We start from the raw sequence: 57,671 nt of genomic DNA, 5'->3' as shown, positions 1-57,671 counted from the left end.
CAGGCTTAGATCACTTTGATATTCATGTCGTCGATGCTGAAGACTTATCTGAAATTAAAGTCCAGAAGTATAAAGATATTGTCGCTGAACAAATCGAATCACACGTTGCTAAAAATAATGATGGTTCGTTAACGATCACAGTAAAAGCACAAGGAAAAGAATCTAAATTAGATTATGGAACTGATCCAGCGCCAGATTACAAGCAAGATGAGCTAGCTTTCGGCGGTGTAGTTATTTATTCATTGGAGGATCAAAAGATAAATTTGAATCTTCCAGGATCTATTGGCAAATCTCCGACATACGTATGTGACTTAAATATTATATACAAGTTTGATAGTGAAAAGAATGAATTTAGTGCTGAACAAATTGAAGTCAAACCTATTGAGAAATAAAAAAATTCTTTTGTTAAGAGATGGGCAGTAGTGACTTAACCGGATTAAAGAAAACAAAGCATCAGTTAAGAATACTTGGAACTTCCCATCAGAGAGAATCGAGTATGGATAGCAATATAATCGATTTACATAGAAGATTGGTAAATGCGATGGGGCAAACCTATTGGGGTTTGAACGAGACTGAAATTGACGAAATGAAGATATTAGCAATGAACGAATTAGCTCCTTATCCAACCTTTAATGTCCATTTTGTAGTGTATATAAAGAAGTTGAACCAAACAAATACGTACCATTTGTAGATATCCAATTGGGAACTCAAAAGCTAAGTGATTCAACAAACGGGAAACGTTAGCGTTATCAAATAAAGAAAGCAGTCGATCAAGGTTCAACTAACCGGCAGGATAGTTCGAATATCAATCGCTTCGTACTACGTGGTGAAAGAGGGATTCTGCCACTATTGTGGCATAGGTTATTTCAGCGTAGAGATGGGAAAAGGTGGGGAATAATCAAGAGTGAATTTCTTTTAACAACTCACAAAAGACCGAAATTCCAGTGAGAGAAACGGTCTTTTCATTTTCGCCCAACGGATTTATTTCAAACTGGCAAGTGCTTCAGGAGAGAAGGAGACAAGTTCGTTCATCTGGCCTTCTCTAAACTTTATTGCCCACGCCAGATCGGCGAGGAGAGCCCGTCCCGCGGCGACCAGATCGAATTCCTCTTTTCGGAATGAAGTTGCTTAAAGTAGAAGCTTACGCGTTTTCGTTGTATATTCACGTTATAACCGTTAACAAGTTTTAATTCGAATTTCGAGGGTGATTTTTATCAAAATTTTCATCGAAGTAATAGGCCATACAGAAGAAGAGGAGATCCGCATCAGGTGTCACCAAGTAGACGAAGAAATACATGAGCTCGTTAATAAAATAAAAAGCGAAACGCTCATTATACTTGGTTATCATGAGGATAAGATCAGCCGCATCAAAATTAGTGATATTTATTATTTTGAAGCTGTTGACGGAAAAGTGTTTGCGTATTGTAAGAACAATGTTCATGAAGTCAAACAAAAGCTTTATGAGCTGGAGGAACTTTGCCAAGAGAAACATTGCTTTCGCGCCTCCAAATCCACCATTCTAAATATAGCTAAGATTTCCAGTATTCATCCGTCGATCAGCGGCCGTTTTCAAGCATTATTGGATAACGGGGAGAAGGTAGTCATATCACGTCAGTATGTGCCAATGCTTAAACACATACTTGGATTATAAAAGGGGGACCTACATGAAGTATTCCGAGCTCATAAAAGAGATGATTAGAGATTTCTTAATTATATTTGCCTCCATCATTATAATCATCGCTATTTTGCGGCAAATCTATGTTCCTGATGCAAGTTTCGAATTAAAGACGATTTTTACAATTATGGCTTTCTCTTTTCTTGGTGCTTTGACCGGAATCGTTTTATATACGCCGCATGCGATTAGCGAGTATAAAATGCGCCTCCGAGTGATTGTACATTTCTTTTTCCTGGAAGCCCTATTAATTTCTCTGGCCGTCCTATTGAATCTCGTATACGGCACTTTCGGCATACTATTATTAGCTTTGGAAATTGCCGTAGTTTACGCTATCGTTCGCCTACTGACGTATAAGAATGACAAAAAGGAAGCTCAAAAGATCAATGAAAGACTAAGAACATTTAAAAAAGAGCTTTAGAAGATATACACAAACCGCTCCCAAATAAAATCGTATACGCAGCGTAAGTACACGTATTTGCGTTGTTTTTACAACTTATTGGCTCTCAGCTACAGCTTATCGTTTATGCGTATACACGTTCTCTTCCATTTATTATGATGAACTCATAAAAAAGTTGGAGGAGGAGCAGAGAAGTCTTATGGAGATTTTAATCCTTGTTGTTACGTTGGTCTTCGAACTGGCAATTGCCGTCTATTCCATTGTAACCAAGCAAAGCCGCCACAAGATAAAGAGTTGGACGAGAATCGCAATGTTTATAGTATTCATGATGCTGAGCTTGGGGAAGGCTGTCGTATGGGAGTACACATGGGGGATGTTTGCAGGCTTGCTCTTTCTATTAGCGTTCAAGGAAATGGTTGCGCTCCTGCGCAAACAAACACACACTCCGCGTTACATAGCTTTTTCTACGGTATGGAAATTCCTTTTGTTAGCACTGATCGTAGTCGTTACTCTTGTTCCTGTTTTACTTTTTCCACAGCATAGGCTGCCGCAAGTGACAGGTCCGTACGCAGTGGCGACCGCCACTTACAGCTATGTGGACAAGAATCGTATCGAAGAATTTACAGATCAGGGAGACAATCGGTTTGTTAACGTGGAATTTTGGTATCCTGAGCAGGCAGACGGAACCTATCCTTTGCTTGTGTTCTCTCATGGAGCATTCGGTATTAAAACCAGCAACACTTCTACCTTTACAGAACTTGCGAGCCACGGTTATGTCGTTGTTTCTATTGACCATCCCTATCATTCTTTTTATACCGTTTCCGAGGATGGGAAGGTCGTGACAATTAATCCCGAGTACATGCAAGAATTCAACAATGCCAATAAAGGGGTTTATTCGCTTGGTGAGTATTTCGAACTTAATCAAAAATGGATGAAATTGCGAACGGATGATATGGACTTTGTCATGGATACGATCCTGGAACAAGCCGAGCAAACAAAAGACTCAGTATATGAACGCATTGATACACAGAAAATAGGAGTGTTCGGTCATTCTATGGGAGGGGCTGCAAGCGTAGCACTGAGCAGGGAGCGCGATGACATTGACGCCGTAGTAAATATAGATGCTCCGTTCTTTAGCGAGCTTGTGTACGATAAAGTTACGAATGAATTTACGGCAAAATCCGAAGCTTTCACCATTCCGCTTCTTAACGTTTATTCGGATGATGTGTGGATACAGCTCGACAGCAGTTCTCCGTATATCGCAAATAGTATCTCGAATGAAAATTTTAAAGATGCATACAACGTTCATTTTAAAGGTGCAAAGCATTTAAGTTTAACCGATCTACCTTTATTCTCGCCTATATTGGCAAACCTGTTACATGAAGGTAGAGAAGTAGAAATCGATAAGTACTATGTAATTGAAACTCAAAATGAACTTATTCTTCGTTTTTTTGACTATGCTCTAAAGAATAAAGGTCAGTTTGCTCCAAAAGCGACGTATTGAGTTTCTGTTCCGCATGCAGGAAGAAATCTGGAATTTGAAGCTTAGTGTAACCGATCCACAATGTATTTTGCGTGTGAACAGAACGTTGGGTCATTCAGTGAAATAATCGCTTTCAAAGTAGAGAGGAAAAATGAAAAGCACCCTGACAGTGATACCGTATCCTTGCTTGCGAGTTAATGAATATGAAGTAATGTGGGAAAGAAAAAGTAATTGTGAACGCGGGATAAATTATACGAATGACAAAGATGGGACTATAGGAAACAGTGTAGTCTTTATCTGCTAGATAATTGAACTAACGGGAAACGTTAGCCCAAATAAAACAAAGAAAGCAGCAGATCAACGTGATCGGCTGCTTTTGTTCAACTAACAGGCAGGATAGTTGAAAGCTATTGATGATGTATAGATCGAAGGACAATTATCCCATGATTGGATTATTTCTTGAAGTGTATCGTCGCTTTTGTTTAATTAACGATTAGATTACCGTAACGCTCCATGGATTGGTAACGTTTAGAATGTAAAGAGCATGGAAGTGTGGCTATAGAGTAAAGAGCTAATAAGGAATGAGGAGTGAACAGTTATGAAAATGTACTATAAGGGCGCCCTAATATCGTGTTTCGTGGTTTTTATCATTAGTGTTTCAGGCGGTCTGATGGTATCCCAGAATACAAGTGCTAAAAATCCGATTAATCCAAGTCACATAACGCCTATCGACTATTCTGAAAATGAACATGGACTGACATTCGGTACGATTGAAGAGTCCAACTCCGTTGAAATACTACCTGACTTAATCTATGCAGGAAGTGTAGACGGCATTGCTGGATATGTCATGAAAACAGATTATCTTAGTGAAACTACACGGAGCGTCCCGCTTTTTGATGTTGACGGGAAAACCATCATTGGTTCTATTTCTGTTGGTGCTAAGAAAACGAATTTTCCTAAAAATCGTAATGGGCAAACTTACGGTTCTGCTGGTGAGGCTACTTCTCCAGAAACAGAACCTGAACTAATTGAGGCTACTGGTGTGGATGGTACAGAAGGATATGTACTGAGAAAGGACCTGGATGGTGAGCAACCCAGTACACCCGAGGAAGCCATTGCACAACAGAACAGTAGAGCAGCGGATGGCCGTGATATTCCGCTGTATGATCTGGATGGTGAAAACGTGATTGGTGTGTTTCATGTTGGGGGGTAAGTAATTAAAAATCTTGGTATTTTTGTGCGTAGCGGTATGGTACCAAAACGATGTTTCGTATTCTTAACAAGCGTCTTGAAATGAAAGTCAAAGTATTTATGCCCTTGTTGGAAAAATATCAGGATTTTGAAACAAGCCCCGCCAATGAAACCGTAGAAAGAATTATTACTCAAATCAATCAATCTTTTACAGATTATTTCATAATTCATCATCTTGAGGTTGCTGTTGGGGGAATTAGAGTCGTGAAAAAAGATCATCAAACCTATAGTGTTAGCCCAATTTTTATACTGCCTGAACATCAAGGAAAAGGAATTGCTCAAAAAGTCTTTACAATGGTTGAGCAGATATATGATGATGCAAAGTCATGGAAATTGGGTACCATCTTACAAGAGAAAGGAAACGGTTATTTGTATGAAAAGATAGGCTATAAAAAAACGGGTGCATCAAAAGTAATTAACGACAAAATGACAATGGTATTTTATGAAAAGCATTTATAGATGAATAGTTATTGGATTAAGTTAACCGCCTTTCAGGGGAGGTTAACTTTTGTATGAAAATCAACAAGCTAGTTTTTGCCCCATGAAAAATCCCCTTTCACAGCTACAACAGAGCACATGCTTCATGAACTCTTTTGTGGATGTAAAAGGGGATTTGGTGTTTAAAATCATGCACATTTTATCTAAAAAAAGATACTCATAAAGGTCTGAAATACAACATACACCAGTACGCCTGACAGCATGTACATGAAACCAGCCTTCTTTTTGCTCTGAAACAATCGAAGTATGCCAAGGCTGAACAGCGGCGCAAGCACGATCAGGAACAGGAGTACGGTGACAAACATTTGCGCCGAGATATCTGAAGTATCCACGTAGGTCACGAATTTTCACTCCGTTTCGTTATCGGAATTAACACGACGACACTTATGCCGCCATGACAAAAATCACATAACCCTATTATACCTCTGGATTTCTTTAACAAAAAGGGAGGAAATGGGGCAAAATGATGTCAATTTTAAATTGGTTATTAGACGGACACTCTTATTTTACCTAGGAATTGGGAAATCGCGGAGTAAGCGGCACCAACACGTGTGGAACGACTGCCCAGAGCAGCCCATTCAATCTGCAAACTACGGCGGTGATAAGGCAGCGTACGCTCCTCCACCACTTGTTTCAACGCCGTTTCAATCCAGGGTCCTGCTTCAGAAAGAGGGCCGCCGATAATGATGCGCTCAGGATTGAAACTGTTGACGATATTGGTGATGCCAACCCCCAGTTTACGGCCGATTTCCTGGTATAGTTTCAATACATCTTCATGGCCTTGCTGTGCATAATCAATCAGTTCCCGTGTCGTATGTGCCGGCAAAAGCAACTGATGATCGGGGTGCTCATAAGCCTTCTCCGAAGCATATAACTCCCAGCAGCCACGATTACCACAGGAGCAAGGTCTGCCCTCTGCTTCAATGGACATATGGCCTGTTTCTCCTGCATATCCCCAGGCTCCTTTATACAGCTCGCCATCCACCATAATGCCTGAACCGATCCCGATGCCTGCGCTAATGTAAATCAGATGACGAACTCCGATGCCCGCACCAAAATTCAACTCTCCGTGAGCGCCTGCATTCGCTTCATTATCGATCGTTACAGGCAGCTCGAAAGCTTCCTCCAGCATGGCGCGCAGCGGGACCTTCTCCCATCCTAGGTTGGGTGCAAACAGCACCGTTCCTTCCTCGTCCACCATCCCCGGTACCCCGATGCCAATGCCAATTACCCCGTGAGGGGAGGGAGGAGCTGCCTGAATCAGATGTTCTGCCGCAAGTTTCAACTGATCAAATACGGAGGACACATCATGCTGTTCCAGCTTAACCGTGTATTCTGTAATGATATGACCTTCCAGATCGGTAAGCACACCCTTTAAGTGGGTTACGCTGAGTTCCAAACCTACGGCATATCCCGCTGTACCGCGAAATAGCAGCATTAGAGGTTTGCGCCCACCGCTGGATTCCCCAGGGCCAATTTCCTGCAAAAGCTCATCATGGATCAGATCGGCAACCAGATTGGAAACCGTGGCTTTATTCAGCCCTGTAATCTCGGATACCCGTGCACGGGAGAGGGGAGCATGACGCCGAATCGTATCCAGGACGATCGACTTGTTTATTTTTTTGACCAGCATCTGGTCTCCGGTAATTTTCATATCCAAGGCACTCCTATTCTTCTATAAAAGGGTTTAGACCCGTTATCCGTAAACAAGCTATTCGACTATTATAGCGTAAACAAACGCACAAAAAACATTTTTATTTTTACTTTGTTTAACCAATAGACAAAGTATAACCGATGTGTTAGGATAACGTTGTAAACGATTACTTTTAAAACTATTGAGGAGGCATTTACCATGGCCTATTTTGAATCCGTTAATAAAATTTCATTCGAAGGTAAAGATTCCACGAATCCATTTGCTTTTAAACATTATAATCCAGAAGAAGTGGTAGCCGGCAAATCGATGGAAGAGCACTTCCGTTTCGGCATGGCATACTGGCATACATTAACAGCAGGCGGTAGTGATCCGTTTGGTGCAGAAACAGCAGTTCGTTCTTGGGATAATTACTCCGGCCTGGATCTCGCGAAAGTACGCGTGGAAGCAGCATTTGAATTTTTGGAAAAAATGAACCTCCCGTTCTTCTGTTTCCACGATGTGGACATCGCACCAGAAGGCAACAGCCTGCGTGAGTTCTACAGCAACATCGATACGATCGTTGACCTTATTGAAGGCCACATGAAATCCAGCGGCAAAAAACTGCTTTGGAATACAGCGAACATGTTCTCCAACCCACGCTTCATGTTTGGTGCAGCTTCCACTTGCAACGCAGATGTGTACGCACATGCTGCAGCGCAAATCAAGAAAGGTCTGGAAGTGGGTAAACGTCTGGGCGCAGAAAACTATGTGTTCTGGGGCGGTCGTGAAGGTTATGACACCTTGCTCAACACAGACATGCAGCTGGAGCAAGACAACATTGCCCGCATGTTCCACATGGCAGTAGACTACGCGAAGGAAATTGGCTTCGATGCACAATTCCTGATCGAGCCTAAACCGAAAGAGCCAACCAAGCACCAATATGACTATGATGCAGCAACTTCCATTGCTTTCTTGCAAAAATACGGTTTGGACAAACACTTCAAACTGAACCTGGAAGCCAACCATGCTACTCTGGCAGGTCACACATTTGATCACGAAATCCGTGTTGCCCGCACAAACGGCATGCTCGGTTCCCTCGATGCCAACCAAGGCGATATGCTGATCGGTTGGGATACGGATGAGTTCCCGGTTGATATGTACGATGCAACATTGACCATGTACGAAGTATTGAAAAACGGCGGTATCGGCCGTGGTGGTGTGAACTTCGACGCCAAAGTACGTCGTGGTTCCTTCGAAGCAGACGATCTGTTCCTTGCACACATCGCTGGTATGGATACGTATGCGAAAGGTTTGAAAGTGGCAGCGAAATTGATTGAAGATCGTGTATTCGATGACTTCATCGAAAAACGTTACAGCAGTTTCAGCGAAGGGATCGGTGCAGATGTGGTCGCAGGTAAAGCAACACTGGCTTCCCTTGCAGAGTATGCACTGAACAACGAAAGCCCACGCAAAAACCAATCCGGACGTCAGGAATTGCTGAGAGCAAAACTCAACCAATACATCCTGGCTGACTAAAACAGGTTAGGCGGTATGTATGGATGGTTATCGACCACCAATGGTTACCCATATATGTGGTCGGTATAGTATCTTGGTCTGCCTTTGTAGAAGATTAGCTTGTACCGCGGAACGCCTGAACAAGCATGACATTCGGACCGTCCCCGACTTTCCCCTGGGAAGGCGGGGACGGTTTTTTGATACCCGAATGGAGTGAATTTCATGCGCATCAAGGTTTGCATGTCCATTACTAATGACAGATATATGTCGTTGGCACGATTTTCAGCTACAGAGACGAGTACGTTTTACTCGTTTCATATCCATGTGTGTCCATGATCATACATGCAGAACGGAGTGAGCAGAAAGGACCCGAGGAAGCGGAGCGTGCGCATTTATCCCTGGATTTCTCCCTTTTCAAAGGGAATAAAGGAAATCCGGGGATAACGGCGATCCAAGGGTTTTCTGGTCACGGAGTGAATTCCATGTATACTTGGATTTTTCGTGGATATAACCTTTGATAAACGAGAGGAGTTAACCCATGAGTTACGTAATTGGTGTCGATCTGGGAACAAGCGCAGTCAAAACGGTGCTGGTTAACCGTGAAGGGAAAGTGGCGTTTGAAGCATCCGAGGCTTATCCGCTGTACCAGCCCAAAGCTGGATATAGTGAACAGAATCCCGAGGATTGGGTAGAGCAGACGATTGTTTCACTGCGCAAATTGCTGGAAGTGTCTGGCGTGCATCCTTCGGAAATCGAAGGTCTGAGTTTCTCCGGCCAAATGCATGGATTGGTGCTGGTCGATGCTGAGGGTAAACCGTTGCGTAACGCCATTTTGTGGAACGATACACGCACAACAGCGCAATGCCGTCGCATCGAGAAGGTATTGGGCGACCAATTGTTAAGCATTGCCCGGAACCGTGCGCTCGAAGGTTTTACCCTGCCGAAAATCCTGTGGGTACAGGAGAACGAGCCTGAACTGCTGCAACAAGCGGCTTTGTTCCTGTTGCCTAAGGACTATGTGCGGTATCGCCTGACAGGTGATTATGCCATGGATTATTCGGACGCAGCAGGCACATTGCTGCTGGACGTTGCTGGCAAGCAATGGAGCAAGGAGATCGCGGAAGCTTTTGAACTGCCGGTATCCTTGTGTCCACGTCTTGTGGAGTCATTTGAAGAAGTGGGCACATTGCTGCCTGAGATTGCCGATCAAACAGGACTTGCAGCGGCAACGAAAGTATATGCAGGTGGAGCGGACAATGCGTGCGGGGCCATTGGCGCAGGCATTTTGAGTGAAGGACAGACGATGTGCAGCATCGGAACGTCCGGGGTAGTGCTTTCCTATGAAGAGCGCAAAGATCTCGATTTCGAAGGCAAAGTGCACTTTTTTAACCATGGCGAGAAAGATGCCTTTTATATTATGGGGGTAACGCTTGCGGCAGGATACAGCCTGTCCTGGTTCAAGGATACATTTGCTGCGGACAAATCATTCGACGTGCTCTTGCAGGGCATTGATGCGATTCCAGCGGGAAGCAACGGGCTGCTGTTCACCCCTTATATTGTTGGTGAGCGTACGCCGCACCCGGATGCAAACATTCGTGGCAGCTTTATCGGCATGGATGCCGGACATAAGCTGGAGCATTTTGGACGTGCTGTGATGGAGGGCATTACGTTCTCCCTGCGTGAGTCCATTGATATTCTGCGTAACGCTGGCAAAACGGTGAATGAAGTGGTCTCCATCGGTGGTGGTGCCAAGAATGAAGCCTGGCTGCAAATGCAGGCCGATGTATTCAATGCAACCATTGTGAAACTGGAGAGCGAGCAAGGACCTGCAATGGGTGCGGCGATGCTGGCAGCTTATGGCTGTGGCTGGTTCCCATCTTTGCAGGAATGTGCATCCGCGTTCATTCGTCCGGCCAAATCCTATACGCCTAACCCGGAAGCAGTGGCGGTGTATGATGGACTGTTTGCATTGTACCAAGAGGTGTACGGGCAAACACGCAGCTTGAATGACCGTTTGGCAGCATATCGTTAATCGAATATTCAGTCAGAGCAAAAGCATCCGCGACAGCGGGTGCTTTTTTTTATGCAGATGATGCTTCATGTCCATGGATAAGCGAAGTGAAAGGTTTAGACGTCTGACATAACCGTAATCCGGGTATGCATACATTGGATATAGAGGGTCGTGATCTGTCCCGACAGCTGCTTCTTACCGAATAGTTCAACAGATAAATGGTTCAACCCATTAAAGATTAGCCTTATAAAATGATGGGATATCCATGTCGTGGAGAGGCTGTTTCGACACGGTGTAGTGAACCAATGTAAGACCATTTATTTTAATAAAGGTAGCCGGCAGCTTGAGCATGGGGGTGAAGCCTTGGATGAACGTGAGGAAACGGAAAGACCGCATATTACTCTATCCATGATCGTTCGAAATGAGGAGCACAGGTATCTCAGAGAGGCGTTGAAAACACATCGGCCGTGGATTGATCGTGCGGTCATTATCGATGATGGTAGCACGGACGGAACTGTGGCCATGTGCCGTGAGCTGCTGGGGAGCATTCCACTCGTATTGGTGGAGAACCCGGCTTCCCGTTTTTCTGACGAAGTGAGCCTCAGGAAGCAGCAATGGGAAGAGACGGTGGCTACCGGACCGGAATGGATTCTGAATCTGGATGCCGATGAAATTTTGACGACTGACTTTGGGGCTGTTCGGGATCAGCTGCTGAGCGGAAGTGAGGATGCCATCTATCTGAGGCTGTTTGATATGTGGAGTGATACGCATTATCGGGAAGACGAATACTGGCAAGCCCATGCGTATTATCGACCATTTTTGGTCCGATATCGCCCGGAATGGAGCTATGAGTGGAAGGAAACCCCGCAGCATTGCGGCCGTTTTCCGCTAACCATTCAACATTTTGCCTATGGATGCCATTCACCTCGAGTAAAACATTATGGCTGGGCACGCCTGGAGGATCGTGTGCGCAAATTTGAGCGTTATCAGGCGCTTGACCCGGAGGCCAGGTATGGTTGGAAGGAACAATACGATTCCATTCTGGATGCAGAGCCCCGACTGTTACCATGGTCGGAATAAGGGGAGGGGGAAGGATACGTTGAGAAAAGACCAGCTGGAACACATCCTGATTGCAAGTCCTGTTCGGCAGACGCCCGCTGTACTCCGTGAATTTCTCGAATCTCTAAATGCGCTCGAACGAACGACGGTAAAGACGGATTACCTGTTTGTGGACGACAATGAAGAGGAAGCGGCATCCAATATGCTCCGTGAGTTTGTGCTTCAGCACAAAGGTGCCATTCTTGGTCCAGATGCGAGTGCAGACGATACCGACAAGGAGAAGGGGACATACAACAAAGATGAAGGAGGGCATTACTGGCAGGATGAACAGATCTGGCGGGTGGCCGGATTGAAAAATCGTATTCTGGCATATGCCCGTGAACAGAAGTACGATGCCGTATTCCTGATCGATTCGGATCTTGTCCTGCATCCCCGTACGCTGGAACAGCTTGTTTCCACTCGGAAGGAGATAGTCTCCAATATTTTCTGGACACGCTGGCAGCCGGGAACAAGAGAGATGCCGCAAGTCTGGTTGCAGGATGAGTACGCTCTGTACCGCAAGGGAGGCAAAGCCGTCACTGGAAAGGAAACAGAGGACGAAAATACGCAAACGGATGCTTTCCTAAGGCAACTGCGAATTCCGGGCTGTTATGAAGTGGGAGGATTGGGAGCGTGTACCCTTATTCGCAGGGACGCCTTGGAATCCGGGATTTCCTTTGATCAGATTCCGAATGTATCCTTCTGGGGAGAAGATCGCCATTTTTGCATTCGAGCTCAGGCGTTGGGGTTCCCATTATATGTGGATACACACTTTCCCGCCTATCACATCTACCGACTATCGGAATTGCCGGGCGTAGCTACCTATAATCGCAGAGCGAGACGTGGAGAGGAGACCATTAGTATTTCACTGTGTATGATTGTAAAAAATGAAGAGGCTTCCCTTGCCAGATGTCTGGAATCGGTTAACGGAATCGCTGACGAGATTGTAATTGTCGATACAGGCTCGACGGATCAGACCCGTCAGATCGCTGCCCGCTATACGGAACGCATTATCGATTTTGAATGGGTGGATGATTTTGCAGCGGCCCGGAATTTTGCCTTCGAACAAGCAACAAGCGAATATATTTTATGGCTGGATGCAGATGATGTGTTCGAGCCGGAGGACCGGGTGAAGCTTATTGAATTGAAGCGCAGCCTTGATCCGGCTGTAGACAGTGTCACGATGGATTATCATCTGAGCTTTACAGCAGAGGGCAAAGTAGCCTACAGTTTGCGGAGAAATCGGCTGGTGCGGCGGGATCGGAATTTTCGCTGGATTGGTGCGGTGCATGAATATCTGGAAGTGGCGGGTCATTTGCTGCATAGTGACATCGCAGTCACACATAAGAAGGATAAAGAATACACAGATCGCAATCTGAGAATTTACCGCAAGCGGGAAAAGGCAGGAGAAGAATTCTCCCCGCGTGATTTGTACTACTTTGGAAACGAACTGAAAGATCACGCAGAGTATGCGGATGCAGTGAACTATTATGAGGAATTCTTGGGCACCGGACTTGGATGGGTAGAGGATCAGATTGCTGCCTGCCAGAAGATAGCTGATTGTGAAGCCGCGCTTGGTCGTTCGGAGCAGGAAGTTTCGGCGTTGCTAAGATCCTTTGCCTATGATCTGCCTAGGGCAGAGATCTGCTGCCGTTTGGGAGGTTATTTTGCCGACCGTGGAGATTATCGCAAAGCGATATTCTGGTATGAACTGGCGACCCGGGCTATACGCCCGACAGATCCAATGGTTGTACTGAATGAAGCTGCTTGGACATGGATGCCACACCTACAGTTATGCGTTTGTTATGACCGGATGGGCAATCGGGTGAAAGCGAAGGAGCACAATGATATTGCTCTGACGTACCATCCCACACATCCCAGCATGCTGTATAATGATCGGTATTTTAAGGATCTGAAGAAGGATAGTATATTGGAAAATGCCTAAAGCAAACCTCTCTAATGGAGTCTGAGTCGGTGGATTATCCCCCTTCTCCATATAGAGAGGTTTTTGTTTTAGTATCCATGCAAGAGTTGAAGAATTAGAAGATGGCTTATACGATAGGAATTTGGATCAAACGATTTCATCCAGGGGACGATATGCTTTACAATAGGGACTAACGGAAAAGCGGTGATAACGAATACTTGTCTTCGGCTGCCGAATCTATGAAACAAGGGGAAGTTGGCATGAATCTGACGGAAGTATTATTAGAATCGAGACTGGTGGCGATCGTTCGCGGTATTAGCCGGGAATCTGCTCTGGCGGCAGGGCAGGGTATGACAGATGGGGGAATCCGTCTGATGGAAGTGACGCTTAACACACCTGGAGCACACAATATTATTGCAGACTGGCGTGCGCGGCATGAGGGTAAGGCTTATGTCGGAGCAGGTACGGTACTGAATGTGCAGATGGCCAAAGAAGCGGTCGCAGCAGGTGCTCAATTTCTGGTGTCTCCGAATGTCGATCTGTCTGTTATTGAATATGCTGTAGAACATGGTGTGGATATCTGGCCCGGGGCGATGACGCCAACGGAGATTGTGGCTGCATATGAGGCAGGAGCAAAAGTGGTGAAGCTGTTTCCAATGGCGAGTTTGGGCATTCCCTATTTACGTGAAATCAAGGCTCCACTGAATCATATCCCGCTGCTTGCGACAGGAGGAGCGACACTGGATAACATTGCAGATTATTATACTGCGGGTGCGGCAGCAGTAGGCCTGGGAAGTGCACTTTTGCCACGAGAAGCGCTTGCAGCAGGAAACGATGAGCAGATTGCCGCGTGCACACGTGCATTTGTTGAAATAGCACAAATCGAAAGATCATATAAGAAGTGATGTGGATTAACGTTCTGTTGATCTTGTAGCTGTATGATGGAGTTACGCCATAGACCGGAGAGGAGTGAGGCCCAGTGAAAGCTAAAACAATGATTGGCGGCGTGATTGCTGTTGCAGCCGTTACGGCGGGTGGTTTATGGAAGGCGGCCGTGAAGAGTCAGACCCCCAAAAAGATTCCGATTACGCTCACACCACCCATGCCTTTTGAAGACATAACCTTTGACAGTGGTGGCGGCCGGGTACACGGTTGGTTTATTCCTGCTGAAGCTAGTGCCCCGAAACCATGGCCGCTGGTCATTATTGCGCACGGCTGGGGCTCCAATCGCTCACGAGTCCTTCGTTATGCACGGCCCATCTGGGAAGCAGGGTATGCCCTGTTTATGTATGATGTTCGCAGCCATGGAGCCAGCGACCCGGTCAAAGCAGCCTCAGCTTACCTCTTCCGTGACGATTTGTTATCCGCTTTACAGTATGTATCTTCTCGTCCGGAAGTTGATTCTGCTGCGATCGGTGTGCTGGGGCATTCTCTGGGCGGGCTGGGCACGATTCTTGCCGTGACGGAGGGAATTGCTGTATCAGCGGTGATTACGGATTCCATGCCATCCCAATTCGAGGTTATTGTCAGTTCGGAGCTAAGACGTCGACGTCTGCCTCTGTTTCCACTGGCCCAGCTGATTCCGCGAATCTGGTTTTGGCGGCTTGGTGAATCTCTGAAAACGTATCGCCAGCGCGAGCCGGTGATGCTGCTGAATGAGCGGCGCAAGGGAATGCAGCTGCCAATGCTTATGGTTCATTCCATAGGAGACAATTTTATTCCTCCGAGCGAGCTTGAATATTTTATGTCCAAGGCTGATCCGCCTGTGGAACATCTGTGGGTCAATAGTGGGGGACATAGCTGTTCGGAAGAAGATCCCGCATTCTGGGAAGCAGTCATCCCATTTTTGAAAAAGTATGTTCAGGTGCAGTCTTAGTCCAATGAATCTGTTATACCGAACGCCAATAAGGGAAAATTCAGCCCACTTGATGTTCAGGCTGATTGTTGAAACGCCAACCGTGTTGGCGTTTTTTTGCTGTTCATGATGATTTGCAAAAATTCTCATTTGTAAATTTGTTGGGAAAATGACGATTAAAAAGGAAGCTTATGGTATCATAGAATAGACTGGCAATATTCATGCGAGGTTATTTGTATGCATCCTGGTATGAAATTGAAGGGAGAGGTCCAGATTTGAGTTTTAATTGGAATTTGAATGTACGATTCAAAATGTTTACAGCTAAAGCGGCTACAGCAGCCATGGCCACATTGCTTCTGGCATCACAGTCACCAGGGTTTGCAGGCAGCGCGTCGGCAGCGACAGCGGAACAGGTAACCGAAGCCGCAGCGGGGGAAAGTGAACAACAACTTGGAATAATAGACAACGAGGTGCCTGAAGGAGCCAACATCTCCTCCAAGCAAGCGAGCGAGAATATACTGAAATTATTTCCTTTGCTAGAAAAGGCGACGATCTCATCTGCACGATTTGATTCACCCCATTCTTTTCCACCACCGGATTATAAAGCATGGGATATTGGATTTGAACTGCGTGAAGGAAACCGTTCCACCGGATTCAGCGCAACGGTACATGCAGTCACGGGGGAAGTGTTAAGTGTACATTTGCCTTCTGAGTTATTGGAAAGGCAAGTTTCCGATTCGGAGACGAAATTGACAAAGACCGAAGCGAAAAAGCAGGCAGATGAGTTTCTGTACAAGGCAATTCCAAATCTGCAGGCAGCTGGTTTTGTTGCCGTTGCTGATCAATATGCGAACAGTGTGCAGCAATCCCTGTTTGGCCGAACAGAGTATACTTACAGCTATCAGTTGAAACATGAAGGCTTGGTATCTGAGGCTGAAACAGCCTACATAAGTGTGGATCAGAGCGGATTAGTGACAGGATATTCACGAACTACCATTGGAGCTGAATATCCATCATCAAAGGCGGCCATTCCAGGCGATCAGGCTCAGCAGAAATTCGAGAAAGAGTTCGATATTCAATTGGCCTATATTAGCGAAGAGCGTTTTTCTCCCCGTAAAGGCCAAAAGTATTACTTAGGATACACACCGAAGAACTCAAGTGTTACTCCACTCGATGCGGATACACTGGATCGGATCGACAGCATGACAGGTGAAGCCATTGTCCAGGACGTTTCGCAGGAGGACAAACCACTACAAGGCAGTGCAGCGGCTTTTACACCGAATACGGGACCGAAACTGAATGCTCAGCAGGCAGAGAAGCTGGTCAAAAAAAGTTTTAAGATTCCGGAAGGTTATCAATTAGATTATAGCCAGTTAACCAAAGGGAGTTTTGGGAGCCTTAACAACCAGGTTTGGAGCCTGAGCTGGAGTAACCGCAATGCAAGTGCATCTTATATGTTCATGAGAGACATATCAGCACAAGTGGATGCGGCAACCGGACAGATCTACAGTGTGAACATTAATCAGCGCATAATGCCGGGCATGGAGCAGGAGAAGTCGGATACGGAAGTGAAGGGCAAGACCGTGACCAAATCTCAGGCGGAGAAACTGGCTGTCAATACAGTCATCTCCCTGGTGCCGGATGCAAGCAAGCAATTCCGACTTTCAACGGTCCTTGAATTGGACAACGCACGAACGTTTATATTTCAGCGGTATCTGAACGGAATTATGGTTAAGGATGATACGGTTCAGATTCAAGTCTCCAATGATGGAACGATCAATGAATATTATTCGATGGTTGCTGCAACCCCAGAGCAACTGCCAACGGATGTTCAACCGGCTATCAGCTATGAGAAAGCTAAAGCTACCTACCTTGAAGAATTCAAATTGGTACTGGCCTACTCACGGTATGGAGGTTTCGGCATGGGTAACGGTGAGTCTGTTCCTGTGGGAGTGAAGCTTGCTTACATGCCTACCCGTAAAGACAGTCTGTTGACTGGTATCACGTATGAAGTGCTTGATGCCAATACAGGAGAATGGAAAGCGATGTACGGCAGCACAAGTGGAACAGTCCAAGTTACAATCAGCGATATTAAGGGGCATGCCGCCGAATCTGATCTTCAGAGTATGGTACAGCATGGTGTACTTGTTGCCGATGAACAGGGACGTGTTTTCCCGGACAGGGTCATCACCAAGGGAGATTGGTTCACCTATCTGGCCAAAGCAGTTAATCCCAATTTGGATGTGTATTACAGCGGAGATGGGGAAGGCAATCTGTATGCTGACATTACTCCGGAAAGCCCATATTACCAAGCGGTCCGTACGTTGATCGATCAGCGCTGGTTAGCGGGTGCCGATCCCAAGTCGAAGTTGAATCCCGAAGAGGAGATGACTCGTGAAGAGTTGGCCGTATTGCTCGTGCGCATATTGCGCTATGAGAAATTAGCCGGATTCTACACATTGCCTTCAGATCTTCCGAACCTGGCAGATGCCAGTGCGGTCAACAATAAGGGAGCTGTCTCCCTTAGCATCAAGCTGGGATTGTTGCCTTCGATCGAAGGCCGCTTTATGCCTGCACGTAAAGTGACGGTTGCCGAAGCGGCACAGGTATTGGAACGGCTTGCCAAACTTCAGGGCAAGACGGATACCTTTATGAACGGAAGTCGTCTGTATTAATGATGGAAACGAGTTGCATAAATGCCCGGAACAATCATATGATGAGAATAACGGGCAGATTCCGGGTTATGTTACCGAAGACAAGGGGGCCTTCTGTGGAAGGTCTCTTTTGATGCTTTTCGACAAAACTAGAACCCTGCCGTCATTCCGTTTTGTGATACAATGAGGCATGAGAATTTTGCAAAGAGAGGTGGTATCCTTTCATGGGCAAGCATGGAAAACGAGTGATAACCCTGCTTTTGGCTGGCTGTCTGGTTGCTGTGGCGCTGCCGCATGCGATCGATCTGGATCAGCTATATGCAGCATCGGGAACATCAGACATATCCACGAATACCGATCTTCGAGAGACATTGCTTACTGCGATGTCACAGCGAACGGAGGAACTTGTTTTTACATACAAAGGTAATGTGAAAGGCCTCAAGAAACAGTTGCAGAGTTCCATTGACGAAGCGATGACCAGCGATCCCTATATCCAATATACCGTTAAAAGTTATGCATTTAACTATAAAGGCTCCAACGTATCCGCTGAGGTACATGTAAAACTGGCCTATCGGGAAACGAAGGAACAGACCGATTATGTGAACCGTAAGGTAACCAATGTGTTGAAAGAGATCATCGTGCCTCGAATGACCAATCATGAGAAGGTCAAAGCCATTCATGACTGGATTGTGCTTAATCTTTCCTACGATACCTCCTTGAAGAAATATACCGCGTATGATGGACTTGTTACTGGCAGTACCGTATGCCAGGGATATTCACTGCTGGCATATCGCATGCTGGAGCAGGTGGGTATAGAAAACCGGATTGTGGAAGGAACGGCTGGAGAGCAATTACACGCCTGGAATCTCGTCAAGCTGGATGGCAAGTGGTACCATATGGACACGACGTGGGATGATCCTACTCCTGACCGTAAGGGCAAGGTAAGTCACAGTTATTATTTGCTCAGTGATAATGAGATGGCACGCGACCATGTCTGGACAGCCAAAGGCAAATACCCTGCTGCATCTGCCCCTTATCGTGAAGCTTTGCAAACTTTGGTGAAGGCGGGAGGCAGCAAAGCAACCGCATATCAGAAGCTGTATCATGCACTGGAATATTCGCTCTATGACGAAAGCGATGCGGTTAGTGGCCATTCTGCACTAAAAACCAAAGTTCAAAGTGTACTCAAGGATGGCGGAACCTCTTTGACTTTCAGATACAAGGGAACCGAAACGGGACTAGTAGAGGATTTGCAGGATTTGTATCAGCTTGGCATGAAGTCGATATCGTATTACGTGTCCAACATGGAGGATACCATAGATCTGCGTGTGAAGATTACCTGGACCATGTAACAGCAAACAGACTGTGTCATGATTATATATAACGATGGGTATGGGCGCTCAGTGATGAGCGTCCTTTTTTAGGAAGATGAAGTCTCGACAAACCAAACGGGCAGCGACCTTTCCATTGGAAAGAACGCTGCCCGTTTGGGATATTCAATCCGCTGACGGTGTAAAGTCACATTCCTGAAGTGGTACGACTTTGGTTTTTTTAATAAATTTGTAACCCAGCCATAACACAAGGAACAAGGGTACGCTCAAGTAAGCAACGAGTGCCCCGCTCCAATCAATCTGATCACCCGTGAACGCCTGATAATTCTGACCGATGATCACGATGATACAGAGTACAAAGGCAAAGATTGGACCAAACGGGAACCAGCGTGCACGGTAGGGCAGATCGTTCAGATCACGTCCTTGAGCCACATAGGCACGGCGGAAGCGGTAATGGCTAACGGCAATGCCAAGCCAGGTAATGAATCCACACATACCGGATGCATTGAGTAACCATGTGTATACAATACCATCACCGAACAGGGAGGCCAGAAAGGCCAGCATACCCACTGCTGTAGTCAGAAGCAGGGCGTTCATTGGAATGCCCTTTTTGTTCAGCCGTGCCAGGAAGCGAGGTGCCTTGCCGTCACGGGCAAGAGCATACAAGACCCGACTGGAGGCGTACATGCCTGAATTCCCGGCTGACAGTACAGAAGTCAGAATAACAGCATTCATGACCGAAGCGGCAATGGCCAGACCTGCCTTTTCGAAGACAAGAGTAAATGGACTGACCCCGATGTTTTTCAGATCCCCTTTGAGCAGATTCGGATGTGTGTAAGGAATGATCAGACTGATGACTGTAATCGCCAGAATGTAAAAAATCAGAATCCGCCAGAACACTTGCCGAATGGCACGGGGAACATTTTCACGCGGGTTTTCACTTTCACCGGCTGCAACACCAATGAGCTCGGTTCCCTGGAAAGAGAACCCGGCGGCCATAAATACTCCAAGAACCGCGAAGAATCCGCCATGGAAGGGTGCATCCCCTATTGTAAAGTTACTAAACCCAACGGCTTCTCCACCCATAATACCGAAGATCATGAGCACGCCAACGGTCAGGAAGATGATGACCGTCGTCACTTTGATAATGGCGAACCAGTATTCGGATTCGCCGTATCCTTTAACGGACAGCACATTCAGGGCAAAGATCAAAACAAGAAACAGCAGACTCCACAGCATTGATGAGCTGTCGGGGAACCAGTATTTAATGAGCACGGTTGCGGCAGCAAGCTCAGCCGCAATGGTAACGGCCCAGTTGTACCAGAAGTTCCAACCCATGGCGAACCCAAGAGCTGGATCGACGAACCGGGCAGCATACGTATTGAAGGAACCGGAATCGGGCATGAAGGTAGCCAGTTCTCCGAGACTGGTCATTAAGAAAAAGACCATGATGCCGACAGCCGCGTATGCAATCAGTGCACCGCCGGGTCCGGCAGTGGAGATGGCGGTGCCGCTGGCGAGGAACAATCCTGTACCTATGGAGCCCCCCAGGGCAATCATGGTCATATGACGTGCGCGCAGACCTTTTTTCAAGGAAGGCCCTTTTGTTGTTTGGTTGTTGCGGTCTTGCATGGAAACACTCCTTCATTCAGCGTACTGATAATATCTGATCCTTGACGACATAACACAAAAGACCGCAGGCATCAGCCCGCGGTCTCTATATCAATCGTCCGCACCTTGTCCCAAATGTTTAAGATAGCTCAACACAGAAGAATTCATACCTTCCGTAGAAGGCACCTTATTCTTCCGTGACAGTTCTGCGCCTTTCGGCAACAGCCCCAGCCGCGCTGGACAACGTAAGGAACGTCCTGCGGGCTTCGGCGGGTGCACCTTTCGGCTGAATTCATAAGCGGCTCCTTAGCGCCTCCTTCAGCGTACTGATCGCACCCGCGACCTCTACCTCACCATCTATGGATGAGGTGTATCTATTGTCTATGAAGTTAAAATAACAGAACGTAACACTCCATGTTCTGTATAGTAAACAGACAATCAGTATAACGCTCATGGTATTCCAGTGCAATAACAATTGTTGGATGTGAATCAAAAGGCCTATTCGGACTTCTTGTTTCGTCCAGCCATTTGCTGCCACACGGTTCCAGCGGCCTGTTCCCCGGATTCAATCCGCTCCAGTGCCATCTTGGCTTGCAGACTGACTTCAAACTCAGGGTCTTCAGCTGCATTCCGCAATGCCTGCTCTGCTTCTTCGGTTCCCACTTCGTACAGGAAACGCGCAGCACGCCAGCGTACAAGCTTGCTTTTGTCGGTTAACGTAGCTGTCATGGCTGCCGTTGCCGCAGGGTCACCGATATCGGAGAGGGTATCCCCGGCAGTGCGGCGAACAGCGGGTGAACTATCCTTCAGTGCTTCGTAGAGTAGTTCCATGGCTTCCGGTGTACGAATATCCCCAAGATATACGACAGCAAGGCGACGGATCTGCATTTTACTGTCATGCAGGGCACGGGCAACGACTGGCAGCCGTTCGGCTGTAGGCTCCATCCCATCCAATGCTGCATAGCGAACATTCCAGTCTTCACTTAGCAGGGCCTCTTCAAGCTCAGCACCATCTAACTGGCGGCGACGTTCCACGAATTCTTCGGAATTGGTTCCATGCTCAATGGCTTGTTGAATCACTCGTTCCAGTCGCTCCGGTGGATACGCTGCCTCCAACTCCTGTTCGACTTCTCTTGCAATGTCAGGCAACTCCCCGTAACGGACGCCGTAATCACTCAGTTTTCGTTCCTTGATCAGCGTTGCGCTGGCAACTTCGGTCACAGCCTTGACGAACCGATCCGAGAGCGAAATCCGCTCTTCTTTGGCACCTGCTTTGACCCGAATCTGCATAGGCACACCTCTGAAGAATTGAACAAATACCTGGGCTTCCCCGAAGTGCTCACCAGAGGCATCTTCCGATTCGATCCAGTCCAGATCTATGCCTTGCTGACCCAGACGGCTCTGAACTTCGCCAAGTATAACGGACCAGTCTGCATTCCCCTTGCGGTCCAAGGCTACGAAGTCGGTGGTATGAAATACACTCTTTACTCCGGGAATATGAAGCATCTGCCGAATAAATGCTGGAGCAGATCGCTCATTATCCAGCGTATATGTTTTGCGGATCCCGTCCTCCAGACGCTCATCCAAATGCAGCATCATTGTATTCGGACTGGGTGTTGGTTCAATCGAAACAATATTCATCGGTTCATAACCTCCTGTACCGGATTCATCCATAATCTCCCCATAATCGCACGGGTATTTCTCTATTTTACATCAATGTGTTGAAACTACGAAATATTTGGGCAAAATTTACACGTTATGTGAAGAAATACGAAGAGAGTTAACACTTCTTTCATGTTCACGCACAAACATTTTTAAACGGAAGCTGACATAATAAGGAGAAAGAAATAACTGGAGGTTATAACGATGGAGCCAATTACAGTACTTTCGGATGGAAACCGTAGTATTGCCTATGACCATATTATTCAAATGTATTATGAGAACATGTCAGACAAGCAGAACGATTCAACAATCAACATAGAAAAGAACAAAGGGGAGGAGGCATGGTCGAAATGGGGCGCATCCCGTTACTGCATTGTTGATTATCAGGACCCCGGGCAAGCCGTCTCAGCAGCAAATGCAATCCGGGCATTCATGCCCCATATTCCGTTATTGGTAATTACAGATTTTCAATGCCTGATTCGCAAGCGTCATTTGCAGCTTATTACGGGCACTGGTGTAGTGAGGATGGTCCTGTGGCAAGAAAAAGAGCCGCAAAAGCTGGTCATGGAAATTCAGCGCTGGCTGCATTCCTGTGCATATGAAACCAAAACAGCCCTGTCCTCAACCCTATCGATGCGACGATGACAGAGAGAGGACAGGGCCCTTCATTTATTAAATGACGTATTTATATCCCGTTCCCCAAACCGTCTTGATATACCTTGGATTTTTGGGGTCGGGTTCAATTTTTTTGCGCAGACTGGAGATATGTACATCGATTGTACGATCCAGGTACGCCCGTTCGGAACCTTTAATGCGGTCCATAAGTTCGTTTCGGGTGAACACTTTGCCTGGATTCCTGTACAATTCCTTCATAATTTCAAACTCAATATGAGTGACCTCGATTTCAATGCCATCCACAAATAAGGTTCTTCTGTACTCATTCACACTGACATGCCCGGCGACCTCGGCAGGTTTGTCCACTTTGGCAGGTTGGTCCGGGTGGGAAAAGGCTGATCTTCGCAATAATGCTTTCATTCGTGCATCAAGCTCTTTGAGGCTAAACGGTTTGCATAGAAAATCATCTGCACCATTATGTAAGGCTCGAAGTCGATCATTCAACATCGTGCTGGCCGATATCATCAGTATGGGTACAGTCGAGTGCTGACGAAATGCTTCAACCAGATCATTGCCGTCCGTCTCAGGCAGCATTAAATCAGTCACTACGATATCAGGCTGGAATCGTGGGAAAAGCTCTAGTGCTTCACGTGCGTGATGAACCCGTTCAGTTATGTAACCTTCCTCCTCAAGAAAGAAAGCAATCATGTCAGCCAGATTTTTCTCATCTTCTATAAGAAGTACTTTGATAGACATTGGGGTCACACTCCTGATGAAAAGAATTTATTAAGAAACTTCTATAAAATTGATGTAATTTGTTTAGAAATACTGCAAAAATTTTAATGTTTGTATTCCAAAATATAGGATGCTATATCAATTGATCTATGATGGTTGAGCCAAACTTTAGTATTTTACCATGAATGCAGCTGATTTGCCGACCATTCAATATTTCCCAAAGCTACATGGGGTGTTAATTACAGTATAATGTATCAGAACGATTTAAGGGGAAAAAAGTAGATTTATGAGCTTTAATTCATAGGAGGAACCAGCGTTTTGTTGAATGCTAATCTAGAAACCAGTCACGAGGGCCACAGCTTATGGTCCATATAAAGGCAAAAAAGGTGTTGGAGTGGATGGTCCTCAAACTCCGGATACCTTGGTTCTGTACTGCAATACTTATTGTTCTTGGGACTGTGGGAAGTATTTATCCGCTGACTCTATTTTACGGAGTCCAACTGATGTTCGGCAGTGCAGCCGCACTGATTGTTTTGCGTTTACACGGAGGTGTATACGGATTCATCGCCTTGGCAGCGATTGCTTCATTGAATGTGTTATGTACCGGTCTGGTTCCGAACAGCTTGTTTATCATAGGTGCTCACTTCATTGAATTGATCTGGATGCTGGGATGGCAGCTGCGCTGGAAAAACGGGAGTATTATGAAAGCCAATGCATGGTACTGGGTTGTGATGTTACTGCCTGTAACCTGTTACGGGTATTTCATGATGGGCATGCAGCTCGAAGATATAAAGTATGCTTATATGCATATCGCAGTGATCAGCATGGTCAACGCGCTGATTGCAGGCATTGTAGTGGATTTCTGGATCACGAATGGGGAGCAGAAGTCGAAGCGAACAGGAACCATCCCGCTCACAAGGATTGCCTTCAAATATGTGGTTGCCTTTGTGGTCGTTGTTTCCCTTGTCCTGTTATCGGCGGATAGCCGCAGACAATTAAGCCAAATGAATGACACCATACTATTCAATCTGAAGCATGCTGCGAATGCGGTTATCCAGGACTTGAATGAACAATATCTAACCAATGAAAACATGTATCAAAGTTTAAAACGCTATCGTTATCTGCTGGATGTAAACGTCATTATTCTCGATCAATCCGATAACGTGATTATTTCAGGACTGGATACTCTTCAAGTCGGGGAGCATCTGGACATGAACAAATATCGTTTACTGAAGCCAGGAGAAAGCACCATTCTATTTCGTTCCGGGGATGTTTGTAACAGCGATGTCCTTACGCATTGGAGACAGGCTTCGTTCATGTATGAAGCGGATATGACAACAAGTACTCCATACCGGGTGTTGGTTGAGACCAACTCAGCCAATTATTACTCGCGGATCGAGTCGATTTATCTTACTACGCTTCAATCTCTGTTTGCCATCTTTGTGGCTTCCATGATTGTGGCTGCTCCGCTCAGCAAAAAAGTCGTAAGTCCAATGAAACGGCTTACCCGGATGACGGGTTCTCTTCCGCGTCTCCTATTTCGGAATGGCAAGATGGATTGGCCGACCAGCCACGTAACCGAAGTGCAGATTCTGATAGGCAATCTGCGCAAAATGGCCGATGTGCTCCTTGGACAATTTGAGCAAATACGTCAGGACAAGCTCACGCTGGAGGACAGGGTCAGAGAACGAACCAAAGAGCTGAAGAATAGTGAGGAAATTAAACGCGCCATTATTGATTCATCGATTGATGCCATTATTGCTGTGGATTTAAACGGGTTGATTATAGAGTTTAACCCCGAAGCCGAAAGAATGTTTGGACTGAAACGGGAAGAGGTTATATCCAAGAAGGCTGCCCCCTCCCTTTTTCAGGGTGCAAGCTGCATCGAAATCAAGGGAATGCTGAATCAATGCGAGTATATTCGTGGCAAAAGGCATGTTATTGTCGAGGAGATATCTGGTATCCGCCGAGACGGTTCCGTATTTCCGATAGAGTACAAAATTGTGGAAATTCAGTTAGGCAACAACGAAACACTTTATAACTTGTTTATTAAGGATATTACCGAGCGTACAAGGGCCGAGGAAGAACGTGTGCGTCATGCCCTTGCTTTGGAAAAACTGAATGCTGAGCTGCTTAATGAAAAAGTAGCTATTCAGGAACAGCGGGATATTAGCGAGCAATTCATTGAATCTGTTCGAGAAGGTCTGGTCATGTCTGATCGTTCAGGTACAATCACGATCGTCAACAGAAGAGTCGAAGAGATGTTTGGTCTTGGGAATTTTTCGGGCAGATCGATTGAAGACTTGGCTCAAGCTATTGATACCAGGGTATTAACCGCTGATTTTAATTTGGTAGAACAGACTCGCGCATTCCTGAATGGAGAGAGGGCTTTTGTCGAGACTGAGTTTAACTTTAATGATGCCCGGAAAAGTGTATTTTCCTTGTATATGAAACAAATGGATGTCCCGGGTAAGAACCATGGATTTCTTCTGGTGTTCCGTGATCGTACAGAGAAAGAGCGTCTGAATCGGATGAAAAACGAACTGATCAGTGTGGTGTCGCATGAACTTCGTACGCCTGTAGCGACCATTATGGGATATGTGGAGTTAATGATGATGTATGATCTCCCGGACTCGCAGCGCCAGGAATTCATGGAAACCATTTCTTCGGAAGGAGCACGACTGAGCTGCCTATTGGATGATGTGCTGGATATCCAACGTCTGGATAATGAAAGCATGACCTACCACATGACGTATGTGCCATTGCTTGAACTGGTTGAGGGGGTGGCTGAGCAATGGAACATGACATCCATTCAGCGCATCCATGTGCATGCGTTTAATGGAGACTTTTTTGCTTATGCTGATCGGAACCGGATGATCCAGGTGTTACATAACCTGATTGGCAATGCGGTCAAGTATTCACCTGGAGCGGACAGAATCGACATAACGCTGTGGGAAGAAGAAGAATGGTTATGCATCGATGTGCGTGATTATGGAATAGGTATTCCAGAGAATGCGCAGGACATGCTGTTCAAGAAGTTTTATCGTGTGGACAATTCGGGTCATCGTCAGATTGGTGGAACCGGTCTAGGGCTTTACATCTCTCGCAACATTGTAGAGGATCATCACGGCACCCTCACTTTTATATCTGCGCCAGACAAAGGGAGTACTTTTAAGGTTCGATTGCCCAAGATGGATGAATTGGTATAAGGCATGAAAGGTCTTTATTGGATAGGATGCTTGCATCTTAAAAGATAAAGGCTTTTTTCTTTTTTAAAATTTCCCGGATAAAAAAGCATGTTCTTTTGCAAACTGTCTATAGAGCCATAATTTGCATGACATGCAAAAGGAGGACGGCAGTGCTATGTTCCGTAAACAAGAGAAAACCCTTATTATTGTCTGCCTGGTCGCAGCCGTAATCGTGCTGTATGCCGTTGTCAAAAGTATTATCCGGATCATGAGTTATTGAAGTATATCGTCACACAGACGATACGAAGTCGTACATAACGATTATGTGAAAGAGGAGTGTAACCCCATGTCATCCCTGGACCCTGTTCTGCTCAGCCGGATGCTGACCGGTCTTACCCTGTTTGTGCACATCATTTTTGCCTCCATCGGCGTAGGTGTTCCACTCATGATCGCTTTGGCTGAATGGCGCGGACTGCGAACTAATGATATTCATTACACCTTGCTGGCCCGCAGATGGGCGCGTGGTTTTGTCATCACCGTTGCCGTTGGTGTCGTTACGGGCACTTCGATTGGATTGCAGCTCAGCCTGCTGTGGCCCATGTTTATGAGAGTTGCCGGTCAGGCGATTGCCCTGCCGCTGTTCATGGAGACGTTCGCCTTTTTTGTGGAGGCGATCTTTCTTGGTATTTACCTCTATACGTGGGACCGTTTCAAAAAGAAATATACCCATATGCTGCTGCTTATTCCGGTGGCTCTGGGATCATCGGCTTCTGCAATATTCATTACAACGGTGAATTCTTTTATGAACCAGCCTCAAGGGTTTACCCTGATTAATGGCATCATGAAGGACATTCATCCGATTGCTGCGATGTTGAATCCGGCTACGCCAACCAAGGTATCTCATGTGCTCGCCTCGTCGTATACATTAAGCGCAGGTATTTTGGCGGGGATCGCCGCATTCAGTTTACTTCGGGGGCGGGAGCATGTGTATTACAAAAAAGCACTGAAACTCACAACGGTATGTGCGCTCGTATTTGCAGTCAGCACCGTCATGATCGGAGATTCTTCCGGTAAATTTCTGGCGAAATACCAGCCGGAGAAGCTGGCTGCCGCAGAGTGGCATTTCAAAACGATGACGAAGGCGCCGCTAGTTTATGGGGGGATTCTTGACGAGAACAATGAAGTCAAATACGCCATTGAGATTCCCTACGCACTAAGCATACTTGCCGGGAACAGGCCAGACACGGAAGTGAAAGGGCTTGAAGAATTTCCGGCCGATTTGAGACCACCGTTGTCCATTCACTATATGTTTGATCTGAAAGTAACGACAGGCGTCATTATTCTGCTGATCCCGGTACTTTATGTATTCCGTCGCTGGCTTCCAGGGCGCAAGCCTTATCCCAAATGGCTGCTGCTCGGGATTGTGTTTCTGGGGCCACTCGCCATGATTGCCATTGAGCTGGGCTGGATGTTTGCCGAGGTCGGCAGACAGCCATGGATATTACGCGGTTATATGAAGGTGTCGGAAGCGGCGACAACATCTTCGTCCGTAGGCTGGATGCTGGTTCTGTTTATTCTGCTGTACCTGATTCTTTGCTTTTCCGCCATTCGGGTGCTTAGCAAGCTGTTCCGCAACAAGGAAGCAGAGAAGGAACTGGAGTCTCTCGGTCTGGAAGGAGGGATCCTGCATTGAGCTATGAAATTGCAGGCATCGCCATTTTATGGACGTTTCTGTTTGGATACCTGATCGTAGCTTCAATTGATTTTGGAGCAGGATTTTTCAGCTTCTACAGCATATTAACCGGACACGAGAACAAAATTCATAACATTATTCAGCGCTATCTTTCACCTGTATGGGAAGTGACGAATGTGTTTCTGATCTTTTTTGTTGTCGGGCTGGTCGGATTTTATCCGGATAGTGCTTTTTATTATGGGACAGCGCTGCTTGTTCCAGGATCATTGGCCATTGTACTGCTTGCCATTCGGGGCGTGTATTACGCCTATAACACCTATGGGAATCATGGGCAGAACAGCCGGATTTATATGGCATTGTACGGAGCAACGGGATTGCTGATCCCAGCGGTGTTTTCCACCATTTTGGCAATATCCGAAGGAGGAATTATTGAGCAGGTGGGCGATCAGGTGTTTTTTCGCTGGCGTGAGTTCCTGACGAATCCGTATACCTGGTCTGTTGTATTGCTTGCTCTGGTGAGTGTGCTGTATATCTCGGCAATGTTTCTATCTTACTATGCCAAGCGGGCAGAGGATGAGACTGCCTTTGAAGTCCTTCGAGAGTATGCGCTTCTATGGAGTCTGCCTACGATTTTTGCCAGCTTTCTGGCATTTTTGCAAATCAACAAACAGAATCCCGCCCACTTTGAGCAGATGTTGAATATCTCATGGATGTTCATTGCATCTTTTATCTGTTTTGTGATCGCCGTCTCGCTTGTATGGAAACGTAAATATCTGGGCTGGTGCTTTATCGCCGTCATGCTGCAGTTCGCCTTTGCATGGTACGGTTATGGGCGCTCGCACCTTCCATATATTCTGTATCCCTATATTAATGTTTACGACAGTTTCACCAACAAGACGATGGGCATTGCGCTTATTACGGCGTTCAGTCTGGGACTGCTGGTGCTCATTCCTTCACTCGTGCTCATTATGAAGCTGTTTCTGTTTGATGCCAATTATGTGCGAGGTAATGCTGGCAAAAAGAAAGGATGAGACTGTTCATGCTTCCCAACATGCTTTTTAATATACTTCCACGTCTGCCCTTCATTTCCCCTGCGGGAGTGACGGGGATCCCCGGTATAACAGGGTTAAGTTTTTTTGAGACCTTTACCATTATGTATGCCCCGCCACTGATTATCGTAGCTGCAATTGCGTTTTTGTTCATCTATTTGGCGAAGTGCAAAAATCCAAAGGATTGATTCGTTGGTACGCACTTTTCAATTCGGGGTAATCTTTTGTTAAGATACAAGGAGGGGAGGAGGGCCCTTTCATGCCGAAAATCCGTTATAACAATATTGATAATGTAAGTACGGACAAAACGCTGAAGGAATTCAAGCAATGGAGGGAGCAGCGGCGCAGCAAGGTTAAGGATTATTCCTACTCCGTGCCCAAGCACCCACCTGAACTGGATTATCTGCACGCCAACCGGGCTGAAACCACAATTACCTGGATTGGACATTCCACGTTTTTTATACAATATCATGGATTAAATATCGTGACAGACCCGGTCTGGGCCGAAAAAATGGGATTTCAACGCAGACTTGGCGCCCCGGGAATTCCGATTCAGGATATTCCACCTTTGGATATCATTCTGATCTCCCATTCCCATTATGATCATCTGCATCTCGCATCGCTGCGAAAATTGGTAACGGCCAAGACGCTGCTAATCGTTCCCGATGGACTGAAGCGCAAAATGGTGCGCAAAGGATTCCATCGGTGTCATGAGATGAAATGGTGGGAACATATTACCCTTGGCGGGGTCAAAATAACCTTTGTACCTGCGCAGCACTGGACGCGCCGAACCTTATTTGATACCAATACGTCCCATTGGGGCGGTTATGTATTGGAACAGAATCACCCGGCAGTCATTCCGCCAGAGGAGAGTGCCGCAGCGAGCGAAGGCCGTGATCATGACCATTCCCAAGCAGCAGCGAATGATCCAATAGAAGGATCGGCTGATCACTCTTCTGGCGGTCCGCCAGTGATTTATTTTGTAGGCGATACCGGATATTTTCAGGGATTCAAAACGATCGGTGAACGCTTTGACATTGGTGTTACTTTGATGCCCATTGGTGCTTACGAGCCGGAGTGGTTTATGACATCCCAGCATGTGACCCCGGAAGAAGCGTTGCAGGGATTTGTAGAAACAGGCTCCCAGCTGATGGTTCCCATGCATTATGGTACGTTCAAGCTGGCGGATGACACACCCAAGGAAGCGCTTGATCGAATGGAAGTGGAGCGAGAACGACTGGGAATTAACGCAGAGCGCATTCGAGTGTTGGGGCATGGCGAAACGCTCCGCATTCGTCACGAGGAAAGTAAACAAGACTAACAAAAGTGAGCCAGATATGCTAATGTAAGGGTATACCCGCATGAACGGTACATTTACCAAATCTTTAACGATTAAAAAGCGGCCAATTTTCGAATTTGCCGCTTTTTTGTGTTATAATATGGTGCCAGAATAGGCTTCGGGATATTGAATCCATGATTGAACTAGTTGCTATTCATGCAGTATGCAGAATATTAAATAAAGGATGGTATGCTTAATGATTAGTACAAGCGGCATCACGCTCCGCTACGGAAAACGTGCACTTTTTGAAGATGTAAATATCAAGTTCACGCCAGGCAACTGTTACGGCCTGATCGGCGCCAACGGAGCCGGCAAATCAACATTTTTGAAAATTTTGTCCGGTGAAATTGAAGCAAACTCGGGAGAGGTGCACATCACCCCGGGCGAACGCATGGCCGTTTTGAAGCAAAACCACTTTGAATATGATGAGTTCCCGGTTCTCGAAACCGTAATTATGGGCCATAGCCGTCTCTATTCCATTATGAAAGAGAAGGACGCGTTGTATGCCAAAGCGGACTTTACGGAAGATGATGGTTTGCGCGCAGGTGAACTGGAAGGCGAGTTTGCTGAATTGAATGGCTGGGATGCTGAGCCGGATGCAGCGGCACTCCTGATTGGTCTCGGTATTGATCGCGACATGCACGAGAAGAAGATGGTGGATCTGAGCGGTAACGAAAAAGTTCGTGTCTTGCTGGCACAGGCCTTGTTTGGTCGTCCAAACAACCTGCTGCTCGATGAGCCTACCAACCACTTGGATCTCGAATCCATTCAATGGCTGGAGAACTTCCTCATGGACTATGAAGGTACCGTTATTGTCGTATCCCATGACCGTCACTTCCTGAACAAAGTATGTACACACATTGCGGATATCGATTTCGGTAAAATCCAGCTCTACGTAGGTAACTATGACTTCTGGTACGAGTCCAGCCAACTGGCACTTGCTTTACAGCGTGATGCCAACAAGAAAAAAGAAGAGAAGATTAAAGAGCTGCAAGCCTTTATTCAACGTTTCTCTGCGAATGCTTCCAAATCGAAGCAAGCGACTTCCCGGAAAAAACAGCTCGACAAAATTACGTTGGACGATCTTCGTCCATCGAACCGGAAATATCCGTTTATCAACTTCAAGCCTGAACGCGAAGCGGGTAAACAATTGTTGACCGTTGACCGCATCAGTAAGACGATTGATGGTGTGAACATGCTGAATGATCTCAGCTTTGTCGTGAATAAAGGGGATAAAATCGCCTTTGTTGGCCCGAATGGTAATGCCAAATCATTGTTGTTTGATATCCTTATGGGCGAAACCGAAGCGGATAGCGGCGAATACACTTGGGGGATTACGACAACCCAGGCTTATTTCCCGAAAGACAACTCCAAGTATTTTGACGGGGTAGATATGAGTCTCGTGGATTGGCTTCGTCAATATTCCAAAGATCAGGATGAAACGTATCTGCGTGGATTCTTGGGCCGTATGCTGTTCTCGGGCGAGGAATCTCTGAAGAAAGCAAGTGTACTCTCCGGGGGCGAGAAAGTTCGCTGTATGCTGGCGAAAATGATGCAAACTGGCGCCAACGCTCTGATTCTGGATGAGCCAACGAACCACTTGGATTTGGAGTCCATTACCGCACTGAACAACGGTATGATTGATTTTGACGGTACTATGTTGTTTACCTCACATGACCATCAGTTCATTCAAACCATTGCGAACCGGATTATTGAAATCACGCCTAATGGCATCATTGATCGCCAAATGAGCTATGATGAGTATCTGGAAAGTGAAGAAATTAAAGAATTGCGTAACAAAATGTACCCAGTTGAAGCTTAAAATAAGCTAAATCTGTTTACATTGAGTCTAGTTAACCAGGTTGACTAGAGGTTTTATCAAGATCAAAAAAAGAACCGCAAGCTCTTCATAGGAGCCTTGCGGTTCTTTTTTTTGATCTTACAAGGTGATCCTTCACGTGTAGAAACCTCTTCTTCAAGAGTTTCTTTCGATCTAGGACCCGCCAGTACGGCGGCGCTGATTGTTAGGCTTCTTGTTATTTTGGCTCTTCATCGCTTTGGGTCCGCCTTCAAAATAGGCACTGGATTGATTACCCGTGTTCGCCTGTTCCTTCTTCTGCGCCAGTTTCTGACGTATGGCATCCTGCAAACTGATCTTTTTCGGTTCAGTATTATCGCTCATCGTTATTTCCCTCCCGGTCTTACAGTAAGCCGTCCAGATTGGACGGGATGTACTCATTTTATACGTTTTACAAAAGCGCCACAAGGGCAACCTGATAAAATGCTGGAATCTTTCACTTTTTTGACTGGGCCAACATTCTTTCTCTTCACCTACAGCCCTGCGGTCTGGCAACTTTGTTTCGGCTTCCCTACAGCAATGCAGCCTGGCAACACTGTTTCTGTAGACCCACACGGTACGCATTTGGTACCATGGATAAACCGTAATACGAAACGTAAAAGGAGTGTCGCCCGGTTTGAACGCATATGAAGAAATACGCAAAGGGGAACGAGGAGCATGGGTCAGCATCACGGCCTATCTTATCCTGTCTGCTTTTAAATTGATCTGTGGATATTTATTCGCTTCCAGCGCTTTGCTGGCAGACGGTTTTAATAACGTCACGGATATTGTTGCCTCGGTTGCTGTGCTGATTGGACTTCGAATTTCCCAGAAACCGCCCGATTCCGATCATGCCTATGGTCACTTTAGAGCGGAAACCGTTGCGGCATTGATTGCCTCGTTTATTATGGCTATGGTTGGGCTGCAAGTGATGGTTGAAGCTGTTCGTTCATGGTATGAAGGGAGCTTCGTAGCACCCAATCTATGGTCAGCAGCAGTTGCAGTTGTCTGCGCGGTGGTCATGCTGGGCGTGTACCGCTACAACCACCGCCTCGCCAAACAAATCAACAGTCAGGCCCTGATGGCTGCGGCGAAGGATAATCGTTCGGATGCCTGGGTCAGCATAGGGGCAGCGATCGGAATCATAGGTGCACAGTTCGGACTACCCTGGTTGGACAAAGTAGCTGCCATTGCTGTAGGTCTGTTGATCTGTAAAACAGCTTGGGAGATTTTCCGCGATTCAACGCATCGTCTGACAGACGGATTTGACCAAAAGGAACTTACAGACCTCAGATCATCTGTGGCCCGGGTGCCCGGAGTGGAAATGATCAAGGATGTAAAGGCGCGCGTGCATGGCAGCCATGTTCTTGTAGATGTTGTTATTGAAGTGGACGGAGGCTTAAGCCTGATCGAGGGTCATCAGATCTGTGACCAGGTGGAAGAACGATTGAAACGGTCACACAATATAATGCATGTTCATGTGCATGTAGAGCCGAAGATGGAAGGCGTTACCGAAAGTCCCTGATCGGATGGAAGTTAGGCATATAAATTGAGCATCAAAAAGAGGACAGCCGCTGCCTGAGCGCTGTCCTCTTTACTTATCGTTAGAACGATAATACGATACTATTTAATAGCAACGTGGATCCAGGCTTTACCTTTCCACGTGTATACCTGTACCCATTGGCCGCCGTCAAATCCATCTACTACTTCACCCGTAGTATCGATCACTTGGGAACTCAATGCACCGATTGTTTTACCGTTGGGAGCATCATAGAACCACGTGCGCTCCAGAAGATTAAGCAGCATGGTTGGAACCAGAACCTCGTCTCCAGCTTTCACCACTGGCTCATCAAATATTTTGTTATCATCAGTGCCGTATGTTGCACCCGTAACAGTCTCTACTGTGCCTTCTACAGTGTCTACAGCTGGTTTGTTCACTTCAACAGCCGGAGTGGTCGTTGTTGTAGCTGGTGTTGTTGCCTCGGCACCTGCGGCAGCAGCCATGGAACCCATCAAAGTCAAAGCAGCGGCAATACTTACGATTTTTTTCATTTGTTTTTCCTCCTCGATTAGGTATGTAATTTGTTGTCCTGTGTTAAAAGTAACCAAGCAAGCTACCCTATGAATCACAAATTATAACAATATTTTAACAATATTTTCTTCCTTGCTCCAGTGTCAACAGGAGCATATGTGGGTATAAGGAGAACCTGTAATTATCATACTTCAGAGGGAGAAAACCGGGTTGGGTATATTATCATGGTCCTGTTTTTCATAAGTAGTCGGGAGGGCGATGGAATAGACAAGAAGGGAGCGTAATACATAATAAAGATAGCAGCGATGTCTTGGGGGACAATGATTGTAATAATATGGTGTAAACGCACAAAAGCCCACCGGCTTTTGCAAGCGCGATAGGCTTTTGTATGTATCGGGTGCTGTTCATATTCGGAAAGTTCCATTCATCGCATTCGGCTGCGTCCCGTAATCAGGGAGATGACGAACAGGACAACAAAGATGAAGAAGAGTACCTTGGCAATGGAAGCAGCTGCTTCAACAATACCGAAAAATCCGAAAATACCTGCAACAAGAGCAATAACTAGAAATAGTACTGACCATTTCAACATGGGTATTCATCCTTTCGTTTATAGGACTTGGTAGCGAGAAGTGTTCATCTCACTGCCGTGTGTAGTTGTTCTTTAACCGAGGCATTTCGGGTTGAAACATTGCTGAATTTTTCCAGGTGTGATCGTTTTACAGTTCGCTTCCCATTTGTTTCGTCACGGAATGGGTCGGGTAACTATAGCAATAACAAAACCGAATTTTTACTGAAAGTGAGGTTCTTTTATGATCTATCAAATTAGTGTGGCTTTAATTGCGGTTGCTTTTGCGGTACTTGTATTCTTCCTAATCCGGACTTTGAAGTCCGCTCAGGGCTCGCTCGACAATGTGTCTCAGACACTGCAGGAAGTTCAGAAGACCATTGATGAGCTTAGTTATGAAGTGAAACAAACGGTAAGGCATGCGAATGATATTACGGTGGATGTGCAGCACAAAATGAAACAAATCGACCCGGTGATGGAGTCCGTTCATAACTTGGGAGAGGTGCTAAATGAAGTAACCGAGGCTGCCAAACAGGTATCCTCTACCCTGATGGCCAAGTTCCAGACGAAACGCAGCAGCGGTGAACAGAATAAACGATCAGAAGTAGCGAAAGTGGTACAGACGCCGCCTGCTACACCGACAGATCGGACACTGCAATCGTATGAAGCTACATACCATGATGATGCCAAGGGCGGAAAGAACTGGCTGAAATATGTGGATTTGGCGGCTAATGTATGGCAGCGTATGCGGAAATAGCATCACCGTTCTGTAATGAATAGAAGTCTTCAGAGCGGTAATGAACCTGATGAAAGGGTGAGAATCATGATGAAACTACTGCTTGTGATGTTTAGCGTAATTTCTCCCTTTTCCGTTCAACCGGCAGCGGTACCCGCTGCTCATGATATGCAATGGACGGTAGTGGAAGAGGAGACACCAGAGGTAATTCTGGCTGCTGATCGATCCGGACCTGTCCAGCATTTTCGGACTCTGAATGACATTTCTCTGGATGACAGCATCGATGAGATTGTAGCCACCAAAGGCCAACCGCTTCATAAGGAGCATGATCCTTATCTGGGTTGTCCAGAGTATCAGTTCAAAGGTGTAAAGGTTGGGTTCTGTGAAGATTCAGGTGTGGTCAATTATGTGCATATTGATGCATCTGAGGAACGTCTGAAACTTAATCAGAAATGGATTGATATGAATATCGAGTCCATTCGCGATGCTTTGGGCAAGCCGTATTATGTCGCTGAGGATGGAGAAGTATTTCTTCGGGGAAGTCAGGCGCTGAAGGTATATATGAAGCCAGGCACCAATCATATTGAAGGAATTGACCTCTTTGATGAGTCAGTTTCCTAGGATTAGTTCCTCCAGAAGCGTTTCAACCCGATATCGTATGGTTATATACTAAGTAGCTCGATAAAGAGAGATCAATCAAAGGAGAGTGGAAACGATGAATTCAACCAATGCGCAAGCTTATGCAAAAGTGGTAGAAAACGGAGTCCAAGCGGTGGAAGCAGTGAAAGAATTGCAGATTACCGGATACCTTGCTGATCATATCTTCGTTCTGGCCCATGAAAAGGATCGTACAGATCGAATCGCTGATACCGCCGATGCCAAAGAAATTGGTATAAAAGAAGAAGGTATGTTTGATTCCTTGGCGAATCTGTTCCGTTCCCGTGGTGACGAACTCCGGGCCAAAATTGTATCGATGGGCTTCACCGAAGCTGAGGCAGATTTTTACGAGAGTGAACTTGATAAAGGTAAAGTGCTCGTCATTGCCAAAAAGAAAGAATAGAAGATAAACATTAAGCTGAAGTGTTCTGGAAGAGGACAAGCTTCAGAATCCATTTGTACTGAATCAAAAACATAGATAAGGAATGGGGGAGAACCCCATTCCTTATCTATGTTTTTGCAAGTTTGGGAGCGAAATCAGAGCGCGGCAAAAACAGGGCGCCATGAGGGGCATTTCTCCTTCGATGGTGCCATTTACTGATAGAAGTTTTTTTGGATTACGATTATAGTTAGACTAGGAATTATTATGTCTACCGTTGTTTTTTACGCGAAATTTGTATAATTAAGGTTGTTAGCTGCCCTGATAAGAATCGACAAACCCGGACGCCACAGATAAGGAGATTGAAATGAGAATACTTATTGTTGACGACAATCCGACGAATGTCATTATCATTCGAGAAATTCTGAAAAAAGAGAACTATCGTGACATTGTAACGGCAAGTTCTGCCATGGAGATGTTTGAAGTCCTTGGAATTGGTGAGGAAAGTAACGAACTTCGTCCCAAACCGTCGGATATTGACCTGATTTTGCTGGATATGATGATGCCTGAAATGGACGGAATCGAAGCATGCAGTATTGTGCAGACCTATGAAAACCTTAAAGATATTCCGATTATTATGGTTACTGCGATCGGAGATTCCAAGAAATTGGCTGAGGCATTGGATGCTGGTGCATCCGATTATGTGACCAAACCGATTAATAAAGTCGAGCTGATGGCCAGAATTCGGCTTGCGCTTCGTCTGAAGCAAGAGAAAGATTGGCATAAGGAGCGTGACCAGCGGATTCAGGACGAACTAAAACTTGCAGCAATGGTTCAGAATGCTGTCTTGAGTCCGGCTATTGAAGATCCGCTATTTCATGTCAACGCCATTTATAAGCCTTCTTTTGAACTTGCGGGTGATCTGTATTCGTGGTATCCGCTTGGTGAAGGCAGATATGGGGTTTTGCTGTTGGATATGATGGGGCATGGGATATCCTCATCCCTGTTTACCATGTTTATCGCTTCCGTGCTAAAGGACACCGTTACAACGTATGTCGATCCGGAGAAGGTTATTCAGGAACTGAATCGACGCTTTAATCAGCTACATCTGGAAAAACAGCTGGTACAGTACTATTTTACAGCGATATATCTTGTAGTAGACACACGGATGAAACGTATTGATTACGTGAATGCAGGCCATCCGCCAGCTCTCTTTTTCCGTCAGGACGGAAGTGTGACAACGTTTGACAGTGTATGCTGCCCTGTGGGCTTGTTTGACAAGATGGAGATTGAACCACAGACCATTCACTATGAAGGTGGCGGTCACATTGCACTTTATACAGACGGGTTACTTGAAGCGGTTCAAGGGGATCAAGAGATGCAGCAGGCGTTTTTGAAAGAACAACTTATGGGGTCCCACCAGTGGGATGAAGCTGCCATGCAGGCGTTGTTCTTCGATGATGAAATTCCGCAAGAGCGAGATGACGATAAATGTCTGGTATGGATTACCTTAAATGAAGGGGCCGAAGCTGAATGAAGATCAGAAATAAACTGCTGATTGGCTTTACCGCTCTGATGGCCATCATGATCGTACTCACATTTGTGAGCTACGAACGACTGAACAGCAGCAATCAACAGGTTGACCAAATGTATCAGGAACGGTATTTGAAGGTCAGGTACACCTCGTCAGTCCGTGCAGAGGTTAATGATATAGCAAAAGTGCTGGCTAACTTGTTGCTTAACCCTAACAATTCGATCAGTGCCGCAGATAGTGAACTGAAGGAAATGAAAGGAAGAGGAGAAGGCTACCTCAAGGAAGTACGTGAGCGAGCAGATAGCGCTGGTGAACATCAATTGGTTGACCGTGTAAATACGGCGTGGGAAGCCTATGGTACATACGTATCAAGGCAACTCAGTCTCGTGTCCCAAGGAAGCATGGAGGATGCTAACAACTATCGAAATTCAACAGGGCTCAAAGTGCAAAAAGAAACCGTAGACAGTTTGAATGCACTCTCGCGTTTTCAGGATCAGGAGATTGATTCGGAAATCAAGCAGGCGAACGAGGCATACACCCGTGCAGTTCAGATCACAGTAGGTATCATGATTGCCGGGTTGTTGCTTGCACTCGGGGTTATCATGTGGGTATTGCCAAGCATTACAAGAGGTCTCAATACCGTATCCATGATGATTACCAGTTTTGGTAAAGGTCGTTATCGTACCATTCGTCGTATTCAAATCAAGTCTAAGGATGAGATTGGTCAGATTGCTAGTGTATTCAAGGATGTCTCTAATGACTTGGAAGAAAAATTGGAGATTGAGAAAGCTTATCTTCAAGCACAACAAGATCAGAATTGGATGAGTTCGAACATAGCCAGAGTTCCGGAGTTGTTGCGAGGCATAGGTTCAATTCGCCAGATCTCCCAGATGTTTATTAGCGAGTTCACGCCTGTGCTTGGAGCTCAATTGGGCGTTGTATACCTGATTGATGAAGAGAAGCATCCGGACGAACTAAGACGTTATGGCGCCTATGCCTTTGAAGAGAATGAAGATGTTGGCAAAGAGGTTTACCGTATTGGCGAAGGATTAATTGGCCAAGCCGCACTGGATATGACGCCTATTATTATGGAAAGAACCCCGGAAGATTATGTGAACATTGGATCAGCAACCGGATCATCGCGTGCTTCTGGTGTGATGATCTATCCTGTCGTATTTGAGGATGAGCTGATTGGGGTTGTTGAATTGGCTTCGTTTGAAGGGTTCACCAATCTGCATACACAGCTGTTCTCGCAGCTGATCATGAATCTGGGCGTCATTCTTAACAACGTTCGTCGCCGTTTGCGTGTGGAGGAACTGTTGCGTGAATCCCAGGCGCTTACCGAGGAATTACAAGTTCAATCCGAAGAACTCCAGACACAGCAAGAGGAGCTGCGTCGCTCCAATGAAAATCTGGAAGAGCAGGCGGGAGCTCTTAAACGCTCTGAGGAACTGCTTCAGCGTCAACAGGAAGAGCTGGAACACTTTAATACCGAGCTGATCGCTAAGACTCGTGCGTTAGAAGAACAGGTGCGTGAAGTGGAAGAGAAGAACGATGAGATCGAAAAAACGAAAACCCAATTGGAACAGCAAGCCATGCAATTGTCGATGACCAGTAAATATAAGTCCGAATTTTTGGCAAATATGTCGCATGAGTTACGAACACCGCTCAACAGTCTGCTGATCCTGTCCCAACTATTGTCCGAGAACAAAGATGGAAACCTGAGTGGCAAACAGCAGGAATATGCGCAGACGATTTATATGTCCGGAGCGGATTTGTTGAAAATGATTGATGAAATATTGGATCTGTCCAAGGTAGACGCGGGCAAAATGGATATCAACTATGAGACCGTCCGAATGGAAGAACTGACAAGCTTTGTTCAACAAAATTTCGGGCCGATGGCGAATAAGAAAGAGCTTAAGCTGAATATTGAGTTCGACAGCAACTTACCGGAATGGGTATACACCGACAGCCATCGCGTCAAACAGATTTTGCGGAATCTCTTGTCGAACGCATTTAAATTTACCAATCGGGGGTCTGTGAGTCTGATTGGACGGAAAATGAAAACGGAAGAACTGCCTGGGTATCTGAACACGAATCAGGAATATGTAGGCTTTAGCGTGAAGGATACCGGAATTGGAATTCCTTCGGACAAAACCGATCTGATCTTTGAAGCATTCCAGCAGGTGGACGGTACAACCAGTCGCAAATATGGGGGAACAGGCCTGGGGCTGTCGATCAGTCGCGAGCTTGCGAGACTGCTTGGTGGTGCCATACAGGTAGAATCCTCCGAGGGTGTTGGCAGCTGCTTCACGCTGTTCCTGCCGGATAATCACGAAGAAGTTGTTCAGGAGGAGGAAGCGGCCAGAGAAGCTGCTGCTTCCATGGAGAGCCTCTATTCTCCAAGGGAAATACGGACGATGCGTTCGGGCAGACAGACCATCCTCACGCCTGACCCAGACCCGGAGAGTGTTTCGCTAATGGAGCTCCCTCAACCCGACTCTTCTGTGCCTTCACAGCTGGAAGATGATCAGGAGAACCTAACAGAAGGTGACAAGATTCTTCTTATTATTGAGGACGATGTGAATTTTGCACATATTTTGATGGATATGGCGAGAGGCAGAGGATTTAAAGCTATTGTGGCACTTCAGGGAGATAAAGGGCTCGAAATGGCCCGTCAATATTTGCCGGATGCCATAATTCTTGATATTCAGTTGCCTGTCATGGATGGCTGGGCTATTCTGGGCGAACTGAAAAGCAGCTCGGCCACACGTCATATCCCGGTCCATGTCATTTCGGTTATTGATGATATGAAGCAGGGATTAATGATGGGAGCCATTGCTTATCTGAAAAAACCTTCCAGTAAAGATTCGCTGGATAAAGCTTTCTCTCATATCGAATCCTATACAGAGAATCAATTGAAGCGTTTATTGATTGTCGAAGATGACGAAATACAACGGAAGGCGATCATCGAACTGATCGGTCACGATGATGTTGTAATCACAGCAGTATCGACAGGCAGTGAAGCCTTGAATGAATTGCATAGTCAGCGCTATGACTGCATGGTTCTGGACTTAATGCTGACAGATATGACCGGCTTCGAGCTGCTTGACCAAATTCGGGATGATCAGTATTTGAATGATCTTCCGATCATTATTTATACAGGCAAAGAGCTGGACAGCAAAGAAGAGATGAAGCTTCGTAAATACGCGGAGTCCATTATCATCAAGGACGTGAAGTCACCTGAACGCTTGCTCGATGAGACCACCTTGTTCCTGCACCGGGTGGAAGCGAACCTGCCAGAGGACAAGCGTCGAATTTTGCAAAAGCTTCATAACAAGGAAACCTTGTTTGAAGGTAAGAAAATATTGCTCGTGGACGATGATATTCGGAATGTATTTGCTCTTTCAAGTGTGCTTGAAGGCTATCGGATGGATGTGACATTTGCAGAGAATGGCCGTGAAGCTCTGGAGATTCTGGACAAGAACCCGGAAATCGATCTGGTATTAATGGATATGATGATGCCGGAAATGGACGGTTATGAAGCGATGACACGGATCAGACAAATACCGAAATTCGAGAAACTGCCAATTATCGCCTTAACCGCAAAAGCAATGAAAGATGATCGAGGCAAGTGTATAGAGGCCGGAGCATCCGATTATGTAAAAAAACCGATTCAAACGGATCAATTGTTATCCTTAATGCGTGTATGGTTGTATTCGTAACCCTATAGTTTGGGTAATGAAAGACAATACAACATTACGCAAGTAACAAATGAAGAAGTGGAGAGAAAATATGACACCGTGGGAACCTACCGAGGCGGAGGCAGAATCGATCCGCATGCCGCAAGACGAAGAGCGTGAATTGATCGAGATCGAGTTGCTGTTGGAAGGTATGCACCGTTTATATGGATATGATTTCAGGAACTACGCATTACCGTCGCTAAGACGAAGAATCTGGCATTACGCGCATGCCGAAGGTGTCAAAACCATATCCGGTTTACAAGAGAGAGTGCTGCATGACCGCTCTGCTTTTGATCGTTTTGTTCAGAACCTGTCAATTCCTGTAACCGAAATGTTTCGTGATCCAACCTTGTTTCGTTTCTTCCGGGAACAGATCATTCCTGTACTAAGAACATACCCTTATATCCGGATATGGCATGCAGGATGTTCTACAGGGGAAGAAGTCTATTCCATGGCGATTATGCTGCATGAGGAAGGATTGTATGACAAGGCAAGAATATACGCGACAGATATGAATGATCGCTCATTGCAACAGGCTAAGGAAGGCGTATATGGCATTGAGAAAATGAAACTGTATACTACAAATTACTTGGAAGCCGGGGGCACTCGAGCGTTCTCGGAATATTACACAGCGAAATATAATTCCGTTATATTTCATCCGTATTTACGTAAAAATATTATTTTTGCTGAGCATAATCTGGCGACAGACCGGTCATTTAACGAGTTTAATGTGATTTTTTGCCGTAATGTCATGATTTATTTCAATGATGAACTGCGGAACCATGTGCACGGGCTTTTTCATGAAAGTTTGAGCCATTTCGGCATCCTTGTTCTGGGGTCCAAAGAATCAATACACTTTACGGAATTCAGTGATGCCTACGAGCCGTTAGACCGGACGGAAAAAATATACCGGAAGATTAAATAGGGGGTTAGGCTTAGTCATGGGGCTCAATGAACCAATCCATATATTATTGGTAGATGACCGCCCCGAGAACCTTCTCGCTCTCGAGGCGGTTCTGGAATCGGAACAGTATAACCTCGTCAAGGCAACCTCAGGAGAAGAGGCACTTCGTTGCTTGCTGAAAGACGAATTTGCGGTCATTGTGCTGGATGTGCAGATGCCTGGGATGGACGGAATTGAGACAGCAAAGTTAATCAAGGCGCGTGATAAGTCCAAAGACGTTCCGATTATATTTATCTCTGCAAATAGCAGGGAGGCAGAGCACTTATTTGCAGGATACTCTGCCGGGGCCATTGATTACATGGTCAAACCGTTTATCCCTCAGATTTTGAAATCCAAAATCGAGGGCTTTGTAGAAATGTTTATCACGAATAAACGTTTGAAAACACAAACCATGCTGCTTCACCAGAAGACGCAGGAACTGGAAAAGATGAATCAGCAGCTCATTCAGGCCAAAGAGGAAGCGGAAATCGCTGCAAACGCGAAGACCGAGTTCCTCGCCATGATGAGTCATGAGATTCGCACACCAATGAACGGCGTTATTGGTATGGTCGATCTTTTGATGGAAACGGATCTAAAGGAAGATCAGAAGGAGTATGCGGATATTGTTCGTCGCAGTGCGGATGCACTTGTCACAGTGATCAATGATATTCTTGATTTCACCAAGATGGAATCCGGCAAAATGGAGCTGGAAGAGCATCCATTCGAACTGGTTTCCTGTATTCGTGAAGTATTGAGACTTTTCGCGGTAGAAGCCAGTAAAAAGAATATTGAGCTGGAATATTTCATGGAAGATTCGGTACCCGAATTAATCTATGGAGATATGGCAAGGCTTCGCCAGGTCTTGATGAATCTCATAGCCAATGCCATTAAATTCACGGACCATGGCGGTGTATATCTGATTGTATCCGTTAATGAGGAAAAGGACGGGCGGATGACGCTGGAGTTTGCAGTAAAAGATACAGGAATAGGCATAGCGGCAGATAAAGTCGATCGATTGTTCCAGCCGTTTTCCCAACTGGACACATCCATGACGCGCAAATATGGTGGAACTGGTCTGGGTCTTGCCATATGCAAAACACTTGTTGAAATGATGGGTGGACAGATTTATCTGGATACGAGTGAGCTGCGTGGTGCAACGTTTGTATTTACCATTCAGGCGAAGCGATATGTCGAGACGGAGTTTACAACAAGCATGGGGGAAGATCAACTTACCGAAACGAAAAATGTTGAAATGCATCCAAGCGTGCTCATCGTGGATGATCATCCTATCAATCAAAAACTAATGTCCATCATGCTTGGCAAGCTTGGGCTGATCGCAGACATCGCTGAAGATGGCAGGAAGGCGCTGGACATGGTTATGGCCAATCCAAAATATGATTATGTATTTATGGATTTGCAAATGCCGTTGATGGATGGATTGGAATGTACCCGCAGAATTCGTGAAAGCCTTCCTAAAGGGCAACAACCTGTCATTGTTGCAATGACCGCCAATGTCATGGATGGCATTCAGCAACGATGTTTAGCTGTAGGTATGGATGATTACATTAGTAAACCGGTGAAAATGGGACATGTAAAACAAAAATTATCCCGATTCCAGGAACAGAAGCAATTGTTCAAATCCAATTCGTCGGCCATGAATCATGCGAATTGAAATAATTGCTAATTCGATTTTTGTTTCATACGTGCTGTAGATGGGTTATTAGGTAAAGAAACCATTGATCAGGAGAGAGATGTCTAATGAATACAAATAAAAATGAAAAATTCAATGCAAGAACAGAAACACATGACGGTGTATGCACCGTGTATCTGACTGGCGAACTGGATTTGTCCGTTGCTCCTGAGTTCCGATTGGTTATGGAGCCACTCGTGGACAACAAGGAACAAGATTTGGTCATTAACATGAACGATTTAAAGTACATTGATAGTACAGGGATTGGTATCCTGTTATCTGTTCTGAAAGCACGGCATGGAATGGAAGCTCGCTTTGAAGTACAGGAAGTTCCTGCGCAAATTCAGAAACTTTTTGATATGACGGGTATTGCCAAATTCTTTGTCTCACAGAAGAATTCCCAATAGGAAAGGATCGAAAAAGGAATGAATGCAGAAGTTCAAAGAGTCACCCTTAATTTACCGGCGACAGCTGATTACGTTGATATTGTAAGACTCAATCTATATGGTGTTGCGTCCAAAATGGGATTTTCTTATGAGGACATTGAGGATATGAAAGTTGCTGTATCCGAGGCCTGTAATAACTCTGTACTTTATGCTTACTCACACGAAGGCGGCATGGTTGAGGTTGTGTTCGAAGTGGATAGCGATACGCTGGCGATTACCGTCAAGGATGAAGGTGCAAGCTTCGAGAACATTAATCCGGCAGTATCACGTGCTGGTCTTCATGACAAAGAACTGTCAGATGCCCAAATCGGTGGCCTTGGTTTCTACCTGATGCAGGCTTTGATGGATGATGTCAGTGTGGAAAGTGAGACGGGCAAAGGTACGAAAGTGGTACTCGTAAAACGTCTTGCAAGAAGTGAGGAGAAAGTATGAATGAAAAAGTGACTCCCCCAGAGTCCATGTCTGAAGCGATAGGTTTGATCTGGGAATACCAGCAGACCCAGGATAACGAAATTGCAACAGTTCTTATCCGCAAATATGAACCGATGGTGAAGATGGCAGCAGGTAAAATTGCGCGAAATCGACCCGATCTGTATGAGGATTTGTATCAGACCGGGCAGATGGCTCTGATTCGACTGCTGAAGCAGTACGACATCAATCTCGGTATTCCGTTTGAACCTTATGCCATGAAAAGCATGATCGGTCATATGAAGAACTATTTGAGGGACAAGTCCTGGTATATTCAGGTTCCCCGAAGAATTAAGGAAAAGGGAGCGCTCGTTCAGCATGCCATTGACGAATTAACAGTGAAGCTGGAGCGTTCACCAGGTGTGAACGAGATTGCTGAATACCTTGATTTGACTCCCGAGGAAACCATTGAAGTCTTGGCTGGTCGGGAATGCTATCACTATGTGTCATTGGATTCTCCATTATCACAAGATGAGAGTGCAGCCACATTGGGTGAACTGATCAGTGCAGATGTGAATGACTTCGATTCGGTGGAGAAGCGGATGGACTTGCAGCAGGCATTGGGACAGTTGAAGGAACAGGAACAAAAGGTGCTTATTTTGGCATTTCAGGATGGCCAGTCACAGCGGGCAATTGCTCAGAAACTGGGTGTATCCCAGATGAGTGTATCCCGGATTCAAAAGAGAGCCACTGAAAAATTAAAACAGATCATGTCGAATGCTTCTTTATTATGAGATGTAGATCGGTGACGATATTGAGTACGGCATAAAAGGACACGTGATTCCAATGGAATGCATACGTGTCCTTTTTTGAGATTAACGAGATACTAATGAACAGAATGAATGCAGGAGTGATGTTGTGATTGTGGATAAAGTCAAGCTGGAGGCGCGTCGGGACAAGTTCACTTATTCAGACCAGTGGGAATGGTGGGATTGGGTGGCACCTGATCAGGAAAGTATGACCGATGCCTTGGAAGAACTTACGAGCTTATTTCCAGAAATGCAATACTGGCTTCGCAAAATACCGGAGGTAGAGTCCAATTACCTGTCCGTCCGCTTTATGAATGGCACGGAGCCCGTAATATTCGGATCATTATTATATGCTGTCAAGAATGATAGAGACGATCAACGCAAAGATAACCAGATGTTTTTCTACGTGGATCAAAACAGACTGGTTACCCTGAACTTAGATGATAATACAAGAGGTATTATGAATACAGGTGAACGTGCGGCCATGCTACAACAATGCAGAGAGGCTCGGGATGGCATGTTTGTGCTGTTTCGCGCCATATTGCATTATTACCATGTCGGCATGGATCATTTTGAGATGAATCTGCGTGATTTGGAACGGAAGATGGAATTCCGCAATGCTCGCACACTGATGGATCAGATTCTTGCGGCCCGATTTGAGCTGCTGTATTGGAGCAATCTGTTCATTCCTTATTCCGAATTAATGGCAGCTACCAAGGAAGCTTACCTGGATGAAGTGAAAGAGAGCCGTTTTTTCCTGCAGCTCAAGCACCGGATTGAACGAATGGAGCGGTTATTCAAACATTATGAGAAAGAGATTGATACACTGATCTCCATTGATAATGCCATTTCAGGAGTGCGGGGGAATGAGATCATGAAGACACTGACTCTGGTAACCTCGGTATTCACGCCCGCAACGGCTGCGGGAGCCATATGGGGAATGAACTTTGAGAATCTGCCTTGGATCGATAAAACATGGGGTGTTGTACTCGTACTTGCACTCATAATCATTAGCATGATCGGTATGTATGTGTGGATGATGATGAAAGGCTGGACAGGGGATCTGCTCAAAGTGAAGTCCTCCCAGCCGTCGGCGAAAGAAACAGGGAAGAGTGCCAATGGCAAACGAAGGCGATAACTTTGCCAACCTCGCCCCGAGCCTTTTATTTTTTATAATCTTCAATGTATCCCAGTAAGTCAGCAATATATTGTCCCACAATCGGCATGTTCACGAACTGACTGAGAATGAAAGCGAGCAGACCAAGAACAACGAAGGTTCCTACCGTCAAACCTAAACCACGTGCCATACCCGCTGTGAAGTTGGTAATGATGCGTTTTTTGGGACTGCTGTAGTTTTCGATAATATCCTTGATTTGAGATTTTTCCAGACTATCTGCAATTTGATCCAGCCGGGTATTTAGCTTTTTCACCTCATGGCGTAATTCAAAAGGGTGGTCGCTTGTATCATACTGTTGTACGGGTTTTCCTCCAGTGATGGGGGTATTGCCGTTCATTGTGACTTTACTCATGATCTTCCTCCTCCAATCGCTGTGGATAAAAAATAGCCAGCTGTATTCCAGCTGGCTATTGGTCACTCGATAACCTGCCTTACAAGCTGGTCGAGTTCAATTCTTTACGTGCATCTTCCTTCGCTTCTACGGAAGCAGCAGCCACTTCGTCGGATGCTTTGGAAGCTTCATTTGCCACATCAGTCGAAGCTTTTCGCACGGATTCCATCACGTCATTGCGGCCTTGATTTACCGTTTTCGCAATATCCGAAGTTTTGGAAGAGACCGTTTTAGCCAGTTCGGTAGCTTTATCGCTTACCACTGCTGCAACTTCCTTCGTACGATCTGTAACAATTCCGACTTTCTCGGAAAGGTCACCACGCAATTCGCGTCCTGGTTTAGGGGCGAAGAGTAACGCTGCAGCTGCTCCGAGCAAACCCCCAATGAAAATTCCTTTGGCGAAAGTTGAACCGCTTTGTACAGGATATTGTTCTTCTGCTTTATTCATGTCAAATCACTCCTTCTTCAAATTTAAGAAACGGATAACGAAACAACGAACACCTCGTTGACCGATCAGGCAGCCTGTCTGAACAGTCTGGACACAAGCCCCAGCAAAAAGACAAAGAGTGCTGTTCCAGTAATGGCAGGGATCACGGCAAAGTTACCAATAACCGGCCCCCAGTTGCCAAGCACGAGTGCTCCCAGCCAGGCTCCAACAAATCCGGCAATCATTGCACCGATAATGCCTCCGGGCATGTTGTGACCAGCGAGTGCATCACCGATTACACCGATAATGACTGCCATCACAATACTGATAATGATACCCCACATAACAACCGCCTCCTTTATGCTTGATGTAGGATGTTGTCTGTTCGCGTTTGCTTACTTCGTATATAAACGCGGTGCTTCGAGGTGAAACAACCAAAGTGAGGATGAATGAACTGGAAATAGGAGGAAGTCATTCTTCAGAAAGCACGTTTCATCCCTTTAATCATGCAGAAGATCCAGGCCAGACCAGCGGCAAATCCAGTAAAGACATCGGTTGGATAATGTACCCCCAGCATGATGCGACTGATACCGATTAGGAGTATGAACAACATTCCGCAGAAGACAGGCAAAGCCATTCCGACTGCCCGCTGGCGCCGCTCAAGCGCCCAGATGACAAAGAGCATTCCGTAAAAACCCATCGAAATCATCGCATGCCCACTGGGAAAACTATATCCGTGAACGACCAACAGATGTTCCAGCTCAGGTCTGCCCCTCCTGAATATTTCCTTCAATATGGTGTTGACGATCCACATCATGGCAAAACTGCTTAATAACGCATATCCATATACGAGGAAGCGGGAACGTCTTTGCGACAGGAAGAGGATGCAGAAGCCTAGTGCTGCCATGGCTGAAATGTTAAATGAGCCAAGCGCAGTTATGAATGAAATGAAAGGAAACAGATGGAGACGTGTCTCCGAGTTCAGATAGAACAATTGCTGGATCTGGTTATCCAATGAAATGATTATATCGGTGCCCAGTATCGCTCCAAGCGCAGCCAATATAAATACAACTGAAGCGCTGGTTATAATTCCTGCACCGGCCCAAATGAGCAGGTGGCGTATCGGATCTTTGCGATATAGCCCGGCTAAGGATGAATACGATTTGTGCAGCATAGATGAGTATCTCCTTCAGTATGGGATTAGGTGGTAAAGTTTGATAAAGGATTACCCGGATGGCCTGTCGAAAAAACTGTAAAAACGTCGTTTTTGTACTATACTATTTAAGATATCCCATGCGGCGTCATGACGCAAAGCAGAGATGAATTCGGAAGAACAAAGGAGAGAACTCGCATGGAGAGTACCCTGTTAATTAAAGAATACCGTGCGGACGTTATGGAATGCGCCCATTACGGACACATAAGCATTACAGATGAGAACGGCAAGGTTGTATATTCAGCCGGCGATCCTCATTTTAGAGCGTTTACCCGTTCATCTGCCAAACCTTTTCAGGCTATTCCGGGCATACGGGCCGGTATCGCCGGGCATTATGGCTTGACTGCTCAGGAGATTGCCATCATGTCTTCCTCGCACCGATCGGAACCGCTGCATATTCAAGTGTTGGAGCAGTTGGAAAGCAAAATAGGATTGGGAGAAGAGTGCCTGGTCTGTGCTCCGAGTTATCCCCTGAATGAAGAAAGCCGGAACCAATGGCTTCGTGATCAAGGAGAGAAGCGTCGTATCCTGCACAACTGCTCCGGTAAACATCTGGGCATTCTTGCATACACTCAGATGAAGCAGGCCGATTTGGGAAGTTATGCAGAGCCAGAGCATCCAGTGCAGCGTGAAATTCTGGAGACCATGGCCTATATGGCAGGGATTGAACAGAACGAAATTAAACTTGGGACGGATGGCTGCGGCTTTCCGGTATTTTCGTTGCCGTTATCGGCATTGTCCAATGCATATCTGAAGCTTGCCTGTCCGGATCTGATCGAAGATTCGTCTACACGTGCTGCGGTAAAGACCATTACGGCTGCCATGAACGAACATCCTCTAATGGTAGGAGGCACTGATCGTGTGGATTCGGTGCTGCTTGAAGACAGCAACATTGTTGCCAAGGGCGGGTTCAAGGGTGTATTTGGTTTTGCCCTGAAAAAGGAACGTCTTGGCATTACATTCAAAGTGCTTGACGGGTCGGAAGAAGAATGGGCCTGGATTGCCAAGTCCATCCTGGAGCAGATCGGATATAACAATCGGAAAACCATCGAACGATTGGCAGAAATATACCCACCTGACATCCGGAACGACGCGGGTAAAGTCGTGGGGCGGGCAGAGAGCGAATTCAAGCTTCACTCACCTGAAGAAAGCGTATAACCATAAGCAAGGAGCGTGATTAGAATTCCCGGACCACGGGTAAAGATGACATACCAACTGGTATTGATCTATAGAATTCTAAATATACACGCAAGAACTGCTGCGATAGTGCCGCAGCTCTAAACCCTTGGAGGTGGATGAACATGATTAAAGTAGTGACATCGGAAGAAAGGCACACGTCGGATCGAGGTTGGATACACAGCGAATTCAGCTTTTCCTTTGCGGATTATGATGATCCAAGCAATGCCCATTTTGGTTGTCTTCTGGCTCATAATGACAACACACTGATGCCGCAGGAAGGCTTTAAGCGACATCCACATCATGACTTGGAGATTGTTAGTTATGTAATATCAGGTACGCTGAAACATACAGACAGCATGGGAACGGAGCAATTGCTGGAACCGGGAACGGTTCAGGTTATGAGTGCAGGGACCGGGGTGGAGCATTCCGAGACTAACCCGTCCGAGGAAGAACCTGTACGATTCCTACAGATGTGGTTTCTGCCCTCCCAGCGCATGTTGAAGCCCTCGTATACCCATCGTCGTGTGGAAGGTAAGGACCATCTGAATCGTCTTTGTCCGATTGTTTCAGGACAAGGAGGAGAAGCATCAGAAGGAGCGCTACCTATTTCACAAGATGTAACGTGCTACTTATCCCAACTGGAATCCGGGAAAAAATTAATGTACCCTCAACATGAAGATAGGCGTACACATCTCTTTCTGATCAGTGGTCATATCGGGATTGTATGTTCGGATGGCAGCTTCAATCTCAAGCCGGGGGATGCTGCACGAATTCGCAAAAGCTGTGATCTGCAAATTACAGCTACAGGTAGCGAGCCTGCTGAATTTGTACTCGTGGATTTGCCTTAATAGTAAGGGATAACCAAACTGATGTAATATGTATGCCTCAAGCATGAAGCGGTCTGTGCTGTAAGTGCAGTCTTGAAAATAACAACACAAAGGGACCTGTTTCCACTGTAATGTGGGAACAGGTCCTTTTGTGAAGGTTGCTCTAGTATGCCCTTGGTAAAGGTTGCATAAAGATCCATGAGCAATGTCGCTCTAGGACTTGCGGAGTTTGCCCAGTTCAGAGGCAACAGCTTCGACCTCAGAGATACTCAAATGTTCCTTGCCCAAGACCATCTCATACAGATCAAACAGATCTTCATACTTGTCGAGCGGGAAAGCAGAAGCCTGCATGGCAGCTCCACTGGCCATCCGCAATTTGGTTTTGATCGCTTCAATCATATATTCCATATTGGCTGCGCTTGCTTGTGTTAAATCCATCGTTATGTCCATCCCTTCCGTATCGGAAACTGTAGTTATTGTATCATGGTTGGACAAGCCGAGGCTAATGCTTTTGCGGAGAATCGGAGCTTCGGGTAAAATGGGGAGTACAACCAATAGATCTTGGTAGGGAGTTCATGTGCGAAGGGAGAAGACAGGTTGGCATTGTACAAGAGGGAAATGATTCGACACCAGAGCAGAGAAACCGGTAGAAGTGTGCAAGGTGAGGACTTGGTATTATTTTTCAAACGGATTTATCAACTTCATTCACCGCATGAAATCACGTTCGTATGTATCGGCACGGACCGTTCGACAGGGGATGCTCTGGGTCCTCTGACGGGAAGTTTGCTTCAGGAGCACGGAGTGAAACACGTCGTCGGGACGCTGGCTTCACCTTGCGATGCAGATTCGCTGGAGAAAAGGCTGGCACTGATCCCGTCTCATCATGCCATCATCGCCATAGATGCCTGTCTGGGTCCGAAACAGGCAACAGGGACTTATTATCTCGCGGATCATGCACTTGTTCCGGCGAAATCGGTTGGCGGCAAGCTGCCGCCTGTGGGGCATTATAGCGTGGCGGCCGTAGTTAATGCTAATGGCCCCCGACCTTATTCTATTTTACAGATGACTTCCCTTCACTTCGTTATGGGCATGTCTCGAACGATTGCTGAGGCTGTTGTCGAAGCATTGGAATAAAGATAAACGTTTCATTAATGATAAGCAGGCTTAATAATATAGAACATGAATTAATCTAATTCGCGCAGAGAGAGGGATTTATATGGAAAAAGTGATGTGTGACGGAACGACGATTTGTTATGCCGAGCAGGGTAAGGGAGAAGCACTCATTTTGCTCCACGGATACTGCGGCAGTTCGTCCTACTGGGATGAAGTTGTACCTGAGCTTGCACGCAGCTATCGTTGCATCGTACCCGATCTGCGTGGACATGGCAAAACGGATGCACCTGTAGGTACATATACCATCGATCAGATGGGCAATGACGTATTGCAATTAATGGACGAGTTGAAGGTGGAAAAGGCTGTCCTGCTTGGACACTCCATGGGTGGATATATTGCGCTCTCCATCGCACAGCGTCATCCGGAACGACTGAGCGCCTTCGGATTGATTCATTCCACAGCCTATCCGGACAGTGAAGAAGGCAAGGAGAAGAGACTGCGCGCCGTCTCCACCATTCAAACAGAGGGGATTGTCCACTTTATAGACGGATTGGTTCCCGGGCTGTTTGCACCAGAACATGTGGAATCGTTATCGGCACAAGTTACTCGTGTGAAAGAGATCGGTTACCAGACTGCGCCGCAAGGGGCGACGGGGGCTGCACTGGCTATGCGGGAACGGCCGGATCGCCGTGATGTACTGTCTGCTACACCGCTGCCGGTTTTGCTGGTTGCCGGAGAGAAGGATGCCGTCATTCCGCCCGAGCGTACATTTACAAGTGACAAGCCGCATATTGTCCAAGCTGTGATTCCTGGAGCTGGCCATATGAGCATGTATGAAGCCCCGGAAGAATTAATTCAGGTCATTGATCAATTCCTGACAGGATTATCAAAGTGATTTTTTTGGAATATAAATAGGGTGTCAGATGACTTAGCCTACGGCTAGGATCATTGTGCACCTGCTTATACCCCTGCATCGTTCGTTCATGAACAGCAGGGGTTATGTTATATTGGTCGCAGGCCAGAGCATGGATGAAGCCGTGTTTTGGCTTTTTGTCATGGCATGAATTAAAATAATGAAAATGGATCATGAAAATGAGACTGGGATGTGCACTGATCGAACAATGAGGGGGCATTTAGGATGTTCAGGAAAGATTATCTGCTCCGCATGATGGAGGAAATGACCGAAGCGATCGGCAAAGTATTTACACTCAAACAACAGCGCAAACATACGGAGGCTCTATCCGAACTGGACGAGCTGCTGCGTAGACAGTTTGGCTTAAATTTATCTTTGCTGAACTCACTGCCTGCGGAGGATGTCATTGAAATGTTCCGTTTTCGTGGTGTCATAGAAGTGGACAATCTGCAACAAGCCGCCAGACTGATCGAGGAAGAGGCCTATATTTATCATGAAAAGGCGAAAGTAGAGGGCATAGATGATCAGGAAAGAATGGAGTCAGAGGATGAAGCACTTATTCGATGGATGAGAGCACTTCACTTTTATCTGTACGCACTCCACAATGGAGCCAATCCGAAGCTGCTGGATGCCCCGGATCGAGTCGAAGGGATATTGGAGCAAATTAAAGGATATGAATTGCCGGCACGGACGGAAAAACAGCTTGCACTGTATCGTGAGCAACAAGGACGTTACGATCAGGCAGAGAACAGCTGGTATAGACTGCTGCAAGTAGGCGATGAACATCCCATTCATTATCGCGATGATGTGCAGGCATTCTACGAAAGATTAATACAGCTTGAAGACCATCAGCTGCAAGAAGGTGGCCTGCCCCGTGAGGAAGTGGAAGAGGGGCTTGCTGAGCTGAGCCGCCAAGAGATGAACCGATCCTTATAGGTTGGAGCATATTGGATCAAGGCTTGTTACGCGTCTTAACTTGGAGAGGGAACGGAATTGTGGTATGGTAACGGTTGACCAAACCAAATCGAAAGTGAGATGTACCCCCGTGGATTCATTGCGAAAGCTTATACAAGACATCTTTGAACAGAATTCGCTGATTACAGCGACCTGGAGCCAGCTGCGCAGACGGGACAATGTCTCGTATACCAAAGTGCAAGTCAAGCCGGTAACGCTGAAGAATCAGTTACACTATCAATTCGCATTTCATTATAACAACAAAGTGCTGCACGAGAATTTGACTCCGGCTGAAGCGGCAGAACGCATGACTTTGCTGTTCGAAGAGACGTTTCGTCAAGGGCTGCTCTGTACAACAGATGCAGACTATCAAATATTGATCAGCAAAAAATATAAAGTGTCCATACTGACCAAATCCCCTTCCAAGACTGCGGTGGATCTCTCACATAATCGCAAAAAACAATATGTGCTCGAAGAGGGAGTTCCCGTCTCCTTCCTGGTTGAGCTGGGGATTATGAATGAAGAAGGCCGTGTGCTGGCACGCAAGTATGACAAGTTCAGGCAGATCAACCGTTTCCTCGAAATGGTGCAGGACGTCATTCCCCATTTGCCGGAGGGGCGCCCACTCACCATTGTTGATTTTGGCTGCGGAAAATCGTATCTGACCTTTGCTTTATATCACTATCTGTCCGTACAGCAGCGCAGATCACTTCAGATTATTGGACTCGATCTGAAGGCCGATGTTATCGAACATTGCAATGATCTGGCGAACAAGCTTCATTACGGTGATCTGAAGTTTCTTGTCGGAGACATTGCCGACTACGATGAACTCAACGAAGTGGATATGGTCGTGACGCTGCATGCCTGTGATACAGCTACCGATGCAGCTCTGGAGAAAGCCGTTCGTTGGGGTGCATCGGTCATTCTGTCTGTGCCGTGCTGCCAGCATGAGCTGTTTGACCAGATTGAGTCTACCGTCATGAATCCGTTATTGTCGCATGGTATTCTGAAGGAACGTTTCTCTGCATTGGCAACGGATGCCATCCGGGCGAAACTGCTCGATCTGATGGGATACAAAACGCAATTGCTGGAATTTATCGATATGGAACATACACCGAAAAATATTTTGATCCGTGCCGTACGCGGCCAGGCAGGTCAAACGGATGACATGTGGAACGAATATACCGCGTTCCGTGATTTCATTCACGCAGATCCTTATTTGGAGCGGGCATGCGCGGACTTGCTTCCGGGCGGTACCCATTCAATAGAAGCCGTGCAGGACACGGTGGCAGACGCTAACCAGGCCACTTCCACTGGCGAATCCATTAAAGAAGCGGTTAACGATACGACCCATTGTGACCACTGTTAGGTGAGATGAGGTTCAGGTGAATGGTTACGGGATTAGTTGATGGGTGGATAATATGGATACCAGATGGTAAAAAGAGAAAGGCTCAATGCCTTTTTTGATTTTTGGGATCAATGAAAATCGTCTGTTATTATCATCCACGGGATATACTGGTACGAGGGCCTTGTGAATGATTTTAATTTAATTCATGTAATGAACGGTTTGTTCCATCCTGCTTCCAAAATGATATAAATGCCAGATTTGAAATCAGGCAGAAGACCCTATGAACGGGGATCTTCTGCCTTTTTTTGTTTTCCTGATGATGGGCTGGAAGCAGCTCGTAAAAGAAATGGACGAAAGGAGGTAGAGGAGTGGAGCGCATGGAATCGGAAAAAACGGCCACATGGGCGAGGGTAGAGGGATTACAGGGTCTCAACACATCTGATACGGCGGAGAAAGTGGAATCCCTATTGACCGTCGTACTGGGTGCATTGTCATGTATATTATTGTTGCTCGCCTGTCTGAAGAAGGGGCTGTATTACTCAGCGGACGTATATTCCCTAGTTCTGGTGGCATCCGGGATGATATGGATCCTGTTGATTATATGGCTCATTCTGCAGAAAAGGAATGGACCTGCGAGGATTGCACAGCCGATGGAAAGTGATGATAAAACAAAGTCGGTGTTTCAGTCTATGGATCACAACCATATCTACTGGTTCATCTGGCCGCTGGGTATGGCCATCTGGTTTGGTCTGCATGCATGGGCGGGTTCTGTAAGTTTACAGGGCAGCCTGGACGAGATGCTGCGCTGGAGCCTGCTGGCGATTTTTGCACTGCTAACATCGATGCTGGCCTCGCGCATGCATGGAGCTCGATGGTTTGCCTGCGGTTGGCAATTGGCAGGCGGCCTGCTTGTGCTAAGCGGCTTGCTTGCCGCGTGTGGAGTGCTGCCGCTGCCTTATGGGGTCATGCGAACCGCTGACCCCGCGATCAGCTCCGCCGGAGCCAGGCTCGGCGGATTGCTGCAGTACCCCAATGCGTACGGCGCCGTTGTCGGCATGTACGCATTGGAGCGGCTGGCCGCCGCCGCGCGCGCCATGGCCCGGGGGGCCGTGCCCGCCGGGCGGCTCATCGCG

General features: G+C 46.3%; 52 protein-coding genes, 2 pseudogenes and 1 riboswitch (1 of these 55 running past the window's edge). Of the genes and pseudogenes, 41 read left to right on the top strand and 13 right to left on the bottom strand.

Translation table 11 applies throughout. From position 1 onward, the window contains the following. The 6 genes from PPA03S_RS20930 to PPA03S_RS20900 all read left to right on the top strand — a co-directional run. Nucleotides 1-392: the 3' portion of a hypothetical protein gene (locus tag PPA03S_RS20930; protein WP_062325897.1), read on the top strand. It extends 349 nt beyond the left edge of the window; 392 of the gene's 741 nt are visible here — the last part of the coding sequence; the start codon falls outside the window, past its left edge; the stop codon is at nucleotides 390-392. 812 nt (nucleotides 393-1,204) lie between these two features. Beyond that, nucleotides 1,205-1,651 (top strand): LytTR family DNA-binding domain-containing protein, encoded by a 447-nt coding sequence (locus PPA03S_RS32455; protein WP_217998961.1) that lies wholly within the window; start codon nucleotides 1,205-1,207, stop codon nucleotides 1,649-1,651. A 13-nt stretch (nucleotides 1,652-1,664) separates the two neighbouring features. Continuing rightward, nucleotides 1,665-2,093 carry a DUF3021 family protein gene (locus PPA03S_RS20915; protein WP_062325892.1) on the top strand — a complete coding sequence of 143 codons (429 nt, stop codon included), beginning with the start codon at nucleotides 1,665-1,667 and terminating at the stop codon, nucleotides 2,091-2,093. Between the two features lie 178 nt (nucleotides 2,094-2,271). After that, complete coding sequence (locus tag PPA03S_RS20910) at nucleotides 2,272-3,576, top strand: alpha/beta hydrolase family protein (protein ID WP_062325890.1); 1,305 nt, start codon at nucleotides 2,272-2,274, stop codon at nucleotides 3,574-3,576. Between the two features lie 577 nt (nucleotides 3,577-4,153). After that, nucleotides 4,154-4,768, top strand: coding sequence for a hypothetical protein (locus tag PPA03S_RS33000; protein ID WP_062325888.1), 615 nt, complete (start codon nucleotides 4,154-4,156; stop codon nucleotides 4,766-4,768). Between the two features lie 80 nt (nucleotides 4,769-4,848). Continuing rightward, nucleotides 4,849-5,265, top strand: coding sequence for a GNAT family N-acetyltransferase (locus PPA03S_RS20900; RefSeq protein WP_245683692.1), 417 nt, complete (start codon nucleotides 4,849-4,851; stop codon nucleotides 5,263-5,265). A gap of 182 nt (nucleotides 5,266-5,447) precedes the next feature. Here PPA03S_RS20900 and PPA03S_RS20895 read toward each other — a convergent pair whose 3' ends face one another. Together PPA03S_RS20895 and PPA03S_RS20890 are read right to left on the bottom strand one after the other, a co-directional pair. Then, the gene (locus PPA03S_RS20895) at nucleotides 5,448-5,645 is read right to left on the bottom strand and encodes a hypothetical protein (RefSeq protein ID WP_053779005.1); all 198 of its coding nucleotides are present in this window, start codon (nucleotides 5,643-5,645) and stop codon (nucleotides 5,448-5,450) included. A 146-nt stretch (nucleotides 5,646-5,791) separates the two neighbouring features. Next, entirely contained in the window at nucleotides 5,792-6,958 is a 1,167-nt protein-coding gene (locus PPA03S_RS20890) for an ROK family protein (protein WP_062325885.1), read from the bottom strand. A gap of 198 nt (nucleotides 6,959-7,156) precedes the next feature. Here PPA03S_RS20890 and xylA point away from each other — a divergent pair, with 198 nt between their 5' ends. The 9 genes and pseudogenes from xylA (at nucleotide 7,157) to PPA03S_RS20845 (ending at nucleotide 19,346) form a co-directional block, all read left to right on the top strand. Then, a complete protein-coding gene (xylA, locus tag PPA03S_RS20885; RefSeq protein ID WP_062325883.1) occupies nucleotides 7,157-8,473 on the top strand; it encodes a xylose isomerase in 1,317 nt (438 codons plus the stop codon). Between the two features lie 517 nt (nucleotides 8,474-8,990). Further along, the gene (gene xylB, locus PPA03S_RS20875; protein WP_062325879.1) at nucleotides 8,991-10,484 is read left to right on the top strand and encodes a xylulokinase; all 1,494 of its coding nucleotides are present in this window, start codon (nucleotides 8,991-8,993) and stop codon (nucleotides 10,482-10,484) included. Between the two features lie 342 nt (nucleotides 10,485-10,826). Beyond that, nucleotides 10,827-11,543 carry a glycosyltransferase gene (locus PPA03S_RS20870; protein ID WP_245683691.1) on the top strand — a complete coding sequence of 239 codons (717 nt, stop codon included), beginning with the start codon at nucleotides 10,827-10,829 and terminating at the stop codon, nucleotides 11,541-11,543. After that, nucleotides 11,476-11,994, top strand: a pseudogene (locus PPA03S_RS34555) (glycosyltransferase family 2 protein); the annotation flags it as partial. The gene PPA03S_RS20870 and the pseudogene PPA03S_RS34555, both read left to right, overlap by 68 nt. A 441-nt stretch (nucleotides 11,995-12,435) precedes the next feature. Beyond that, the gene (locus tag PPA03S_RS34420) at nucleotides 12,436-13,506 is read left to right on the top strand and encodes a glycosyltransferase (protein ID WP_082704265.1); all 1,071 of its coding nucleotides are present in this window, start codon (nucleotides 12,436-12,438) and stop codon (nucleotides 13,504-13,506) included. Between the two features lie 239 nt (nucleotides 13,507-13,745). Then, nucleotides 13,746-14,390, top strand: a complete 645-nt coding sequence (locus tag PPA03S_RS20860; RefSeq protein ID WP_062325877.1) for a bifunctional 4-hydroxy-2-oxoglutarate aldolase/2-dehydro-3-deoxy-phosphogluconate aldolase — start codon at nucleotides 13,746-13,748, stop codon at nucleotides 14,388-14,390. Nucleotides 14,391-14,464: 74 nt separating this feature from the next. Continuing rightward, a complete protein-coding gene (locus PPA03S_RS20855) occupies nucleotides 14,465-15,361 on the top strand; it encodes an alpha/beta hydrolase (RefSeq protein ID WP_245683689.1) in 897 nt (298 codons plus the stop codon). A gap of 254 nt (nucleotides 15,362-15,615) precedes the next feature. Continuing rightward, nucleotides 15,616-18,015, top strand: a complete 2,400-nt coding sequence (locus tag PPA03S_RS20850) for a YcdB/YcdC domain-containing protein (RefSeq protein ID WP_167666080.1) — start codon at nucleotides 15,616-15,618, stop codon at nucleotides 18,013-18,015. Nucleotides 18,016-18,218: 203 nt separating this feature from the next. After that, complete coding sequence (locus PPA03S_RS20845) at nucleotides 18,219-19,346, top strand: transglutaminase domain-containing protein (protein WP_062325875.1); 1,128 nt, start codon at nucleotides 18,219-18,221, stop codon at nucleotides 19,344-19,346. A 144-nt stretch (nucleotides 19,347-19,490) separates the two neighbouring features. Here PPA03S_RS20845 and PPA03S_RS20840 read toward each other — a convergent pair whose 3' ends face one another. Beyond that, the gene (locus tag PPA03S_RS20840; protein WP_062325873.1) at nucleotides 19,491-20,957 is read right to left on the bottom strand and encodes an amino acid permease; all 1,467 of its coding nucleotides are present in this window, start codon (nucleotides 20,955-20,957) and stop codon (nucleotides 19,491-19,493) included. 116 nt (nucleotides 20,958-21,073) lie between these two features. Then, a riboswitch (Lysine riboswitch) is annotated at nucleotides 21,074-21,292 on the bottom strand. Nucleotides 21,293-21,434: 142 nt separating this feature from the next. Continuing rightward, complete coding sequence (locus PPA03S_RS20835; RefSeq protein WP_062325871.1) at nucleotides 21,435-22,577, bottom strand: virulence factor; 1,143 nt, start codon at nucleotides 22,575-22,577, stop codon at nucleotides 21,435-21,437. A 225-nt stretch (nucleotides 22,578-22,802) separates the two neighbouring features. Between PPA03S_RS20835 and PPA03S_RS20830 the strand changes: the two genes are divergently transcribed. After that, the gene (locus PPA03S_RS20830; RefSeq protein ID WP_062325870.1) at nucleotides 22,803-23,243 is read left to right on the top strand and encodes a hypothetical protein; all 441 of its coding nucleotides are present in this window, start codon (nucleotides 22,803-22,805) and stop codon (nucleotides 23,241-23,243) included. 27 nt (nucleotides 23,244-23,270) lie between these two features. Here the strand turns inward: PPA03S_RS20830 and PPA03S_RS20825 are convergent, their stop codons facing one another. Beyond that, nucleotides 23,271-23,969 carry a response regulator transcription factor gene (locus tag PPA03S_RS20825; RefSeq protein ID WP_062325867.1) on the bottom strand — a complete coding sequence of 233 codons (699 nt, stop codon included), beginning with the start codon at nucleotides 23,967-23,969 and terminating at the stop codon, nucleotides 23,271-23,273. A 437-nt stretch (nucleotides 23,970-24,406) separates the two neighbouring features. Here PPA03S_RS20825 and PPA03S_RS20820 point away from each other — a divergent pair, with 437 nt between their 5' ends. From PPA03S_RS20820 to PPA03S_RS20795, 6 genes are all read left to right on the top strand, one after another. After that, nucleotides 24,407-27,157: a PAS domain S-box protein gene (locus PPA03S_RS20820; protein ID WP_167666079.1), complete on the top strand. Its 2,751-nt coding sequence runs from the start codon at nucleotides 24,407-24,409 to the stop codon at nucleotides 27,155-27,157. Nucleotides 27,158-27,482: 325 nt separating this feature from the next. Next, nucleotides 27,483-28,829, top strand: a complete 1,347-nt coding sequence (locus PPA03S_RS20815) for a cytochrome ubiquinol oxidase subunit I (RefSeq protein WP_062325864.1) — start codon at nucleotides 27,483-27,485, stop codon at nucleotides 28,827-28,829. Next, on the top strand, nucleotides 28,826-29,860 hold the full coding sequence (locus PPA03S_RS20810) for a cytochrome d ubiquinol oxidase subunit II (RefSeq protein WP_062325862.1): 1,035 nt from the start codon (nucleotides 28,826-28,828) through the stop codon (nucleotides 29,858-29,860). Before PPA03S_RS20815 ends, PPA03S_RS20810 begins: the two co-directional genes overlap by 4 nt. After that, entirely contained in the window at nucleotides 29,857-30,066 is a 210-nt protein-coding gene (cydS, locus tag PPA03S_RS34520; RefSeq protein ID WP_439955833.1) for a cytochrome bd oxidase small subunit CydS family protein, read from the top strand. The genes PPA03S_RS20810 and cydS overlap by 4 nt, the downstream gene beginning before the upstream one ends. Before the next feature lie 71 nt (nucleotides 30,067-30,137). Then, on the top strand, nucleotides 30,138-31,199 hold the full coding sequence (locus PPA03S_RS20800) for an MBL fold metallo-hydrolase (protein WP_062325858.1): 1,062 nt from the start codon (nucleotides 30,138-30,140) through the stop codon (nucleotides 31,197-31,199). Nucleotides 31,200-31,413: 214 nt separating this feature from the next. Further along, nucleotides 31,414-33,039 (top strand): ABC-F family ATP-binding cassette domain-containing protein, encoded by a 1,626-nt coding sequence (locus tag PPA03S_RS20795; RefSeq protein ID WP_062325856.1) that lies wholly within the window; start codon nucleotides 31,414-31,416, stop codon nucleotides 33,037-33,039. Between the two features lie 171 nt (nucleotides 33,040-33,210). On the opposite strand, the gene PPA03S_RS20790 is transcribed toward PPA03S_RS20795, so the two are convergent. After that, nucleotides 33,211-33,399 carry a hypothetical protein gene (locus PPA03S_RS20790; protein WP_062325854.1) on the bottom strand — a complete coding sequence of 63 codons (189 nt, stop codon included), beginning with the start codon at nucleotides 33,397-33,399 and terminating at the stop codon, nucleotides 33,211-33,213. Nucleotides 33,400-33,691: 292 nt separating this feature from the next. Between PPA03S_RS20790 and PPA03S_RS20785 the strand changes: the two genes are divergently transcribed. Then, a complete protein-coding gene (locus tag PPA03S_RS20785) occupies nucleotides 33,692-34,579 on the top strand; it encodes a cation diffusion facilitator family transporter (RefSeq protein WP_062325852.1) in 888 nt (295 codons plus the stop codon). Nucleotides 34,580-34,677: 98 nt separating this feature from the next. Here the strand turns inward: PPA03S_RS20785 and PPA03S_RS20780 are convergent, their stop codons facing one another. Both PPA03S_RS20780 and PPA03S_RS32445 read right to left on the bottom strand, forming a co-directional pair. After that, nucleotides 34,678-35,106 carry a hypothetical protein gene (locus tag PPA03S_RS20780; protein WP_062325851.1) on the bottom strand — a complete coding sequence of 143 codons (429 nt, stop codon included), beginning with the start codon at nucleotides 35,104-35,106 and terminating at the stop codon, nucleotides 34,678-34,680. 404 nt (nucleotides 35,107-35,510) lie between these two features. Continuing rightward, complete coding sequence (locus PPA03S_RS32445) at nucleotides 35,511-35,675, bottom strand: DUF1328 domain-containing protein (protein WP_082704249.1); 165 nt, start codon at nucleotides 35,673-35,675, stop codon at nucleotides 35,511-35,513. Nucleotides 35,676-35,895: 220 nt separating this feature from the next. Here PPA03S_RS32445 and PPA03S_RS20775 point away from each other — a divergent pair, with 220 nt between their 5' ends. The 11 genes from PPA03S_RS20775 (at nucleotide 35,896) to PPA03S_RS20725 (ending at nucleotide 48,134) form a co-directional block, all read left to right on the top strand. Then, nucleotides 35,896-36,408: a DUF948 domain-containing protein gene (locus tag PPA03S_RS20775; RefSeq protein WP_062325849.1), complete on the top strand. Its 513-nt coding sequence runs from the start codon at nucleotides 35,896-35,898 to the stop codon at nucleotides 36,406-36,408. 66 nt (nucleotides 36,409-36,474) lie between these two features. Further along, on the top strand, nucleotides 36,475-37,008 hold the full coding sequence (locus PPA03S_RS20770; RefSeq protein ID WP_062325847.1) for a hypothetical protein: 534 nt from the start codon (nucleotides 36,475-36,477) through the stop codon (nucleotides 37,006-37,008). Nucleotides 37,009-37,102: 94 nt separating this feature from the next. Further along, nucleotides 37,103-37,447: a YflT domain-containing protein gene (locus PPA03S_RS20765; protein ID WP_062325845.1), complete on the top strand. Its 345-nt coding sequence runs from the start codon at nucleotides 37,103-37,105 to the stop codon at nucleotides 37,445-37,447. Nucleotides 37,448-37,790: 343 nt separating this feature from the next. Next, nucleotides 37,791-38,960, top strand: a complete 1,170-nt coding sequence (locus PPA03S_RS20760; RefSeq protein ID WP_062325843.1) for a PP2C family protein-serine/threonine phosphatase — start codon at nucleotides 37,791-37,793, stop codon at nucleotides 38,958-38,960. Further along, nucleotides 38,957-42,682, top strand: coding sequence for a response regulator (locus tag PPA03S_RS20755; protein WP_062325841.1), 3,726 nt, complete (start codon nucleotides 38,957-38,959; stop codon nucleotides 42,680-42,682). The genes PPA03S_RS20760 and PPA03S_RS20755 overlap by 4 nt, the downstream gene beginning before the upstream one ends. A gap of 70 nt (nucleotides 42,683-42,752) precedes the next feature. Then, nucleotides 42,753-43,625, top strand: coding sequence for a CheR family methyltransferase (locus PPA03S_RS20750; protein WP_062325839.1), 873 nt, complete (start codon nucleotides 42,753-42,755; stop codon nucleotides 43,623-43,625). A 16-nt stretch (nucleotides 43,626-43,641) separates the two neighbouring features. Beyond that, complete coding sequence (locus PPA03S_RS20745; RefSeq protein ID WP_062325837.1) at nucleotides 43,642-45,315, top strand: hybrid sensor histidine kinase/response regulator; 1,674 nt, start codon at nucleotides 43,642-43,644, stop codon at nucleotides 45,313-45,315. A gap of 86 nt (nucleotides 45,316-45,401) precedes the next feature. Further along, a complete protein-coding gene (locus PPA03S_RS20740; protein ID WP_062325835.1) occupies nucleotides 45,402-45,740 on the top strand; it encodes an STAS domain-containing protein in 339 nt (112 codons plus the stop codon). A gap of 18 nt (nucleotides 45,741-45,758) precedes the next feature. Further along, the gene (gene rsbW, locus PPA03S_RS20735) at nucleotides 45,759-46,211 is read left to right on the top strand and encodes an anti-sigma B factor RsbW (RefSeq protein WP_062325833.1); all 453 of its coding nucleotides are present in this window, start codon (nucleotides 45,759-45,761) and stop codon (nucleotides 46,209-46,211) included. After that, nucleotides 46,208-46,981, top strand: coding sequence for a sigma-70 family RNA polymerase sigma factor (locus PPA03S_RS20730; RefSeq protein ID WP_062325832.1), 774 nt, complete (start codon nucleotides 46,208-46,210; stop codon nucleotides 46,979-46,981). The genes rsbW and PPA03S_RS20730 overlap by 4 nt, the downstream gene beginning before the upstream one ends. 124 nt (nucleotides 46,982-47,105) lie before the next feature. Beyond that, nucleotides 47,106-48,134 carry a magnesium transporter CorA family protein gene (locus PPA03S_RS20725; RefSeq protein WP_082704248.1) on the top strand — a complete coding sequence of 343 codons (1,029 nt, stop codon included), beginning with the start codon at nucleotides 47,106-47,108 and terminating at the stop codon, nucleotides 48,132-48,134. A gap of 25 nt (nucleotides 48,135-48,159) precedes the next feature. Here PPA03S_RS20725 and PPA03S_RS20720 read toward each other — a convergent pair whose 3' ends face one another. From PPA03S_RS20720 to PPA03S_RS20705, 4 genes are all read right to left on the bottom strand, one after another. Continuing rightward, nucleotides 48,160-48,525: a DUF5665 domain-containing protein gene (locus tag PPA03S_RS20720; RefSeq protein WP_082704247.1), complete on the bottom strand. Its 366-nt coding sequence runs from the start codon at nucleotides 48,523-48,525 to the stop codon at nucleotides 48,160-48,162. A 79-nt stretch (nucleotides 48,526-48,604) separates the two neighbouring features. Next, nucleotides 48,605-49,012 (bottom strand): YtxH domain-containing protein, encoded by a 408-nt coding sequence (locus PPA03S_RS20715; protein WP_062325829.1) that lies wholly within the window; start codon nucleotides 49,010-49,012, stop codon nucleotides 48,605-48,607. A gap of 65 nt (nucleotides 49,013-49,077) precedes the next feature. Then, nucleotides 49,078-49,335, bottom strand: a complete 258-nt coding sequence (locus PPA03S_RS20710) for a GlsB/YeaQ/YmgE family stress response membrane protein (RefSeq protein ID WP_062325827.1) — start codon at nucleotides 49,333-49,335, stop codon at nucleotides 49,078-49,080. Between the two features lie 134 nt (nucleotides 49,336-49,469). Beyond that, nucleotides 49,470-50,165 carry a phosphatase PAP2 family protein gene (locus PPA03S_RS20705; RefSeq protein ID WP_062325825.1) on the bottom strand — a complete coding sequence of 232 codons (696 nt, stop codon included), beginning with the start codon at nucleotides 50,163-50,165 and terminating at the stop codon, nucleotides 49,470-49,472. Nucleotides 50,166-50,342: 177 nt separating this feature from the next. On the opposite strand from PPA03S_RS20705, the gene PPA03S_RS20700 reads away from it, so the two are divergent. Together PPA03S_RS20700 and PPA03S_RS20695 are read left to right on the top strand one after the other, a co-directional pair. Beyond that, nucleotides 50,343-51,362 (top strand): asparaginase, encoded by a 1,020-nt coding sequence (locus PPA03S_RS20700; protein WP_062325823.1) that lies wholly within the window; start codon nucleotides 50,343-50,345, stop codon nucleotides 51,360-51,362. Nucleotides 51,363-51,505: 143 nt separating this feature from the next. Then, on the top strand, nucleotides 51,506-52,231 hold the full coding sequence (locus PPA03S_RS20695) for a pirin family protein (protein ID WP_062325821.1): 726 nt from the start codon (nucleotides 51,506-51,508) through the stop codon (nucleotides 52,229-52,231). A gap of 192 nt (nucleotides 52,232-52,423) precedes the next feature. On the opposite strand, the gene PPA03S_RS20690 is transcribed toward PPA03S_RS20695, so the two are convergent. Further along, a complete protein-coding gene (locus PPA03S_RS20690; RefSeq protein WP_062325819.1) occupies nucleotides 52,424-52,648 on the bottom strand; it encodes a DUF1128 domain-containing protein in 225 nt (74 codons plus the stop codon). 180 nt (nucleotides 52,649-52,828) lie between these two features. Here PPA03S_RS20690 and yyaC point away from each other — a divergent pair, with 180 nt between their 5' ends. From yyaC to PPA03S_RS20665, 5 genes and pseudogenes are all read left to right on the top strand, one after another. Next, nucleotides 52,829-53,344 carry a spore protease YyaC gene (gene yyaC / locus PPA03S_RS20685; protein ID WP_062326012.1) on the top strand — a complete coding sequence of 172 codons (516 nt, stop codon included), beginning with the start codon at nucleotides 52,829-52,831 and terminating at the stop codon, nucleotides 53,342-53,344. Nucleotides 53,345-53,426: 82 nt separating this feature from the next. Then, nucleotides 53,427-54,218 (top strand): alpha/beta fold hydrolase, encoded by a 792-nt coding sequence (locus tag PPA03S_RS20680; protein WP_062325817.1) that lies wholly within the window; start codon nucleotides 53,427-53,429, stop codon nucleotides 54,216-54,218. 243 nt (nucleotides 54,219-54,461) lie between these two features. Continuing rightward, on the top strand, nucleotides 54,462-55,172 hold the full coding sequence (locus tag PPA03S_RS20675) for a DUF6483 family protein (RefSeq protein WP_062325815.1): 711 nt from the start codon (nucleotides 54,462-54,464) through the stop codon (nucleotides 55,170-55,172). A gap of 109 nt (nucleotides 55,173-55,281) precedes the next feature. Next, nucleotides 55,282-56,559, top strand: coding sequence for a class I SAM-dependent methyltransferase (locus tag PPA03S_RS20670; protein WP_082704264.1), 1,278 nt, complete (start codon nucleotides 55,282-55,284; stop codon nucleotides 56,557-56,559). A 347-nt stretch (nucleotides 56,560-56,906) separates the two neighbouring features. Next, nucleotides 56,907-57,671: pseudogene (locus PPA03S_RS20665) on the top strand (hypothetical protein); the annotation flags it as partial.

This window comes from Paenibacillus pabuli NBRC 13638 (assembly GCF_001514495.1).
Classification (GTDB): Bacteria; Bacillota; Bacilli; order Paenibacillales; family Paenibacillaceae; genus Paenibacillus; species Paenibacillus pabuli.
This window is presented reverse-complemented; position numbering and strand designations above follow the sequence as displayed.

What these genes read in the sequence shown, in the direction of transcription:
- xylA (WP_062325883.1), top strand. Translation starts at nt 7,157, where the DNA reads ATGGCCTATTTTGAATCCGTTAATAAAATTTCATTCGAAGGTAAAGAT.
- PPA03S_RS33000 (WP_062325888.1), top strand. Translation starts at nt 4,154, where the DNA reads ATGAAAATGTACTATAAGGGCGCCCTAATATCGTGTTTCGTGGTTTTT.
- PPA03S_RS20675 (WP_062325815.1), top strand. Translation starts at nt 54,462, where the DNA reads ATGTTCAGGAAAGATTATCTGCTCCGCATGATGGAGGAAATGACCGAA.
- PPA03S_RS20890 (WP_062325885.1), bottom strand. Translation starts at nt 6,958, where the DNA reads ATGAAAATTACCGGAGACCAGATGCTGGTCAAAAAAATAAACAAGTCG.
- PPA03S_RS20795 (WP_062325856.1), top strand. Translation starts at nt 31,414, where the DNA reads ATGATTAGTACAAGCGGCATCACGCTCCGCTACGGAAAACGTGCACTT.
- PPA03S_RS20705 (WP_062325825.1), bottom strand. Translation starts at nt 50,165, where the DNA reads ATGCTGCACAAATCGTATTCATCCTTAGCCGGGCTATATCGCAAAGAT.
- PPA03S_RS20825 (WP_062325867.1), bottom strand. Translation starts at nt 23,969, where the DNA reads ATGTCTATCAAAGTACTTCTTATAGAAGATGAGAAAAATCTGGCTGAC.
- PPA03S_RS20775 (WP_062325849.1), top strand. Translation starts at nt 35,896, where the DNA reads ATGATCTATCAAATTAGTGTGGCTTTAATTGCGGTTGCTTTTGCGGTA.
- PPA03S_RS20790 (WP_062325854.1), bottom strand. Translation starts at nt 33,399, where the DNA reads ATGAGCGATAATACTGAACCGAAAAAGATCAGTTTGCAGGATGCCATA.
- xylB (WP_062325879.1), top strand. Translation starts at nt 8,991, where the DNA reads ATGAGTTACGTAATTGGTGTCGATCTGGGAACAAGCGCAGTCAAAACG.
- PPA03S_RS20680 (WP_062325817.1), top strand. Translation starts at nt 53,427, where the DNA reads ATGGAAAAAGTGATGTGTGACGGAACGACGATTTGTTATGCCGAGCAG.
- PPA03S_RS20915 (WP_062325892.1), top strand. Translation starts at nt 1,665, where the DNA reads ATGAAGTATTCCGAGCTCATAAAAGAGATGATTAGAGATTTCTTAATT.
- PPA03S_RS32445 (WP_082704249.1), bottom strand. Translation starts at nt 35,675, where the DNA reads ATGTTGAAATGGTCAGTACTATTTCTAGTTATTGCTCTTGTTGCAGGT.
- rsbW (WP_062325833.1), top strand. Translation starts at nt 45,759, where the DNA reads ATGAATGCAGAAGTTCAAAGAGTCACCCTTAATTTACCGGCGACAGCT.
- PPA03S_RS20695 (WP_062325821.1), top strand. Translation starts at nt 51,506, where the DNA reads ATGATTAAAGTAGTGACATCGGAAGAAAGGCACACGTCGGATCGAGGT.
- PPA03S_RS20710 (WP_062325827.1), bottom strand. Translation starts at nt 49,335, where the DNA reads ATGTGGGGTATCATTATCAGTATTGTGATGGCAGTCATTATCGGTGTA.
- PPA03S_RS20770 (WP_062325847.1), top strand. Translation starts at nt 36,475, where the DNA reads ATGATGAAACTACTGCTTGTGATGTTTAGCGTAATTTCTCCCTTTTCC.
- PPA03S_RS20845 (WP_062325875.1), top strand. Translation starts at nt 18,219, where the DNA reads ATGGGCAAGCATGGAAAACGAGTGATAACCCTGCTTTTGGCTGGCTGT.
- PPA03S_RS20860 (WP_062325877.1), top strand. Translation starts at nt 13,746, where the DNA reads ATGAATCTGACGGAAGTATTATTAGAATCGAGACTGGTGGCGATCGTT.
- PPA03S_RS20840 (WP_062325873.1), bottom strand. Translation starts at nt 20,957, where the DNA reads ATGCAAGACCGCAACAACCAAACAACAAAAGGGCCTTCCTTGAAAAAA.
- PPA03S_RS20760 (WP_062325843.1), top strand. Translation starts at nt 37,791, where the DNA reads ATGAGAATACTTATTGTTGACGACAATCCGACGAATGTCATTATCATT.
- PPA03S_RS20765 (WP_062325845.1), top strand. Translation starts at nt 37,103, where the DNA reads ATGAATTCAACCAATGCGCAAGCTTATGCAAAAGTGGTAGAAAACGGA.
- PPA03S_RS20720 (WP_082704247.1), bottom strand. Translation starts at nt 48,525, where the DNA reads ATGAGTAAAGTCACAATGAACGGCAATACCCCCATCACTGGAGGAAAA.
- cydS (WP_439955833.1), top strand. Translation starts at nt 29,857, where the DNA reads ATGAGACTGTTCATGCTTCCCAACATGCTTTTTAATATACTTCCACGT.
- PPA03S_RS20910 (WP_062325890.1), top strand. Translation starts at nt 2,272, where the DNA reads ATGGAGATTTTAATCCTTGTTGTTACGTTGGTCTTCGAACTGGCAATT.
- PPA03S_RS20830 (WP_062325870.1), top strand. Translation starts at nt 22,803, where the DNA reads ATGGAGCCAATTACAGTACTTTCGGATGGAAACCGTAGTATTGCCTAT.
- yyaC (WP_062326012.1), top strand. Translation starts at nt 52,829, where the DNA reads ATGATTCGACACCAGAGCAGAGAAACCGGTAGAAGTGTGCAAGGTGAG.
- PPA03S_RS20835 (WP_062325871.1), bottom strand. Translation starts at nt 22,577, where the DNA reads ATGAATATTGTTTCGATTGAACCAACACCCAGTCCGAATACAATGATG.
- PPA03S_RS20730 (WP_062325832.1), top strand. Translation starts at nt 46,208, where the DNA reads ATGAATGAAAAAGTGACTCCCCCAGAGTCCATGTCTGAAGCGATAGGT.
- PPA03S_RS20715 (WP_062325829.1), bottom strand. Translation starts at nt 49,012, where the DNA reads ATGAATAAAGCAGAAGAACAATATCCTGTACAAAGCGGTTCAACTTTC.
- PPA03S_RS20750 (WP_062325839.1), top strand. Translation starts at nt 42,753, where the DNA reads ATGACACCGTGGGAACCTACCGAGGCGGAGGCAGAATCGATCCGCATG.
- PPA03S_RS20900 (WP_245683692.1), top strand. Translation starts at nt 4,849, where the DNA reads ATGAAAGTCAAAGTATTTATGCCCTTGTTGGAAAAATATCAGGATTTT.
- PPA03S_RS34420 (WP_082704265.1), top strand. Translation starts at nt 12,436, where the DNA reads ATGATTGTAAAAAATGAAGAGGCTTCCCTTGCCAGATGTCTGGAATCG.
- PPA03S_RS20815 (WP_062325864.1), top strand. Translation starts at nt 27,483, where the DNA reads ATGTCATCCCTGGACCCTGTTCTGCTCAGCCGGATGCTGACCGGTCTT.
- PPA03S_RS20700 (WP_062325823.1), top strand. Translation starts at nt 50,343, where the DNA reads ATGGAGAGTACCCTGTTAATTAAAGAATACCGTGCGGACGTTATGGAA.
- PPA03S_RS20690 (WP_062325819.1), bottom strand. Translation starts at nt 52,648, where the DNA reads ATGGATTTAACACAAGCAAGCGCAGCCAATATGGAATATATGATTGAA.
- PPA03S_RS20745 (WP_062325837.1), top strand. Translation starts at nt 43,642, where the DNA reads ATGGGGCTCAATGAACCAATCCATATATTATTGGTAGATGACCGCCCC.
- PPA03S_RS20740 (WP_062325835.1), top strand. Translation starts at nt 45,402, where the DNA reads ATGAATACAAATAAAAATGAAAAATTCAATGCAAGAACAGAAACACAT.
- PPA03S_RS20780 (WP_062325851.1), bottom strand. Translation starts at nt 35,106, where the DNA reads ATGAAAAAAATCGTAAGTATTGCCGCTGCTTTGACTTTGATGGGTTCC.
- PPA03S_RS20755 (WP_062325841.1), top strand. Translation starts at nt 38,957, where the DNA reads ATGAAGATCAGAAATAAACTGCTGATTGGCTTTACCGCTCTGATGGCC.
- PPA03S_RS20800 (WP_062325858.1), top strand. Translation starts at nt 30,138, where the DNA reads ATGCCGAAAATCCGTTATAACAATATTGATAATGTAAGTACGGACAAA.